42 protein-coding genes, 1 tRNA gene and 1 pseudogene (1 of these 44 running past the window's edge) are annotated in these 57,671 nt (G+C 45.8%); 27 read left to right on the top strand and 17 right to left on the bottom strand.

The genetic code is table 11. The annotated features are described in order from the left end of the window. The 7 genes from A3EU_RS0112230 to A3EU_RS0112200 all read left to right on the top strand — a co-directional run. Positions 1-1,605, top strand: the 3' portion of a protein-coding gene (locus tag A3EU_RS0112230) for a hypothetical protein (protein ID WP_020536458.1). 576 nt of this gene lie to the left of the window's left edge; the window shows 1,605 of its 2,181 coding nt (coding positions 577-2,181); its start codon lies beyond the left edge, outside the window; the stop codon is at positions 1,603-1,605. 148 nt (positions 1,606-1,753) lie between these two features. Next, entirely contained in the window at positions 1,754-4,657 is a 2,904-nt protein-coding gene (locus A3EU_RS32750; protein WP_052331302.1) for an ATP-binding protein, read from the top strand. A 222-nt stretch (positions 4,658-4,879) separates the two neighbouring features. Beyond that, positions 4,880-5,539: a hypothetical protein gene (locus A3EU_RS0112220; RefSeq protein ID WP_020536456.1), complete on the top strand. Its 660-nt coding sequence runs from the start codon at positions 4,880-4,882 to the stop codon at positions 5,537-5,539. Positions 5,540-5,932: 393 nt separating this feature from the next. Then, positions 5,933-6,412: a YybH family protein gene (locus A3EU_RS0112215; RefSeq protein WP_020536455.1), complete on the top strand. Its 480-nt coding sequence runs from the start codon at positions 5,933-5,935 to the stop codon at positions 6,410-6,412. A 24-nt stretch (positions 6,413-6,436) separates the two neighbouring features. Then, positions 6,437-7,402: a c-type cytochrome gene (locus A3EU_RS0112210; protein ID WP_020536454.1), complete on the top strand. Its 966-nt coding sequence runs from the start codon at positions 6,437-6,439 to the stop codon at positions 7,400-7,402. Between the two features lie 485 nt (positions 7,403-7,887). Continuing rightward, complete coding sequence (locus A3EU_RS0112205; RefSeq protein WP_211213932.1) at positions 7,888-8,934, top strand: succinylglutamate desuccinylase/aspartoacylase family protein; 1,047 nt, start codon at positions 7,888-7,890, stop codon at positions 8,932-8,934. Positions 8,935-9,227: 293 nt separating this feature from the next. Beyond that, positions 9,228-9,884, top strand: coding sequence for a right-handed parallel beta-helix repeat-containing protein (locus A3EU_RS0112200; RefSeq protein ID WP_020536452.1), 657 nt, complete (start codon positions 9,228-9,230; stop codon positions 9,882-9,884). Positions 9,885-9,981: 97 nt separating this feature from the next. On the opposite strand, the gene A3EU_RS34240 is transcribed toward A3EU_RS0112200, so the two are convergent. The 3 genes from A3EU_RS34240 to A3EU_RS0112185 all read right to left on the bottom strand — a co-directional run bounded on the left by A3EU_RS34240 (position 9,982) and on the right by A3EU_RS0112185 (position 12,515). Next, complete coding sequence (locus A3EU_RS34240; protein ID WP_020536451.1) at positions 9,982-10,140, bottom strand: hypothetical protein; 159 nt, start codon at positions 10,138-10,140, stop codon at positions 9,982-9,984. A 12-nt stretch (positions 10,141-10,152) separates the two neighbouring features. Further along, a complete protein-coding gene (locus A3EU_RS0112190) occupies positions 10,153-11,040 on the bottom strand; it encodes a dienelactone hydrolase family protein (protein WP_020536450.1) in 888 nt (295 codons plus the stop codon). Between the two features lie 65 nt (positions 11,041-11,105). Continuing rightward, positions 11,106-12,515: a hypothetical protein gene (locus A3EU_RS0112185; protein ID WP_020536449.1), complete on the bottom strand. Its 1,410-nt coding sequence runs from the start codon at positions 12,513-12,515 to the stop codon at positions 11,106-11,108. Between the two features lie 179 nt (positions 12,516-12,694). Here A3EU_RS0112185 and A3EU_RS0112175 point away from each other — a divergent pair, with 179 nt between their 5' ends. Next, entirely contained in the window at positions 12,695-15,676 is a 2,982-nt protein-coding gene (locus tag A3EU_RS0112175) for a T9SS type A sorting domain-containing protein (RefSeq protein WP_044085801.1), read from the top strand. 235 nt (positions 15,677-15,911) lie between these two features. Here A3EU_RS0112175 and A3EU_RS0112170 read toward each other — a convergent pair whose 3' ends face one another. Continuing rightward, a complete protein-coding gene (locus tag A3EU_RS0112170) occupies positions 15,912-16,868 on the bottom strand; it encodes a fatty acid desaturase family protein (RefSeq protein WP_020536446.1) in 957 nt (318 codons plus the stop codon). Between the two features lie 597 nt (positions 16,869-17,465). Between A3EU_RS0112170 and A3EU_RS0112165 the strand changes: the two genes are divergently transcribed. The 3 genes from A3EU_RS0112165 to A3EU_RS0112155 all read left to right on the top strand — a co-directional run bounded on the left by A3EU_RS0112165 (position 17,466) and on the right by A3EU_RS0112155 (position 21,267). Then, a complete protein-coding gene (locus tag A3EU_RS0112165) occupies positions 17,466-19,967 on the top strand; it encodes an nSTAND1 domain-containing NTPase (RefSeq protein ID WP_020536445.1) in 2,502 nt (833 codons plus the stop codon). Between the two features lie 103 nt (positions 19,968-20,070). Further along, on the top strand, positions 20,071-20,361 hold the full coding sequence (locus A3EU_RS0112160; RefSeq protein WP_020536444.1) for a hypothetical protein: 291 nt from the start codon (positions 20,071-20,073) through the stop codon (positions 20,359-20,361). 180 nt (positions 20,362-20,541) lie between these two features. Then, positions 20,542-21,267 carry a YybH family protein gene (locus A3EU_RS0112155; protein ID WP_020536443.1) on the top strand — a complete coding sequence of 242 codons (726 nt, stop codon included), beginning with the start codon at positions 20,542-20,544 and terminating at the stop codon, positions 21,265-21,267. A 110-nt stretch (positions 21,268-21,377) separates the two neighbouring features. Here the strand turns inward: A3EU_RS0112155 and A3EU_RS0112150 are convergent, their stop codons facing one another. From A3EU_RS0112150 to A3EU_RS0112125, 6 genes are all read right to left on the bottom strand, one after another. Then, entirely contained in the window at positions 21,378-22,520 is a 1,143-nt protein-coding gene (locus A3EU_RS0112150) for a T9SS type A sorting domain-containing protein (protein WP_020536442.1), read from the bottom strand. Positions 22,521-23,250: 730 nt separating this feature from the next. After that, positions 23,251-24,345 (bottom strand): helix-turn-helix domain-containing protein, encoded by a 1,095-nt coding sequence (locus A3EU_RS0112145; RefSeq protein ID WP_020536441.1) that lies wholly within the window; start codon positions 24,343-24,345, stop codon positions 23,251-23,253. Between the two features lie 115 nt (positions 24,346-24,460). After that, on the bottom strand, positions 24,461-26,851 hold the full coding sequence (locus A3EU_RS0112140; RefSeq protein ID WP_020536440.1) for a GAF domain-containing protein: 2,391 nt from the start codon (positions 26,849-26,851) through the stop codon (positions 24,461-24,463). 263 nt (positions 26,852-27,114) lie between these two features. Next, positions 27,115-28,929, bottom strand: coding sequence for a hypothetical protein (locus A3EU_RS0112135; RefSeq protein ID WP_020536439.1), 1,815 nt, complete (start codon positions 28,927-28,929; stop codon positions 27,115-27,117). A 127-nt stretch (positions 28,930-29,056) separates the two neighbouring features. Continuing rightward, the gene (locus tag A3EU_RS0112130; protein ID WP_020536438.1) at positions 29,057-29,794 is read right to left on the bottom strand and encodes a DUF4197 domain-containing protein; all 738 of its coding nucleotides are present in this window, start codon (positions 29,792-29,794) and stop codon (positions 29,057-29,059) included. A gap of 368 nt (positions 29,795-30,162) precedes the next feature. Further along, positions 30,163-30,234: transfer RNA gene (locus A3EU_RS0112125), tRNA-Gln, on the bottom strand. A gap of 199 nt (positions 30,235-30,433) precedes the next feature. Here A3EU_RS0112125 and A3EU_RS0112120 point away from each other — a divergent pair. The 3 genes from A3EU_RS0112120 to A3EU_RS0112110 are packed head-to-tail and all read left to right on the top strand — an operon-like array spanning position 30,434 to position 34,384. Further along, complete coding sequence (locus A3EU_RS0112120) at positions 30,434-30,883, top strand: hemerythrin domain-containing protein (protein ID WP_156825741.1); 450 nt, start codon at positions 30,434-30,436, stop codon at positions 30,881-30,883. Continuing rightward, positions 30,883-32,091 (top strand): hypothetical protein, encoded by a 1,209-nt coding sequence (locus A3EU_RS0112115; RefSeq protein ID WP_156825740.1) that lies wholly within the window; start codon positions 30,883-30,885, stop codon positions 32,089-32,091. The genes A3EU_RS0112120 and A3EU_RS0112115 overlap by 1 nt, the downstream gene beginning before the upstream one ends. Further along, a complete protein-coding gene (locus tag A3EU_RS0112110; protein WP_020536435.1) occupies positions 32,084-34,384 on the top strand; it encodes a hypothetical protein in 2,301 nt (766 codons plus the stop codon). The genes A3EU_RS0112115 and A3EU_RS0112110 overlap by 8 nt, the downstream gene beginning before the upstream one ends. Positions 34,385-34,714: 330 nt before the next feature. On the opposite strand, the gene A3EU_RS0112105 is transcribed toward A3EU_RS0112110, so the two are convergent. After that, entirely contained in the window at positions 34,715-36,952 is a 2,238-nt protein-coding gene (locus A3EU_RS0112105; protein ID WP_020536434.1) for an efflux RND transporter permease subunit, read from the bottom strand. A 167-nt stretch (positions 36,953-37,119) separates the two neighbouring features. Between A3EU_RS0112105 and A3EU_RS0112100 the strand changes: the two genes are divergently transcribed. After that, positions 37,120-37,917 (top strand): YwqG family protein, encoded by a 798-nt coding sequence (locus tag A3EU_RS0112100; RefSeq protein WP_020536433.1) that lies wholly within the window; start codon positions 37,120-37,122, stop codon positions 37,915-37,917. 371 nt (positions 37,918-38,288) lie between these two features. On the opposite strand, the gene rpsA is transcribed toward A3EU_RS0112100, so the two are convergent. Further along, positions 38,289-40,391 carry a 30S ribosomal protein S1 gene (rpsA, locus tag A3EU_RS0112095; RefSeq protein ID WP_020536432.1) on the bottom strand — a complete coding sequence of 701 codons (2,103 nt, stop codon included), beginning with the start codon at positions 40,389-40,391 and terminating at the stop codon, positions 38,289-38,291. Between the two features lie 337 nt (positions 40,392-40,728). On the opposite strand from rpsA, the gene A3EU_RS0112090 reads away from it, so the two are divergent. Beyond that, positions 40,729-41,067, top strand: a complete 339-nt coding sequence (locus A3EU_RS0112090) for a nucleotide pyrophosphohydrolase (protein ID WP_020536431.1) — start codon at positions 40,729-40,731, stop codon at positions 41,065-41,067. Between the two features lie 186 nt (positions 41,068-41,253). Then, complete coding sequence (locus tag A3EU_RS0112085; RefSeq protein ID WP_020536430.1) at positions 41,254-42,009, top strand: carboxypeptidase-like regulatory domain-containing protein; 756 nt, start codon at positions 41,254-41,256, stop codon at positions 42,007-42,009. A gap of 168 nt (positions 42,010-42,177) precedes the next feature. Here A3EU_RS0112085 and A3EU_RS30245 read toward each other — a convergent pair whose 3' ends face one another. Then, positions 42,178-43,761: a CRTAC1 family protein gene (locus tag A3EU_RS30245; protein WP_425412683.1), complete on the bottom strand. Its 1,584-nt coding sequence runs from the start codon at positions 43,759-43,761 to the stop codon at positions 42,178-42,180. Between the two features lie 1,010 nt (positions 43,762-44,771). Here A3EU_RS30245 and A3EU_RS0112075 point away from each other — a divergent pair. Together A3EU_RS0112075 and kbl are read left to right on the top strand one after the other, a co-directional pair. Further along, entirely contained in the window at positions 44,772-45,704 is a 933-nt protein-coding gene (locus A3EU_RS0112075) for an NAD-dependent epimerase/dehydratase family protein (protein WP_020536428.1), read from the top strand. A gap of 28 nt (positions 45,705-45,732) precedes the next feature. After that, on the top strand, positions 45,733-46,917 hold the full coding sequence (kbl, locus tag A3EU_RS0112070; RefSeq protein WP_020536427.1) for a glycine C-acetyltransferase: 1,185 nt from the start codon (positions 45,733-45,735) through the stop codon (positions 46,915-46,917). Here the strand turns inward: kbl and A3EU_RS0112065 are convergent. From A3EU_RS0112065 to A3EU_RS0112050, 4 genes are all read right to left on the bottom strand, one after another. Then, positions 46,910-47,437, bottom strand: coding sequence for a GAF domain-containing protein (locus tag A3EU_RS0112065; protein WP_020536426.1), 528 nt, complete (start codon positions 47,435-47,437; stop codon positions 46,910-46,912). The two genes, kbl and A3EU_RS0112065, sit on opposite strands and share 8 nt — an antisense overlap. 153 nt (positions 47,438-47,590) lie before the next feature. Then, complete coding sequence (gene lpdA / locus A3EU_RS0112060) at positions 47,591-48,994, bottom strand: dihydrolipoyl dehydrogenase (RefSeq protein WP_020536425.1); 1,404 nt, start codon at positions 48,992-48,994, stop codon at positions 47,591-47,593. 2 nt (positions 48,995-48,996) lie between these two features. Then, positions 48,997-50,388, bottom strand: a complete 1,392-nt coding sequence (locus A3EU_RS0112055) for a PSP1 domain-containing protein (protein WP_020536424.1) — start codon at positions 50,386-50,388, stop codon at positions 48,997-48,999. A 65-nt stretch (positions 50,389-50,453) separates the two neighbouring features. Next, positions 50,454-51,611: a DNA polymerase III subunit gene (locus A3EU_RS0112050; RefSeq protein ID WP_020536423.1), complete on the bottom strand. Its 1,158-nt coding sequence runs from the start codon at positions 51,609-51,611 to the stop codon at positions 50,454-50,456. A gap of 445 nt (positions 51,612-52,056) precedes the next feature. Between A3EU_RS0112050 and A3EU_RS0112035 the strand changes: the two genes are divergently transcribed. The 8 genes and pseudogenes from A3EU_RS0112035 to tnpA form a co-directional block, all read left to right on the top strand. Beyond that, entirely contained in the window at positions 52,057-52,467 is a 411-nt protein-coding gene (locus A3EU_RS0112035) for a 6-pyruvoyl trahydropterin synthase family protein (RefSeq protein WP_020536420.1), read from the top strand. Between the two features lie 321 nt (positions 52,468-52,788). Continuing rightward, positions 52,789-53,376, top strand: coding sequence for a type IV toxin-antitoxin system AbiEi family antitoxin domain-containing protein (locus A3EU_RS0112025; protein ID WP_020536418.1), 588 nt, complete (start codon positions 52,789-52,791; stop codon positions 53,374-53,376). Then, positions 53,373-54,224: a nucleotidyl transferase AbiEii/AbiGii toxin family protein gene (locus A3EU_RS30240; protein WP_020536417.1), complete on the top strand. Its 852-nt coding sequence runs from the start codon at positions 53,373-53,375 to the stop codon at positions 54,222-54,224. The genes A3EU_RS0112025 and A3EU_RS30240 overlap by 4 nt, the downstream gene beginning before the upstream one ends. 243 nt (positions 54,225-54,467) lie before the next feature. After that, on the top strand, positions 54,468-54,947 hold the full coding sequence (locus A3EU_RS0112015; protein ID WP_020536416.1) for a hypothetical protein: 480 nt from the start codon (positions 54,468-54,470) through the stop codon (positions 54,945-54,947). A gap of 64 nt (positions 54,948-55,011) precedes the next feature. After that, a pseudogene (locus A3EU_RS35505) lies at positions 55,012-55,180 on the top strand (IS256 family transposase); the annotation flags it as partial. Positions 55,181-55,339: 159 nt separating this feature from the next. Beyond that, positions 55,340-55,924, top strand: coding sequence for an alpha-ketoglutarate-dependent dioxygenase AlkB (locus tag A3EU_RS0112010; RefSeq protein WP_020536415.1), 585 nt, complete (start codon positions 55,340-55,342; stop codon positions 55,922-55,924). Positions 55,925-56,080: 156 nt separating this feature from the next. Further along, positions 56,081-56,629, top strand: a complete 549-nt coding sequence (locus A3EU_RS30235) for a DUF6597 domain-containing transcriptional factor (protein ID WP_020536413.1) — start codon at positions 56,081-56,083, stop codon at positions 56,627-56,629. A gap of 831 nt (positions 56,630-57,460) precedes the next feature. Continuing rightward, the coding region (gene tnpA / locus A3EU_RS30230; RefSeq protein ID WP_020536411.1) for an IS66 family insertion sequence element accessory protein TnpA at positions 57,461-57,671 on the top strand (211 nt) is incomplete at its 3' end.

The following is a 57,671-nucleotide window of genomic DNA, read 5'->3' as shown; positions in this document are numbered from 1 at the left end:
GCGCGATTGGCTACGCAAGAGCTTAGGTCTATCGGCGGGCAACCCATTCAGCAACAAACTGCCAGTTTGGCGACGATTAACTTGCCCCAAGAAGTACGTCTGCAACTGAATAACGCCAGCGCCGAGCAGATGCGTAACCTGATCATTGACCAGCGGGCGGTATTTATGCCTTACCTGTGCTTGTGGCCCATGTTTTGGCCTTGGTTTTATCGTTGTGACGAAATAACAACGGTACGCACCGACTTTAATGGTCGCTTTGAGGCCTGTTTTTGGCAGCAGATTTTTGAAGAAAAAGCCGACCTCTACTTTTGGGTAGAGTACGAAATTCATGGCGAGCTTACCACCGTTTACAAGCCACCAATTCCTTGCTACACGCATTGGAATTACGAATGCGGCAAAGAGGTAAACATCCGCGTGACCGATCCCCGCGTACCTATGGGCTGTTTTGAGCCACTTGCCGGAGAGATTGCCTGGGTGAAGACCATCGGTTGGGGTGCACAAGTGAGCCACATCGAGCAGCAGTTGGCAGCCAGTATCTCCCAGCAGGGAAGAACCTTCCGTACCGCGGGACTGACCCGCTACGCAACGAGTAGTCTGGGGTACGGATTGGCGAACAAGCATGTGCGTCCATTTGCGAGTAACCTGGCCTTGGTGGTGCAGTTTGGTAGCGGCTTCCCTAGTGGCAACGTCACTCACTACAGGTGGTCGTATCGCAAGACGCACAACGATAAACTTATAGGTGCTTCTGTTTCTGATCAGCAATGGGTGCCATTGGATACCCGCACGATGAGCAAAGCTTACACCATAGAGGTGACCAGCGGCGTAGTGACGAGTTTCCAGACCCAACATTTCCCGATGGGACCGTTCCCGATTGGTAGTGTGCAGGGGTACAAGATACCACCCGTGTCACCAAAAGGAGCCGATGTAGCCAACAACTCAACGGCTGAATGGAACCAGAATACGGTGACCATGATCGTAGATACCACCTCGTTGAAGGGCGACGGCCTCTACGAGTTCAAGCTGGAGTTCTTCAACGCAGCGGGTGTACGCCAGAATGTAGCTGATACTGTGAATCAAATCTCGAATCCGGCAAATATCGGGGAGTCGCAGCCTGCCAATAGTGCTTATCTGTTATCTGCGGGAGAGGACAGCTTCCGGCCATTCCGTATGAAAGTGCGGGTAGATAACCAGAAAAGCACCGCCACGATCTACAATGTAGAAGTGGATGGGCGGGCTTCGTCTACCGAGTGTGGTTTTGTGAAATACAACGACAAAGCCAGCTCTGATGTCAATTTCCGAATTCGGGCGAGCCACCCCAATGATTTTGCCATCTTTAGGTTCAATGTGGCACGTGGCAACAGCAGCGACCCACTGGCAAGCGCCGATACCGGCGGAATGGTGATTGGTTCGACCAGTAACTATACCCTGGGGGCAGACGACATTTACCGCAACAAGGTCAAGGTAGCTACCCTGTTGGGTACTTGTCCGGACAAGGCCGCTTTCGCGGAACACCTCCATGTAGATGGCCTGCACACCAACGGCACCTCGATCCTGAATAGCTTTGATGCTTCGGATCTGGCTGCCTTTGCTTTGGAGCCGGCGTAGTTTTATAAGTGTTTTTTACCACATAGCCACATAGTTTCTAAAACTCATGTGGCTATGTGGTATTAAACCTATTGAATAGTTTGAGGATTAACGTAAATTAGTTGATAGATAATGGTTTAGAGCATTGCTGAAGACTAACACCTACGTTATGAAAACACCTGTTCTGCTACTTTTAATGGGGAGTTTTAGCCTATTATTGACGGGTGGCCTGGTCGCTCAGACCAGCTACCGTGATAGCCTTATCCAGGAATTGGCTATGGAGCCAGATGCCGAAACCCGCATTCGGCTAAAGCTGAGCTTGGCTCGTGAGTATGATATGCGTGACACCTCGCTGCGGATTGCCAATGAGATTATGGCCGAATCCAAAGCCATCGGATTCCTGAAAGGGGAGGCCTTCGCCCACGAAATCCGAAGTTATGCTTTCTACAATATGGACCGAATGGCGGAGTCTTTGGTAGAAGACAGTATGCATATTTTAGTACAACAGCAGTTGGGGAATACTTTTGCGGTAGGAGCGATTCACCATGCGATGGGCTCGACTTATTCAGCCATGCGCAAGCTGGATTTGGCGATTGTACATTTGCTAAAGGCAGTGGAAGTGCTAGAGGCAGAAGAAAACTACGAGTGGCTGGCTCGTGTGTACAATGATCTTGGGGAGGCATTTGACTTAAGTGAGCAACCTGAGCAAGCCCTTTTCTATTTGCGAGAAGGTTTGACTTTGCGCAAAAAACATATGAACCCCTCAGAATGGCATTATGCCTATACCGATCTGGGTAATTTTTTTTCTACGGATGACCAACTAGATAGTGCCTTGTTTTATCACCAGTTGGCGCTGGAAAGTGCACAGTTGGGAGAGGATGTAGTAAGTGCTGCAATTGCTTATCAAAATACGGGCAACGCGCTATTGATTGCCGGAAAAAATGAAGAAGCAATTCCTTACTTGCTAAAGGCCAATCAATATTTTGAAGACACAGACCGCATACAGTATCTCGCTCCGAATTACAATGCTATCGGAGAAACCTATCTTAATCTAGGGCTTTATGCCGAAGCTATTGACTACCTCAACCGCAGCCTGAAAATGACGCGCGAAAATGGGCCATTGAACCTGGCTCAGGATTCTCATGGGATATTGGCGCGCCTCTTCGAACAGCGAGGAGATTATCAGCAGGCCTACGTTCATTTGCAGCAGCAAAAAATACTGCAAGACAGTCTGCTACAGGAGCAAAACCTGGAGGTCATTGCCGGACTGGAACGCAAGTATCAAAATGAACAGCAAAAGACCCAATTGGCCGAACAGGCGCTGGAGTTGGAGCGGCAAAGCCGATTGCGGAACTACACCTTGCTAGGTGCCGCTCTTTTCGCGTTGGTACTGATGAGCGTTTTTCAGTTCGTCCGTAACCGGCAGAGAAGCCGTGTTCGAGAGGCTGCCTTGGAGGCTCAGCTAGAACGCGCCGAAGCAGATAAACTGAGAAGTCTGGATCAACTGAAATCTACCTTCTTTGCGAACATCAGCCACGAATTTCGCACGCCGCTGACCCTCATTTTAGGCCCTGTGCAACAAGCTCTTGAGGGAATGAATAAACGATTTGATGCTGAGGTACCGGAAAACGTGACGATGAAGACCCGCTACCTGCAATTGATCGAACGAAGTACACAACGCCTTTTGTTGTTGGTAAACCAGCTGCTGGATTTATCTCGAATTGATGGCGGTCAAATTCAGCTTCATCTGCAAAAGGGGGAGTTATTACCGCTGCTACGGGCACTGGTTTATTCTTTTGAAAGCTTGGCCGAACGGCAGCATATTGATTATGAAATAAGCTTCCCTGAACAGCTGCCACAAGCCATCTTTGATCGGGATAAGTGGGAGAAAATATTGGTCAATCTGCTTTCCAATGCCTTTAAGTTTACGCCGGAAGGTGGGCGGGTTACTTTTCTGGCGGAAGCCAAAGCAGGGGGCTTGCAAATACAGGTTACTGATTCTGGGCCAGGTATTAAAGCCGCAGACCTGGATCGTATTTTCGACCGTTTTTACCAGGTAGAAGGTACCGAAGCACGCGGTACCGGTATTGGTTTGGCGCTGGTGCAGGAGCTGGTCACGATGCTGGACGGACAGATACAAGTAGAGAGTGAAATAGGAGAGGGGACGACCTTCCTATTGTTATTGCCTTTCTTGCCGGAGCATTTTCCGCAATTGGATATTGAGGCACTGGAGGAAGGTTTGGCAGAGGCTGTTCCGTTGGCACTTCCTGGTTTTCCGTCGCCAGCCACCAGTGGTGCTATCGCTGGAGGTGTAAACGATGAAGTACCGACTGTTTTGATCGTAGAGGACAATGTTGATCTAAGGAGCTATATCGCCGAACAACTGGGAAGCAGTTATCACATCATCACCGCCGAAAATGGGCGAGTAGGCCTTGATCTGGCAGTTGAACACACTCCTGACCTGATCGTGAGCGATGTAATGATGCCCAAAATGGATGGTTTTGAACTGTGCGAAACCCTGAAGTCTGATGAGCGGACGAGTCATATTCCGGTTATTCTCCTCACTGCCAAGGCGGGCCAAGAACATAAACTGACTGGCCTGGAAACCGGTGCTGATGAGTACCTGACCAAGCCTTTTGATGGTCGTGAGTTGCAGCTGCGAGTACAGAACCTTATCCGTCAGCGGGCACAATTGCGCGAGCGCTATGGGCGTACCATGTCGTTGCAACCCGCCGAAGTAGCGGTTACCTCTGCTGATGAACAATTTATTCAAAAGGTTCAAACTGCCATTGAAGACAATCTCGACAATGAGCAGTTTTCGGTAGAGGACCTGGCTGCTGCGGTAGCCTTTAGTCGTAGTCAGCTACACCGCAAGTTGAAAGCCCTGACGGATCAATCNCCCACGGTGATCATCCGCAATTTTCGCCTCCAGCGTGCCAAGCACCTCTTGGAGCAGGGAGCAGGTACCGTTTCAGAAATTGCCCTGGAAGTGGGCTTTGGTAACCTCTCCTATTTTTCTAAAACCTTTAAATCTGCTTTCGGGGTCTTACCGAGTGAGGTGGGGGAGGAGTGATCTTATTTTTTATAGCGACGGAAGCACGAACCTGCCTGCCTGCAAGCTGGCCTTGCAGGCAGGAACACTAAATTTTACAAAAGTGCACCGTAGTCCCTAGGTTACGATGTACTATCTTGTTGGTTTCCCGGTTAGAGAGCAAGAGGTTAGATGGTCAGGGAGCCAGCGTGATATCATATGTTGTAGTCAATTTGAATAAAAAAATCAAAAGCCATAGTAATCATGATTATAATAATGTTAAAAAAGTCTATTTTAATAATGACTTTTTTTATCCTTTTGCTAACTATGGCACTGTTTTGTTGTGGTAACGAGAATAGCAGTTGTTTAAAGTATGCTCAGGAAGAATACCTATATGACACAATAAATTCAATTTCAGAAGAAAATTTTCTAATTTATAGAGATGCATTAAGTGAGAAATTCGAAGAGAGACCAATAAAAGGACAGTTAAACCCTACATATCAATTGATCTTTTATTCTTCACACGACTATGGTGAAGTTATAAAGTTTGAGAAAAGTAATTCAGGCTATTCTTTAAAAGTGAAATGCTTGAATAAAAATGACTGGTTTGATGAGTGTGAAAACGATCAGATCAGGATAACCGAAGAAGAATGGGAACAGTTGGAAGAGATGATCTATGAATTTAACTATTGGACAGAGCCAAGATTTGAAATGAATGAAGTATTAGATGGTTTCGGTTATGTTTTAGAAGGGAATAGACCCCAAGCACAAGAATGTAACAAAAAGACATATCAATTAATAATTAGAGGCTCTCCTAGATACGATAAAATTGGTGCCTTATGTTCCTTAATTAGAGAATTTAAAAATCAATTAGTTTTTAAGTATAATCAAGAAATGTTTAGAGGTAATAGCGTGACTCAATAAGAAACAATATTTCTGCCAAAGATAAGTGGTGTGCCTTGTTGCTGGTCAGGAGGCCAGAGAGATAGTTTGAGAACTAACATGCACGGTTGTTTTAAGAAAAAACCTCCGAACCTCCGCGTCTCATATGTTTGCGGAAGGAAGCAGGAATAGCCACTAAAGCACCAAAACGCACAAAAAATATTCTGTGCTATTTTGTGTTTTAGTGTTTTTTGTGGCTCAAAAAAGGCTCAGTACCTCTGCGGCGTATTTTTGGATTAAGTTAGCTGATAATGAGTGATTTACCCCTGATTTGCGACAAATAAGTCAAGATTTGCGACGAGGCTGTTAGCGGTAGCCTTGGTGCTGCCCCCATCTTTGTGGTGTTCTTTTTTATTAACCTAAAATCACTTTATCATGAAGAACACTATTGTTTTTACACTCGTCTTTTGCGCTTCTCTTTTTACTGGTTTATCCGCACAGCAGAGCGATCCCGCAGTAGCGACGGTCCAAGAGGCTATTACGACCTTCTTTGCGTACGATGCCGTCGGTTATGGAAATTACTTTGCGGAGGATGGAGAACTGATTAACCCGATGGGAATGCGGATGCAGGGCCGCCCAGCGATGATTCAATCACACGTAGGCTATTTCAAAAGTCTGGAGGGACAAACGGGGCACGCTTCTTTTTCAGCAGAAAAGGTACAGTACCTCAGTCCTGCCATTGCCGCAGTAACCTTGAATGTTGACGCAAATAGCACCAACGCCGCAGGCGAGGAAGTAGATAGGTTTAATGTTGCAGTAATGGCGATTCTAAAAAAGGATGGAAACAACCGATGGATGATCCACCTTTTTCAGGTGACTCCCGTCCACTCTTTTGCACCACCCACCGAAGGGTAATTTCTTTATCCAAACGCAATCATTATGTCTAAGTTATTCAAAATTCTATTGTGGATATTGGGAGGGTTGGCTGTGCTTATAGCCTTGGCTGCCACCTACAATTCCCTGGCTCCGCTTCCCGTTTATGAGGTTCGGTTACCCGAAAATGTAACGATTCCCTACGGAGACTCCCTGGCATTGGCACAAGGTGCCCGTATTGTGTCTATGAATTGTGTGATTTGCCATCGCAATCAGGACGGAAATCTGGCGGGGCGGCCCATGCCCGAGAAGGACTTTGGGGATGTCTATGTGGCTAATTTGACCAATCACCCAGAGGCAGGTCTGGGGCGTTATACGGACGAAGAGTTGGTGCATCTTATCCGCACGGGTATTAAACCCGATGGGTCTCAGTTGTTGCCGTTTATGACGCCGTATTTTAAAATGTCAGATGAAGACCTTTACAGTGTAATTGCTTACCTGAGGTCGGATGCGCCATTGGTACAGCCAGTAGAAAAGTACTGGCCCGACAACAAGTTGAACTTCCTGGCGAAAGCACTGACGAGGATGGTCTTTAAACCTGGGCCGATACCCGATGGCCCGGTGCCTTCTCCTCCGTTGGATGACTTGGTCACGCGTGGAAAATACCTTGCGGATGCGGTATTCAATTGCTACCAGTGTCACTCGGCTTCTTTTGAGACGAATAATGATCATGAGCCTTGGCTTTCAGAGGGGTATTATGGTGGTGGCAACCCGGTAGGAGGTGTGGCTGGCCCCTTAACCATCTCCGCTAATCTGACCATGCATCCGGAGTATGGCCTGGGCGAGTGGACCCTGGATGACTTTGGCAAAGCTATCCGACAGGCCCGTCGGCCCGATGGGCGGATGCTCTCGTCAACGATGCCGCCTTTTACATCTCTTACCGATGATGAAGTTGCAGCGATTTGGGCTTACCTGAAAACGGTTCCCATTCAGGACAATAACGCTCCGTCAGGGCTGGTGGTAGCGGATTGATTACGTATAAACGGTTTAGCTGAAAAGCAAAATAGGAGTCATCCCGAATTTTGATTGTCATCAAAATCCGTGCTGACCAACGGCAAAACCTATCATTAAAGACGAAGCCCCATGATTTCTATTAGTGAAATCATGGGCTTTTCTATAAATAGTCGGATAAATCACTCTTGTTAGCTATTTACGAACTCTTTCTAAGTTAAAGTCAGGCTGAATTTTGGCTAAGGCCAAAATTCAGTCTGACTCATGTTTTTTTAAAAAAAATAGCGGGTACTGAGCTATCTTCATTCCTGGAAATGAATCCATAGGTATTGCGCAAAAAGAAGTAGTTGAGCGGTCATTAAAACAAACCAATGATTCTGAAGAGATGAAGAATTTAATTCTTCTTGGCGTTTTTTTGATATTATTCACATGTTGTGAACATTGGCATACCATCGAGATTAGAAATGAACTTGATTTATCACTGTTTTTTAATAGAATTTGCTGCTATGAAAAAGAACATGTTGTTGTTCCTGTGTGTGGGGTGTCTTTTTGGTTTTTTTAATAGCCAGAGCGATATTCAAATCATCGATCAGCTAGACCTCGCTGCGGTTCCAGAGGGGAAGATCAGCAAATACTACCTTCATTTGGTGGACAATGGCCTGGGCCAACCCGTGTATGTGCCCATTATGGTGGCAAGAGGTAGCGAAGAAGGGCCAGTGCTAGGGTTAACCGCGGCCATTCATGGCAATGAACTAAACGGGATTCCGATCATTCAGGAAGTTTTTCAACAGCTGGATTTAGACAACTTGCGGGGTACGGTTGTTGGTGTACCTGGCCTCAATGTTGTTAGTTTGAATATGGATAGTCGCCGTTTTATTGATGATGAAGACCTGAATCGCAACTTCCCAGGCAAAGAGAATGGTAACCGCAGCCAACAATACGCTTTTCGAATATTTGATAAGATTGTCCGCCACTTCGATTACCAAATTGATATGCACACGGCGAGTTTTGGCCGAATCAACAGCATGTATGTACGTGCGGATATGGCAGATGAGACCTTGGCCCAGATGGCTGTTTTGCAGTATGCAGATATTATTCTTGATAACAAAGGCATCCCATCGGCGGGCGCAGCTGCTGGGAGCCCTCGGACCTTACGCGCCGAAGCGGTGTTGAACGGTATTCCGACCATTACGGTAGAATACGGAGACCCCCAGGTGTATCAGCCGGAAATGACATGGCGGGGAGTGGATGGCATTTTAAATACTTTGGTGTGGTTGGAGATGATGTCTTCACCAGCGAAAGACGAACCAGGTGCGGCCGTTGTGTGCAAGAAATCCTATTGGATTTACACGACACAAGGAGGCTTGTTGGATATCCCCGTGGAATTAAAACAGCAAGTAGAAAAAGGGGAGGTGATCGGTGTTTTGAAAAATGCTTTTGGAGATGTAATCGAGACCTACTTAGCCCCCGAGGCGGGTATTGTAATTGGCAAAAGCACTAACCCGGTAAACATGACAGGTGGGCGAATTATTCACCTGGGGATTTTGCGCTGAGCTGAACTTTCGCCGTTTGGCAAAAATGATAGAGGGGATAGCGTAAGGTAGAATTTGTGCGGACCGAATAGGGGAGCGCGGCGGAGCGGAGCGAGCACAGCCAAGGATAGTAGGCATTCCGCAGGATGCCGGATAGCCTGGCCGCCCCGCAGGTGGCGGGGATGCCAAAAGGATAATTCTATTAGCTCCGTCGCTTAATGTTCCCAAAAACGTCACACTGATTTACCATCAGTTTGTGAAATTTTCAACAAGCTCTTCTTAATCATCTACCTTGTGGAAAATTTCCAAATGTTATGCAAAAAACAGCCATTTTTGTTTTCGTCGCTTCCTTATTGGCTGCCTCTTGTGGGAGTGCAGGCCTACTGGTGACCGATAATTTAACAGTGTCTTTGAACGCGCTTGCCTCCGGTACCTCTGTGAAACTAAAGCAAGGAGACTACCTACTGGATGAGACGATCCTGCTAGATGGAAAACAGGATATCACCATTGATGGTAATGGTTCAACACTTACCGTAAATTCGCTTTCAGATCATGTGATTCATGTGGCTAATTGCATTAACATTCGGTTGATCAATTTCAAAGCAACTCACATAGAACCGTCAGGCCCAGTAGGGTGTACAGGCAACGTTTTATTACTTGAAAATAGCTCGGATATATTGGTAGAAGGCTGCGACCTGAACGGTAGTGGTATTGTAGGCATCGCTTCCTACAATGTGGATAACCTGCGCGTATTGAATAATTTCATTCACGAAAACAGTGAATACAGTATTATTTATCAAGGCCCATCCCTACTACTGGACGGGAACATTTTCGAAGAGAATGGCAACAGTAATGTCATCTACTTCAGTCATGTAGAGAAAGGCGGAATGATGGGTTGGCCTCCCGATGAGCAAATTGCTACGGATACTCAACTGCAAGGTTTGGTGATGCGTAATAATACTTTTAAGTAGGGGTGCTGAGTTTTTATCACATAGACATATAGAAAGTGCTTTTTATTACATAGGCACATAGTTTTTAAAAACTATATGCCTATGTAGTAAAAAAAAATTACCCTCCCATCCACCGAAAAAGAAGGATAGTGAGTAAGCCCCAGGTCGTACCACTAACCATACTGAGAATAGCCAGCACAATGGCGTGGGGCATCCACTCTTCGTTGTAAGCAGCCGCGACGGTAACGGTGACAATCAGAAGGGCTATCGTTAGCATAGTAAGCCCCGTTTATTGCAGGTGTTCCCGAAAGAAATCGATGGTACGTGTCCAGGCCAATTCGGCGGCATCTTTATCATAACGAGGCGTCGTGTCGTTATGGAAACCGTGGTTGGCACCGGGGTAGATATGGCCCTCGTATGTTTTGCCATGCTCTTTAAGGGCGGCCTCGTAGGCTGGCCAGCCAGCGTTGACGCGCGCATCCAATTCACCAAAATGAAGGAGTAGCGCTGCTCCTATTTTAGGCACATCTTCTACTTTGGGCTGGCTGCCGTAAAAGGGTATTGCTGCTGGCATTTCCGGCAAACGGACGGCCATCATATTGGATATCCAGCCGCCAAAGCAGAAACCTACCACGCCTACTTTGCCATTACACTCAGGGTGTGCTTTGAGGTAGTGATAGGCCGCAATGAAATCTTCGAGCATCTCTAGTTTGTCGCGTTGCCGTTGTAGGGTACGGCCATCATCGTCATTGCCGGGGTAGCCACCCAGCGGGGTAAGCGCATCAGGCCCCAAAGCAATAAAACCTGCCAGCCCCGCCCGACGGGTGACGTCTTCGATATGAGGGTTGAGCCCCCTGTTTTCATGGACCACAATGATGCCCGGTAGCTTTTCGGTGTTTTCCGCAGGGCGGCTAAGCAAACCTTTAATACTGCCACCTCCTTCAGCGGAATCGTAATGGATGTATTCCGAATTTAAGCGTGGATCATTGACTTGTACCTGTAGTTTGCTCCCATATTTAGGCATCAGGTAATCCATTAAACTGGCAACAGTCAGTCCACCTACAGCGTACATGGATAGTTGCTCGACAAAAGTACGCCGGTCTATTTTGTTGTGTGCATATCGGTCGTAGAGGTCAAAGACTTCTTGGTTTACTTCCTTTTTGTTGAGCTTTTTCATCTTGCTTTTAGGTTTACTTATGTAATCGCCTCTCAATATACGAAGGAGGTTTTGAAACAGGAATACTAAATTTCTTCCAGCTTGCGAAGTAGCCACTTGCGTTCTGACAGAATTTCTTCTTGCAAGATCATCGCTTTGTTTTTTTGCTTCTCTTCATTATCGTAAGGATTACTGGTAATGAGCTTGCGGGTGTAAGCTATGATGTTTTGAAAGTTTTTACGATGGTAATCACTCACCTCTCTTCGGCGGATAAATAAGCGAAAGCTATCGAGATGAGACTCCAATAGGTCAAATTCTTCCGCCTCGTAATAGATTTTTAGCTGAATGGTTTTAGCGATCAGCTGATTGACTAAGTCTTTAGGATTGGCAACCTGAAGATGGGCCAAGGCTTGATCATAGTTTTTTTGACCGTATTCCAGCCGGGCCAGATTAAAATAGACGGTACTTTCTTGATAATCCTGGGGCAAGTAGCTTTTATAACTTTCAATAAATTGTGCCACTGGCAGGAATTCCTCTAACCGCAGGCCAAAACCAACAATATTGTCAAAAGTGAATCGCGACAACTGATGGTTTTCAATAAAAAAGCCTTTCAGGAGCCCTTCCTGGTATAGTTCCCAACCTTCGCGAGTGAACTCAAGACTGCCCTCATTGAGTTTTCGGATACAGAAGTTGATGGCAGCCCGGTACAAATCTTTGAGTTCTTCCTGCGGGAATTGGGAATAATGAATAAGCAGGTGCTCCCGGAACTTGCGGAAGTAGATTTGGCTATAGGCCTCCGTCAAAAAACGATAGCAGTAGTAGTACAAGGCAATAGCAGGCACCTCGAGGTAAGGACTGTCTTCCAACTCGTCGATCCAGCCTTTGAGTAAGCCAAACTGATAGTCTGTCTGATACACCGCCCGATGCGACAATTGAGAGCAAACGTGGCGGAGTTTTTGGGCGAGGTAGAGCACGTCCATCGTGTCTCCTATTTCTTGTAAATTAAGATGTCCCGTCCTTTGTTGGGTAGATTGAAACTTGCTGGTTTCTAGCTGGAGTTTTAATTGGTTTTGAAAGAAATCGGCATTGCGATAGGGGTGTTGGCTTTGTTTTCGATCTGCTTTTTTTATAGCCCTGCTATAGTGCTTAGTAAGGTTTCGTTGACGATAAAATCCTGCCAGGGCGAGGTGACTGGAAACTTCATCGGCTGTCACCGCATTCCACGTGAGGTATTTTTCGATGATCAGATGCAGGTCGCTCATGAGGCTTCTCAGCAACTGGTCATCATAAGGTTGGTCGTCAAAAACCGATTTGAATAAATGTTCCTTTGTAGGAAATGGTTTGCCTTGATAACAGTAGCTGGCAAGCGTGTTGAAGAGTAAGGGTATATCCTTGCGGTGGGTTACGTAAGGGGATCGTACCAGTTTCTTTAGTTCTCGGAGCGCTGTTTTGTCCAGTTTGTCTAGTAATTGATATAAAAGAGGTGTTAGGGGCATTTTTTATTTCTACAAATAATTATAATTAAAAAGCTTTAACTAAGCTAGTTGAGGTCTAATTTAAGGAAAATAATTTCCACAAATGATATTATTTGTTCTTGTGTTTGCGCGCCTCATCAGGCACCTTTGTCAGGAACGTATTACGAAAGAACAGATCCAAAAAGATAAAACGGAACATAATGATGAAAACTAATCTCCCCTTTTTCTCCCTGGCCAAAGTTGTGTTCTCCTGTTTATTGCTACTTGCGGCTACAGGAACTGTAAATGCGCAAGGCTGGCAAACGTGGTTTTATTTTGGTAGTGGTGGCGATGTTGCCAAGAACGATATTATTGATGTTATCGACTATACCGATAACCAGGCGATTGTCGTTGCTCAAGCTACTGGTGGCGTGGCAGAGGCTTCTTTTACCCTTTATACGGTTATGGGCGACGAGAATCTAGTGTCTGGTCAATCGGGCGTTAATCTCCCCACAGGCGAGGAGGATGAACTGGACTATTATCCTATTGCGGGTGTAACCAACACTGCTGATACGGTCTACGTATTAGTTGAACGAACCGACGAACTAGCTGCGGGCCAAGCGCTGTATCTCGTGAAGATGGTGCGTGTCGCTGGGGCAGTTAGTTATGTGGTGGATTGGCACAAGCCACTTTATGATCTTTTCCCGGACTATGTATTCGGTGCTTCTTTGGTAAAAACCAATGACGGGCAAATCATGGCCTTGGGTACTGTCACCAGTGATGTGACGCCTGGAGATGATGGCACAGATATGTTGATGGTAAAAGTAGATTACGATGGCAATGTCTTGTGGTCCAATATCCAAATGACGCTTGGAGGCGATAAGGCAGTGCAAATCATCCCAGCACCTGACGGGGGCTATTGGGTACTAAAGGAAAACACCGTGTTTTTGCCAGTGCCTACTACAACAAGCTGGTTGGTCAAGACCGATGAGTTTGGCGAAACTGTTTCTGAAACGATGCTGGTGGGTACTGAAGGTGATGATGCGCTAGATATGGTCCTTACAGCTGACGGTGGCTTCGCCATTTGTGGACAAACGGCTGACGAGGCGCTTTATGCCCTCAAAATAGACGCGGCTGGAAATATACTCTGGCGGCAAGATTACACCTCCGATAGCTACATGGCGGAAGGGCTTGGCATTATTGAAGATGCACAAGAAAACCTGGTGGTTTCTGGCAGCTTGACCTACCTCAACACTAGTGTAAAAAACGCCTTCATCGTAAAGCTACAAAGCGACGGCACGCCACTCTGGGAGCGCGACTATCCACGTAGCGGCAACGCGGCAGGTTTTGTAGCCGACGTATTCAATGATCTTACGCTTACCCCTGCGGGGCAATACCTGATGGGCGGCGCCCGCTTTTCGGGTTCAAACCCAGGGACGACCTTTGCTTATTTTGTAAAAACCGACACTTTCGGTATTACCAAAGGGGGCAATGTACGTGGCAATGTTTTTCATGATTTAGACCTCGATTGTACCGCAGGTATCGATGATTTGGATTTGGAAAACTGGGTTGTTCAGGTCAGCAATGATAGCCTCAATTTCTTTGGCAATACCGACGCGCAGGGCAATTATGCTATCCCCGTTTTTGTCACCAATGGCAACCCCGTAGATTATACTGTTTCCATCACGCCACTCAGCAGCTACTGGGAGCCTTGCGTGAACGATATTCCTGTTACCATTGAATACCTGGATACATTGGCCGTTGATTTTGCACTCCAGGCAGTGGTGGAATGCTCCTTAATAGAAACCCACATAAGCAGTACCAATTTCCGCCCATGTGATATGACAGAGATTGCAATTGACTATTGCAACCTCGGGACGATTACCTCCGAAGATGCATACATGGAGGTCGAACTCAATGATGACCTTACCTTTGTTAACGCTACCTCTGTACCTACCCAGGTTATGGGCAATACTTACACTTTTGATTTAAACGATTTAGCAGTCGACGACTGTAGTAGCTTGATGATCACGGCATTGTTAGCTTGTGATACGATGCTATTGGGTCAGGCATCTTGTATCACTGCTCACGTTTATCCGGATACAATTTGTCCCGTTCCCGGCGAAAATTGGACGGGAGCTCTCCTGAATGCACGTTACACCTGCGCTGATGGCAACATCCAATTTGAAATTGAAAACGTAGGTACCCAAAGCATGGCCACAGACTTGCAGTATGTTATTATTGAAGACGCTGTATTGCTACGCGAAGGCACTTACAACCTAGATCCGGACCAAGAGATGCTCCCTGATGTGGTGCCCCAAAACGGCTCGACTTATACCCTGATAGCACAGCAAGAGCCCGGTGCCCCTGGGGCGGAGTTGATCAGTATTGGTGCTGATGCCTGCCCCAACGAAGGTAGCCCGGGACTCAACGAGTTTGCACAGTATACAGGTGATCCCTACTCCGTGACTTACTGCCCCATTGTGGTGGGTTCGTATGACCCCAATGACAAGCAGGCTATTCCCGCAGGCTTTGGTGAAGACCACGGTATTTCAGCCAACACCCCAATTGAATATACCATTCGTTTTCAAAATACAGGCACAGATACCGCATTCCGGGTGGTGATCAAAGACGAGCTCTCTCCGTTTTTAGATCCTTCGACCCTTCGGCCTGGGCCTTCCAGCCACCCTTACGAATGGTACTTTGAAGACCAGGCAGTGGTATTCCGTTTCCCTAATATTGAACTGCCGGACAGTAGTGCAAACCTGGCTGCTTCCCAAGGCTTCGTAAGTTTCCGAATCGATCAAGATGATCGCCTGCCAGCGGAGACGCGTATTGAAAATAGTGCTGGCATTTACTTTGATTTTAATGCGCCCATTATTACCAATACCGTCTTTCATACAGTGAAAGAGTTTATTGATATTATCAATGAAACGGTAGTGTTGGCTGATCCAAGTCTAGCGGTAAACATTGCTCCCAATCCGATAAAAGATGGTGCTCGAATATGGGTAGAAGGATTGTCTGCGCAATCGACGGACTTACACCTTCAGTTGTTTGATGCAAGCGGCAAGCTACTGAGAACGATGACCGGAAACGAGGAAGGCTTTTGGCTACAGCGTGGAAACTTGCCTGCCGGCATGTATTTCTTTACCATCAGCAACGAACAAGGCTGGTTGGCCAATGGCAAGCTGGTTGTTCAGTAGTATACCCTATCGTGTGGCGAACTGATTAAGCCTAGGTGCAGTCAGAATTTGATCCAAAATCAGTGTGTAAGGCAGAGCCTGAACCCCGCCGTGTTTCGATCTTCCATCGGAAGTGAGGACAATGGATAGAAGCCGCTCCGTAGGGCAGGGTTTCACACCCTGCGTGAAGGAGCGACGGATAGCCAGGTGCCGCTCCCGACTGTATCAGTCGGGAGAAGGCATGGCCCAAAGTAGGCTATACTTCCACTATCATTTTTCCGCCCAATTCGTTGAGCAAGCCACTTAAATACCCTTCCGTGATGTGCGCCTTGGCCCGGTATTCCTCTTGTTCCATCAATAGCTTGTGGAGCTTTGGAAGGTTGTAATAAGGCACACCTGGGTAAAGGTGATGTTCCAGGTGATAAGCCACCTGGTGCGGCGCAATGAGAAAGCGCTCAAAAGCATTGGTCTTAACGGTGCGGGTAGAAGAAAGCATATCATCATAGGCCATCTCACCATAGTGCTCGGCCACACTGCGGATATACTGAAACATGAAGAAAGACGAAAGGTAGGGGACGAACCAAAACATCAGGTAGTACAACCAGGTGCCGGTAAGCGTAAGGGCCGCAAAAAGTACGGTGTAAAACAACAACTTGGGCCAACGCGCCTCTTGTACGGTATGGGTTTTAGCATCAGGCGCCTGGAAACGCTGCAAGAACCATACAGCATCTTTAGTACCTTGGTATAATACGAGGTAGGAGAGAAGTGTGCCAATAAATTCCCGCTTGGTTTTAGGAAATGTAAACTCCGGCTTACCAAACTTGGCCACCCAATCGGGGTCGTGATCAGTATTCAGATGCTGATGATGACGAAGGTGGTTTTGACGATAAATGGCGATAGAAGTAAACAAGGGATACATCGTCAGGAGGTTGGAAACCATATCGTTCCAGTAGCGGTTTTTCAGGAAACGAAAATGGGTAGCATCGTGCATCAAGATCGCCAAAGCGTGCATTCTCGCACCAATGACGACAACTGCCAAAAGATAAGTAAAGGGGTTTAGGAATTGCAAGCAAGCATAAATGGTCACTACGATCACCAGCCAGTCGAAGGCCATACCCAAAGCGTGACGATACGCCTTGGTTTTGAATAGCGGCTTAAACTGCTTAGGGTGAAGCGTAATCTGTAAGTCGTGCTGATGGTGATGGGCTCCCATAATAGTTTAGTATTAAGTTTTATTATGATAGCAAGTTCCGGGCATTGGCCCTATTTTAAAACACCAGCAATGCTAGAGAACAGCCTGAACGGGTAATGTGCGCTTTGCGCTTGATAAGTGGTACAGGGCTCTCCTCCTGTTAAATTCAAGAATTTAACTTATCTGGTATCTTCTTAGGGACAGCACGAAAACAAAACACGATTTTGGCTTTCACAATAGTTAATCCAAGCGGTTCATTTTAAGCGGGTTAACTGTTTGGAAGCCTTGTAAAAAATCGTGTTTTATTTTCTGCGCAATACTTAAATGTCCTTATAATCTCTTTTGGGGTTCAAAAAAACTTAAGTGCCTATGGTGGTTCAAAATCCCTCTCTGTCGGGTAAATCCATGAATTCACCCTAATTAGTCTAGCGCTTATAATTCCTTATAATCCCTGATATGGTTCAAAAAATCTCAACTACCCTTGGTGGTTCAAATCAAAAAAAAACTTAAGTGTCCTTGGTGGTTTAAAAAAAAACTCCCACCGAATACCAAACATTCCCTACTTTTAGGAGAGAGAAAACGAAATAGCTTTTTTGAGCAGACACACACACACGATACATGAGATTCATCCTGAAATCCCTAGGCCCGGAGTATGTTTCGGCAGAATGTTTTTACGAATTGCACGCTGAACGGGCTACCTTTTACAGTCCAGTCTATTCGGACAAAAGCGCCGCCTTGTTGGCTATGGAAGAACTGGTTTTGAAGTTGCGGAACCGTAAGAAAACCAAGGTGTCAATTGCCAAAAACAATGCCGCTTATACCATTGCCCTCTTTGGTAGCGATACGCAGGTAGTGCGGCCAAGCACTGCTTTTACGGACAAGATGACCGCCATTGAAGTATTTGAAGAAGTACTCAATGCCGCCGCTGCGGATAGTTTTCCGCTTAGTTTTATGGAGTTACCGGAAGCGATTGGAGGTATTGCTTCCATCGGTGATTTGGGGCTGCGAGCTGGTATGGATAATTATCCTTGGGTAGAAGTAAATACGAGCACGCTTCGGGTAGGTGCCAAAGAAAGAGGCGGCGCGACCCTGATGGGCGCACCCTTTGGCATGTCGCCTTCGATGGGCGTTTCCCCATTTTCTGGGGGCGGCCCTTGTGAGCCACTTTTTGATGTCTTGCAGCCACAGGTAGCAGCAGACCTTCCGCTCTTTATGGGGCGCAAGCAGGAGGTAGAAGACCTCTACGCTATGACGCGCAATAACCGACTTTTGCTCCTTTACGGACAACCGCGCGTAGGCAAGACCAGCCTCATTCAGTGTGGCCTCGCGAACAGGATGGAAGCCGCACCCGGAGAACTCTTCGTACATCGTCGGGGCGATGGGGGAATGCTCCCCTCTCTGGTGGAATCCCTACGCACAGAAATCGCCAGCCTCACCAATAAACCTACTCCCGAAGCGACAGACCCCATGGATTTGTTGCCCCAACTACATGAGCAAGTCCAGAAGCCCGTTTTCCTGGTTTTTGACCAATTGGAAAAACTATTTGAACCGGAAGTCACAGAAGAAGAACGTAATGAATTTTTCGCTTTCGTCCGGCGCTTGACCTCCGAAGAAAGCTTGCCTTATCGGATTATCTTATCCTTGCGCGAAACCTTCCTGGCTCCGTTGGCGGAATACGAGGAGATGCTCCCTTCGTTGCTCACTCACCGTTATCGGGTACAGCCATTGAGCAAAAAGTCAATGATGGATGTATCTCTGAATTTGCTGGACTTGTTTAAGTCCAAAGGCAAGATGGATGTCGATAATCCGGAAGTAATTGCAGAAAAGCTATGTTCGGAGTTGGCCAATGACAAAGGAGAGGTGCCTTTTCAGTGTCTGCAAATCTATATGCAGGAGCTGCACCAAACAAGCTGCGCAGAATCTGGTGGAAAAGTACCCGCGTTTGATGCCAGCCTGATCGACAAAATGGGCCCTGGCCGCGAGGTGATTGAAGGTTACGTAAACCGTGAGATGACTCGCCTGGAGTCGCTACTACCCGAAGATGGAAGTCTTGCTGACCCCGAGATTTTGCAAAAAATCGACGACCTACAGGAGAGCCGCCAATGCTGCGGCTGTGGAGACACCAAAGCGGTAATGCCCGTGGCTGCGGCTGTGGCAGGTGCTGGCGTGAGTAACCGTAGCCGCAACCTGCGCTGGTTGTTGCTGATCGCGCTTTTGGCCCTCCTCTTTGGCGTCTTGGCCTATTGGCTGCTCAGCAACTGGTCACAAAAGCAAGACCCCTGCTACGCCGCCAAGCAAGCAGACACCTGCGAAGCTTACGTCAATTACCTCAGCAAATACGGCGAAGATGCCACTTGTGCTGCCGAATTTCGTGAGCTATTGGCCTCCAGGGAATGCGGTACCCTCTGGCAGGATTACCAAATGTTGCAAACCACAAAAACCTGTGGCGCTTACCAAGACTTTTTCCGCAAGTATCGCAACACGACAGTCTCTACCGAACGGGTACAACGCTACCTACTGGAATGGCAATGCCCAATGGTGCGCGACACCGTAGAGGTGCCCGTTCATGATACCATCTACAGTGGCCCCGCCGATGGTTACAATACAACAGGAGGCCGGCTGCCCACAGCTACCGGAGGCGTGAGCCGTACAGGAAGCAACCCGCCTTGCCAGGATTTTAATGGTACTAACTTCAAGCAGGTAGGCCCACTGTGGTTTATGACTGATCCACTGGCAGGTGGCCCCTACGCTTGGGAGGAGGCGCTGGATGCTTGTCAGGCCAAAGGCTGGCGCTTGCCTTGTATCGGCGAAGTTGATTATCTAATCGACAACATCTACCGTGGGCAAACCAGTCGAGCCTATCAAATGCTGACGGGCAGCGGCGAGTGCTATCTCATGAACCCTGCCCAAAACCCCAACGAGCGCATCGACTTCTGGACAGGCACCGAAGCCAATGATGCCACCGCCTGGACGTTCTACTTTGACACCCAAACCAAAACCATTGGGCGCGAGTCGAACATTATCAAAGGCCGTCGCCTACCTTGCCTGTGTGTAAAGAAAGACCCGCAGAAAGGGAGTGGATTACCGCCTTGTTACAATAAACGGGTGGAGAGGAATTAAAGATTGGTTGACTTCCCGCCACAATCGTCATTGTTTACTTGCACTATATGGTAATTTCCATTAACTTTGAATAGCAAAGTACTTTTAAAAACACAACTAAACTATGACTATTCAAAACGCAAGGCTTGTTCGGATTTTGATGAGTATTCCTTTGTTATTACTGATTCCGTTCATCGCGATGCAATTTTCGGGCGAAGTCCATTGGGGCTTACTCGATTTTGTGGTTGCAGGCTTCCTATTGCTCACTGCTGGATTGGCTGTAGAATTGGTGTTGCGAAGAGTAACCCAGCGGCGTCACCGGGCTCTTCTGCTTTTGGCTATCTTGGCTGTATTCTTATTGGTTTGGGCCGAGTTGGCTGTTGGCCTATTTGGCACGGTGTTGGCTGGAAGCTAGCTTGAGTTAAAATTAGCGCGCAGGCCAGTAGGCCGGAGCGCGAGGCCCGGAGGGACTAAGGACAAGCGATAGAAGCTGCTATGGAGGCAGGGGGTTACCCTGCACGAAGGAGCTGCGGATAGCGCGGTGCCAAGGAACGATGGCATGGCCCCAGCAGAACAAGTCTAATTTAATGATCCAATGATGAAGCACTTATTTTTCCTTTTAGTAGTAGCTGGTACCCTGATAAGTTGTGGCGAAACAGCATCTAATAATAATTTGCTTCCACAAAAGATGAGTGTGGAGCAGTATACGCCTGCTGCGTTAGGTGTTTTGGCCGACGGCACCATACAATATGGCCCTAATGCAATCGCTACGCACTGGAAATGGTTTTTTGAAAACACGAATGTCTCAGATCGAATGGTAATAGGGAGCGTGCCAGTGGGTAAGAAAGGGGAATACGCTTATGAAATTAGCCGTTTTGAAACAGCCAATGATCAAGCATTTGCGCAAGTCATTGTTTGGGATAACCAAGGTGCTGAACCGCTACGTGCGCTTCAGTTTGTTGCTCCTTATGATAAAGTGCTGCCTGATGTGGCTCCCATTGATGATGCTCGTGGTCAATGGATGGAATATTGTAATGCCCATGAGGTAGAACGGCTGATACAAGAGATGTATACGCCGAATACGCTCTACTACAACCATCGCCCTTTATTGCGTGGTCGTGATGCGCTGGAAAAGGAATATGCCTATATGAAAAACCCCGATTACCAGCTCACACTGACACCGTTGCATGTGGTGCCTGTGGCGGAGCATCTGGTGGTAGAACTAGGGCAATGCAGCGGTAGTTATGGAGGTAAGTACCTCATCGTTTGGCAGGAACAAGTGCCTGGAACCTGGCAGGTGTTGCTGGATGCAAATCTGTAAACTTTAGCTGGACTTTCGGTACTCTGCTGCAAGTTCAGCTAAGCCTTCGTGTGCCAAGTGTTTTGGGGCAAGGTAGAAAGCATTGCTATGTCCTTGCCCCAAGCGTGCTGCTACTGCTTCACCAGCCCTCTGCTCACTGGTCTTCCCCCGTCCACCGACAACTGAATGGTGTAACTTCCTTTGGGCAACTTTGCTGTTGGGAGGTGTACTTGGTGAGGGCCTGCCAGCAGATTTTGATCGTCCAGCACTTGCAGTAATAACTGCCCTTGCAGATCAAAGACCTGAATAGATACACGGCTGCTCTTTTGTAGCTCAAAACGCAGTGTACTCTTATCAGTAGCGGGGTTGGGGGATAAAGACCAGTGGAGAGAAGCGGCTAGTGCTGTCGACGCTGAAGTGGTACCATCTTCGAGGCCCGTAATCATGCGCAGCGCCCTGGTATTGTAATCGGATACAAAAAGGGTGTCTTGTGAAGGGGTAGCCACAATGCCGTTGGGGCCATTAAATTTGGCCGTACTGGCATCGCCATCTACCGTGCCGGCGGTGGAGCCCAAAATGATGGTGCCATTGCCATCGAGGTCCATGCGGTAAATTTCATGCTGGGTAAAGAGCGTGCCATAAATGTAGCCTTTGGCATAAGCTATAAAACCCAACCATTGGTTGCTGTTTCCTGGGGCTTGTCCAATGAGTGTTTGTTCGCCATTGTCTCCAAGTCGAATGATCTTGCGGTTGTTGAAGTTGCCGGTATACAAGCGACCCTCATCGTCGTAGCAGAGGCCCACCGGGCCGTTTAGCTCGTTGCCAGTGCTCCAGGGGAACCACTCGCCGTTGGGGGCGACTTTTGCAATGCGGTTGCCGGTGTAGCTGGTGGCAATAAGGGTGTCGCTGTCCAGTTCGAAAATCAAGCCGGAGGGGTTGTTGAAGTCGTCCACAAAAATGGTAGCATTCCCTTCTGTATCAATTTTGTAAATCTTGTTGCCCTCATTATCGGCCATGTAGAGGGTGCCGTCATTACCAAAGGCCATACCATTGGGGGTATTAAAACCATCAGAAAAGACAGTGGTGCTGGTTTCGAAAGGGACCCACCGCGAAATGGCAGACCCTTGGTAACGAACACCAAAAAGCTGTCCTGTAGCGTCGATAATCAGCGCATCATCAATGCCAGAATTGGTAACAACCGTGGTGACTTGCTGGGCGTTAAGCGCAAGCGAAAAAAAGATCAGCAGCGCAAGAGAGAAGTACTTTGTAAACATTTTTGGAGGTCTTTGAATTCGAGTGATAAAATTGAAGATCACTCGCAAATACCTGCAAAACCCGTAGAATGTCGACCTCTTTTACAAAGTGGGACGCTTTTTTTTTGATAAAATCAAGGGCTTCGCTATTTAACGTGAGGTTTGAATATAAGTGTCTCATTATTAGTGGTCTGAGCCGCATCACCGCGAAGCAGCTACGAAGTAAAACCTCACCGTACAAGGTACGAGGTACATGGTACTTGGTATAATGTCGAATTTGGGGTTGCAAAATCCCTATACCCTGTACTAAGTACCTAATACTGTGAGATTTGCCTAGTGTATTCCTCGCTTTTCAGGAACACAAAAAGGCAAACCTCACGTTATTTAGTAGGGGCTGTAGCAGCGCTTCGCTGGCTACCGCTTGTTCCATTACTAGTGCTTGCTAAGCTGCGCACTACCATTGCACCAGCTCATCCTTAGTCCCTCCGGGCCTCGCGCTTCAGGCTCCGCCTTGCGCGATTTTCTTAGAGCTTGTTGGGGAATTTGCGAACTGATTTTCAACGATTTACGGTTCTGTCTAAGAAGTCAAAATCGAGCTTAGCGGGCTAAGTGAGGTTTTTAGTTCGAAGACAGGTTCGAAAATCCTTGAAAATCAGGAAGCACCAACCTATTTCCGTCGAATACTTTAACTATTCCCTTTTTACCAAATTAAATTTCCCAACAAGCTCTTAATAGTGGATAGAGGACACCGTTAAGATGCGACCACTTCTCTGAAATATTCACTGGGGCTGCATCCGGTAACCTTGCGAAAAGCGCGATTGAAAGCAGATTTGGAGTTGAAGCCCGACTGATAGGCCAACTGCAAGATGGATCTTTCGTGTTCCGTTGCCGTTTCGTAAGCTTTGATGAAATTACCGATCCGCAAGGTATTGATCAGGTCAAAGAAGCTCTGGCCAGTACCGGTATTGATGATGCGTGATAACTCGTGGCGTGGTAAACCCGTGGCTTGGGCCAGATCAGCGAGTTTGAGCTGAGATTCCAGGTACGGTTTTTCTTCTTCCAGGTATTCCATGATACGATCAAGGGTTGCCACTTCTTCTGCATTGAGTGTCTTGTCATTCGTGGGGAGTGGAAGCGTAAAGAGCTTGTTTTGAAGCAGGACAGTATAGGCCAACCAAAAGATGTAGCCGACGGTGAGGAACCAAAAAACGCGGTACATGAGATAGGTAGGGTCGTGGACGAAAATTCGGTACCCAAAAGAAAGGGTCCAGCAGGCCGCTAGTACCAGACCTACTTGGAAAAAGACCGGCAAAAAACTACGGGCTGCTTCACTGGCCTGCAACTGCCCAGCAAGAGAAGCATGCCTGGTTAGTCGGAAGCTAACCAGAAGATAAGTAATCAGGCTAATCATCGCACCACCCTCAATGAGCAAGAAACTAAGGTAGACGGCCCCACCACTCATAAAGTGCCAGTTGCCATTGAGGTGCTGCCCCAGTATCGTGTTAGCAACGATAATATGAATAAACGCAGGGATAGCATGTGGCCACAATTGACTTTGAGGCAGCGTTGGCAAGCGCAACAAATGACGTGTAAACAGCCACAAACAAGGCCCGAGCACAAACAAGATCACATCGGGTAACAAGATGACTTCCGCATAACTGTACAGCCATTCTGAACGATAGCTCAGGCGAGCAAACAACAAAAAGGAAACCAGCAAAACAAGCGCTACCAAATAATTAGCTGCTGACTGATTGGCCACTTTGCGTTGCCGCAAAAGGAAAGCCAGGAACAAGCCCTGTGTTCCGCCAAGGATCAAAAGTGCATCAAATAAAGAAAAAGTCGGCATGATCGTTAAACGATTGGAAGGCTAGGAGTGCTGCGTTTGAAACACTCGGTTTTGAAGAAGAAGTTTAGCGCAAGCGCTTTGATGGGGCAGCTTTTTACTGCCCTAATCACGTACGTTAAACCGCCACCGTTACCCGCAGGGCCTTCAAACCATCGGCCCCCTGCAAGCGTTCGAGTTCCAGTTCTTCAATTTCATCTGTAATGTAACCCTGCTGAAGGAGGTGATCAATGTATTCCAGGTATTCCGTCCGGTCTTTTTCCTGTAGCCATACGATGGCCAGTTTGCCCTTGAGGGTAAGCCGTTCATTGGTTCCCTTGATGACTGCTTTGTCGATTCTCTTCTTCAGGATTTCGTAGCGCACATTATAGGCACCGTCCACATCAAACTGCTTCTCATCCATATTGAAGCGGATGCTTAGCGCATTGTTGTAAACGAAGATCAGTTGGGCCGTTGATAGCGGCACCCGTAAGTTTTGTTTATTCTTTTCTACCAAACGAGTAACTTCACACATGAGCATGAGCTGCCACAGGCGAAAATCCTGGAGGAAATAGCGACTAAAATTACCTTCCTGTAAAAGAGATTGCCCCAGGTAGATATTATATTCTACCCCATCGGTGACGTATTTTTCAAAAAAGTGAGGTAATAGCTTCTGCTTTTTGGCAACTTCCTTATCAATGTAGTTGGAAATAAGCTCATTGAGCTCGTGTACACTGTCTTCGTAATCTTTCCGCTTACGGTAAACGATATTTAGCTTGGGGTCGAGGTAATCGCAATATTCTCTCAGTTCCTCCTTAGGGAGTTGATCATACATTTCATTAAGTTCCCGTAAGAGTGGGTGAATATCTTCCGTAAGCAATTCTACAATTTGCGATTCATCGCTGGATACGTAACCACCATTTTCGAGCCTATGAAGGAAGGCTTCCGTCTTGGCCAGATAAATATCCAGTAATTGAAATTCTAGTTGTTTCCTAAAAGCCTTGATTACTTTTTGTACCCGTTGCAAGTTATCGAGCATATCAGCCTCAATGGAACGGTTTCGGATTTGGGAGGAGCCTACAATGTCGGCCTGTCCGTAAAGTGGATATACATTTTTGAAAGCGATGGGCTCCAGGATTGGAGCTTTACCGTTCTCGTGGGGCGACAAGAGAAACTGCTGGGTCACTTCCTGAAACTTCCACTCCACAGAAGGATGGATATAGGTAAATTGCTTTTGAATGAAAAAACTGATCGTGTTATCCATTTCTTGTATCCAGCGATTGCTGCCCAATGAATACAAAGAGATGACCTCTTCCAGTTTACCCAAGAGTTGGTTGTTTAGGCGATAAGGCTGTTTGGATGCAAGCTCCATGACACCAAATATTTGACCATTTCTATTTCTTTGTGGCGCAAGCAACAGACTTCGGTACCCTTGCTTAATCAAGTGTGAGGTTACTTTGCCCGGCTGCTTTATTTGTTGCAAATCACCGATGATAATGGTTTGGCCATCATTCATAGTTTTACCGTAGGTACTGTCGTTGCAAAAATCTCCTTTGGTAAACTGAGCCAAAGTAGGGAGACCGCCAAGAATACTCCAGGAAGCTAAGGTCGCGTACTTGAAATCGCGATTGGGTACACTGCCAAAAACAACATCAGGCATCTGCAGGTAAGAACAGATCATGCCACTGAGCTGCTGGCGAATGTTATCCGCGTTGTCAACATTTTGGTCTACTTCTGTAACCATCATCTCTTTCATCCTGGAAAGGACCTCTACCTCGGTGACGTCCTGGATGTAACCAATGACCAGGCCTTCAAAAGAAAAGTCTTCTGGTGGAAAGTTTTCTAGCCAGTATTGTTCGTTGCCCCATTCCTGGAAAAGTTGGTAAATTTGCACCTCGTTTAAGGGGGGAAGCGTATTCAATGGTGTCGTTTTAACATAGTCCAAAACGACATTTATTTTGAAGTGCCTTTCTAGCATGGTCTTGCTATGCCGAAAGGTCATCGTCTGGTAAGAATTCGATTCAATTTGTTGCCCATGAAAATCATGAAGAATCAGTTTTCCTGCTTCAATAGCAGGGCTCCCCATTTTTCCTTTGATTAAGTCGCCAGATATTTCGACTTCCCAGTCATCGGAAGAAAAAAGCTCTTGCAGCGCAGGTGTTATGTAAAAGAATTCTTTTGTAAATGGCTTTGATACAAAACCCATTTGGCCTTCAAAAAACAGCGCAGGGAACAGCATACTTATCACCGCTTGCCTTTTTTCCGGCGTATCCAGTTTCCCGGGATCAGAAAAAGCAATTAAATTTCGTTCAGCCTCTTCCATAATAGTACTGTCGACTGCCCCTATAGTCTCATGTATTCCAGTTCTTTTCTCCCTCATTTTTTCAATAAAGGGCATAAAGCTAAAAGTAGACGAATATGGATTGACCTCCTTTGAAAGGGACATTTTTTCGAAAAATGCTTTTATCGGGAGATACTGCGCGCATTCCTGATCAGTAGCCGGTGGGGCTTGGGTAATTACTTTCTGCATAGTATGGACGATTTAGCTTCTAAAAATGAAGCGAAAAGGTAGCTGGAAAAGAAATGCTCGTGTCTGGCTTGTTGATGCACAAAGAAAGGGGTAGAATACCATGCTTTATCATCTTTATAGACATTGAGCTAGATAATAAACGGATAATGAGGGGGAGTGGTTGAAGATGGGTATTTGTATGGTGAAATTTTGAGGGCTTATGGTAGCTATTGTTGGCGCTTTAAGATTCTCTTTATGGATTATTGATTTGGGTGCGAGACTGTTTAGTACTGTGCATATTTCCTTACTTCTCGTAAGAATCTCAAGTCGTCTTCACTTTTATCGGATTCATTGGGGTAAATCATTGGGAAACGATCTTGTGGGTTAAATTTTACACCCTTGATCTTATCCTGTATTGTCTCCAAAGGCGACAACTGTAAAGCATGAATAACAGTAGCTTGCCCATCGTAACAGTAACCGAATTTTTCTTTGGTTAACGCAAGATAAGTATCATGAACAGCTGTATCAAATCCCACCTCTTTGAGGAGTGTATTAATGCCCAGTAGCGAGTATTTCTGTAGACAACAGTATTTGTGATTTACAAAGGGGAGCAGTTTGGTGATATAAGTATTATCCTCCTCTTTAAGCCCGTAATAAGCACACCATTTGACGGCTTCGGTAATGACATAATCATTTGCATCCTTTAAGAGTTCAATACATCGGCTTTTCAGTTGCTTATGTGGCAGAAAGTCGCATTTTTCGCTTCTTGTCAGATAAGCCTGCCATACAAGTGCCAGTTCTCTTACTTTAGCAACCTCATGAAAGGTAAGCTGATATAAACTGTCTGATAGATCAGGCGTACATTTTTTCTCAAGGATCAGGGGGGTAAAGTGAGTTATAGCTAAACTAGCTGCGGTAATCTTGTTATTGAGTTGTTCAAGATGATGAATAGTAATGTCCAGTAGTTGACCTGCATCAGGAAGTAGGTCTTCATTTTTAATCAAGAACGCAAATACACACATATTACTCAATAAAGCATTTGTTCGTGTTTTGTTTAAAAAGGAAGGAAGTACTTCAACCATAATAGCTTCTTCGCTAAGCCCTCCTTTTCGTAAGATACAATAGGCGATATAGCTAATTTCATACTCCGATTTTTGACGGATAAAATGCCGGGCTAATTCAATTGCCCAGTGATCAATAAAAGGAGCTAGTTTTAAAATGCCTTCTAAGGCCTGCAAGACACCACTTCCCTTAGCGTTGGTCTTGAAATTCTCATTGCAGTAATCAATAATTAATTGATAGTGTTCTGGTTCTTTGTACACCGCCAAGGCGTTTAATGCCATGGTGTGATAAACTTTATGTTCAGGAGATTGAAAAATACTTAACAACCATTCTTTCGTTGAATTCCCCTCGTATTTTATGATGACATCAAAGAGTCTTCGACGTAGATGACTAGAATCACCTTTAGGGGATTGCAAAGCGTATAACCGAGGGATTAGCTCCCAAAATAATTTCAAGTACCCGTCGGCATTTTCGGGCACTAAGGGTGTTAAATAATGAAATGCCGTGTGGTATTTATTAATATCTTTCAAGAACAACATTCTTAGGCCTTGTATAGCCAGGAACTCTTCTTTACTAAGTGTTGACTGCTCATATTTATGGAAGAGTTGGCGATAACTTTTTATCCATGCTGACTGGGGTAGGGAGGTCGTATCTTGCTTGTTCTGTATCCCCGGCTCTTGCTGTAGCGCTGCTAGCTTTATTTTTATGTCTGCCAAGCTTTCCTGAGAAACAAGAAGTTCGGCTGGGTCGATGACTAGTGGTTGGTTGAAAAAGGAGTAAGTTTCATTTTCCTTGATAGGGTTCAACTCAACAGGGATGACGTATTTTAGGTATTCACCGTAAAGATGAATTTCTTGTAAATACTTTTTGTAATCAGCACCCAAGGTGAGTTTTTGGGCCGCTTCTGGTAAGCGCTCCATTAAGCTATCCACCGCGAGAACTTCTCCAATAAGACTAACCGTTACCTCGTAGTCATAGTACTTCTCGTCAATAGTTACACCGAGAGTATGGATAATCGTATGTCCTGTATTCTTCATGAAGTAGCCTTACATTTGAAGAAGATAAAGGTACAAAGCCAAGGCAGAACACAATAATGTAAATTGGACTTTCGGTAAGCCTGGAGGGATCGCTACCCGGAATACCGAAAGTCCAATTTAGTAATATTTAATCTTGCTTCGAAAACACCTTTCGCAGCAATTCGCTGGTACGCAGGGCCGGGTTGTCACGAATTTCGAGCTCCTTAACTTCTACAAGTCCGAAAAGTCCTGTCAGGGCTTTTCCTGTAACGTGTTGGTCGAGTTCGGGATTCGTTTTTTGGACGAGTGGAATACGATTGTAAGCCGTGACAGCTGTACGCCAGTACTCGCGCGCGCCGACTTCATCAAGGCTTTGCTGGATAATGGGGAGAAACGCATCGGTCAAGGATTGTGTAGTCGTGCGCTCTAGGTAGCGGGTAGCCGCATCTTTATCACCCATCAGCAAACTCATAGCATCTTGGAAGCTGAGTTGCTTGATAGCATCGACAAAGATAGGCTTGGCCTTAGCTACCGCCAGCTCCGCCGCACGGTTCATTTTCTCTTCCAGCTTTTGCTCTACGTCGCCAAAACCTGGTACATTTTTGAGGCGGCTTATCACGTTTTGCGCTTCTTCCGGCACCATAATTTTGTAGGAGCTACCCAGGTAACCATTTTCGGCAGAGAGGAAGCTTACGGCTTCACCAACACCAAGGTCTAGTGCTTCTTTGAGTCCTGCGCCCACCTCATCTTGCGAGAGTGCCACATCACCACTGATAACGTCTTGCGCTTGCTGCTTGAGCTTGCCGAGCGCTCCTCTTACTTGTGCGAAAGCAGGTAGCGACAGCGCGACTACGATCAGGAGCGTCATTGTTCTTTTCCAGTTCATTGGTATATTTTTTTGTGGGGTAAACGATATTAACTAACACAAAGTAACTCTAAAGAGGGGTGCTTGGTGGGCTTAGGTTGGTGTTTTAATGAATCTTTAACTAGTAGGTTTTTCACCCTAGTGTGAATGAGAGACGGGTAGGCCACAAACGAAAATCAGGAGTAGTCACGAATTTCACCCCCTCTAATGAGGACGCTGTTCGAGACGACTCCTGTTGCATTTTTTTTTAATATTTACTTACTCTCCCGGGCTAGCATCATCGCTACTAAGACCTCCCCGCAACAATCCCGTTCATTCGAATGAACATCTTCTCTTTGTATAAGTCTACAAATGAAAAAAGGACCACCGTGTTAACGATGATCCTTTTGTAGACCTACTAAGACTCGAACTTAGAACGACAGAACCAAAATCTGCTGTGTTGCCAATTACACCATAGGTCTTTAAAACCAGCTCTAATTTCTTAAAGCGACGCAAATATAAGACGAATTATAGCTGTATGCAAGGCTTTGAGGAAAAAATATTTTTCTCTTGCCAAACAGTATTTTTAGAACAGCCCCCAACAGCTATTAGTTCCCGATTATAGGGTATATTGCTGTCCTTATATTTTTTTGTGCTGCCTCTTATTTTTAGCCCTTACTTATGAAACGACATCCCGCGCTTACCCCTCTTTCTCGAGAACATCACCAGCTTTTAGTGCTGGCCCAGGTACTCAAACAAGATGTGCCGGCTTATAAAAATATGCCCGTTACGCCCATTGAACAAAGAGATTATGCACTTGAACGTTACACCGAACTTATAGAGCCTCATTTTGCTTGGGAAGAAAAAGTCCTCCTTCCGCTGGCAAAGCGGTACGGCGATAAGCTCCTGCGGCTCTCTGCCCAGGTACTCACAGAACACGATGCTATCAGGAAAGCATTTGAGCAACTTGCAGTAACTCCAGAGGCAGACCTCGCCCAAGAACTCGACCTGCTAGGGCGCGCGCTGTCGGCCAATGTCCGCTTTGAAGAAAGGGTACTCTTCCAAAAAATGCAAGAACTCCTCCCCGAAACCGCCTGGATCAGTATGGAACAACCTGGTCGATGGAATTGATGAAAGTAGTAAAGTGGGAGGTGGGAAGTCGGAAGTGGGAAATATTGGAATCGCCTGGTGGCGAGCATTCCTTTGGTTTTTCGCGTATCCCATTACTTCCGACTTCCCACAACCCTTACACCTTTACACTTTTACACCTTTACACCCCATTACCTCCGATTTCCGATTTCCGATTTCCGATTTTGATTCTACTCTTCCTTCTCGGCTTGTTTTCCTCCTGCACGCCTGAACCCATCGCTATCGAACCTGCTTTTTACCATTGGCAAACTGAACTGAATATCGATAGTACGGGGCAGAATTACCTAAAAGCCTTAGACGCACGCCGCTTATACGTTAAGTTTTTCGATGTCACTTGGAACGAAGCCCGCAACGAAGCGGCTCCCCAAGCGAGCTTGGAACGAACAGAAGAGAGCGCCGACTACGAAATTGTGCCAACCGTTTTTATCACCAATCAGACGATGTTGGAGCTTCCGGCAATGCAAAGGGCTGCCCTGGCCGATCGTATCCTACAAAAGATAAACGAACTCTGGCCAGGTTTGGAACCTGCCGAAATACAGCTGGATTGTGATTGGACTGAACGTTCGCGGGGAGCTTATTTTCAATTACTGGAGCTGATCCGCGAGCGTCTGCCAGTTACTACCAAGCTATCGGTAACCCTACGCCTGCATCAGTATCGTTACCCCGAGCAAACGGGCGTGCCTCCTGCCGACCGCGCTATGCTCATGTTTTATAATATGGGCGACCTCACGGATTGGCAAGAGCCCAATTCTATCCTTAATCTGGAAAAAGCAAGGCCTTATTTGCAAACGACAACGGCCTATCCACTCCCCTTGGATTTTGCGCTGCCCATTTTCAATTGGGGCGTTTTATTCCGAAAAGGAAAAATGATTAAGTTAATGCCTGGATTGACAGCGGAAGCGTTGCTGGGCATTGGTGCAATACCACTAGAACAGGAAGATGGCCACCGTTTTGAGATTACCAAAAGTACGTATCTTGAAGGCTATTATTTATACCGTGGCGACCAACTACGGTTAGAAACAATCAGTTCACAGCAACTAGAGTTCGCAGCTCGACTTTTGCGAGGCCATGCCACAGGGGAAAAAGCATATCTCAGTTTTTACCATCTGGATAGTACCTTGATTTCCCGCTTTCCGGTGGCTGATTTACAAAAGTGCTTGAAGACATTAAGGAGCTTAACTAATGAATGAAAACAAATCACAATTCTACGGTAAAAATACATTGCTAGGGCTATTGCTGGCATGTTTGGTCTGCTTTCCACTCACGATCAGCAGTGACTGTGGTGCTGGCTATGTTCCGTTTTATGGGTACAGCTTTATTAATCCCGAGATCACAAAATTCGACAGTGAACTGGCGCCATTCTTTTTGAATTTTTCGAACATCTACAAGGAATTTTTCAAGACGCAGCAGGAAATTTACCAGCTTGACAATGCCAAAGAATGGCAGGAACGATATTGTGAAAACGCCAACGTTGCAGATATTCGCTACATCGTTTACAAGGCTTCTCGGTTTCAATTACAGGATTTACTCATTGCTATGGATAGCGAAACGGGCAGCGCTTCTCGCCGTATTGGGGGGGCTTTAGCGAATAACGGTTGGGCCCGCTACATGGTGAAACACAATTGCCGGGAAACCGTCGACTACCTGATGTTTGCCAAAACTTGCGAACCTCACGCGGTGGCACCTGCCGACAGTTGGCGAGAAATTAATCGCGATGTGGTAGCGATGAGCCGCCTGATTGACGAGGCTCATGACCGTTTTTTGCGTACAGAATCCGACTACATCAAGCTGCGTTATGCTTTCCAGGCGATTCGCCTGGCACATTACAGTAAACAATATGATAAAGTCCTGGAGTTGGTAGATTATTACCTCCCCAAAATCGATTATGACCCTTCTATTGTGGAGTATTGGATATGGGGGCACAAGGCCGGAGCACTACAAGCACTGGGGCAAAGGCCAGAGGCCGCTTACCTTTATTCCAGAATATTTGAAAAATGCCCAGGGAAACGTGAGAGCGCTTATCGGAGTTTTCGGATAGACACTAATGAAGAGTGGGAGCAAAGTCTCCTTTTATGTAAAAGCGACCACGAGCGCGCCAACCTTTATGTCCTTCGCGCGAATAGCAACAATGCTTTATTGGTCGAAGAAATGCGCAATATCTACGCTTACGACCCTCAGCATCATGCGCTGGAGATGCTACTGGTAAGAGAGTTGCAACAATTGGAAAAAGACCTGCTTGCAGAGAGTATTAACCCTTATCGGGCAAACAATGTCCGCCAACATGGTATTCCCCGGGTTTATGCTGGTGAGCGGGTTATTGAACTACAAAATCAGGTGCGCAGCTGGCTCAAAGAAAATAAACTAAGGCAACCAGCGCTGTGGAAACTGGCCCAGGGCTACCTGGAAGTGTTGGCAGGCAACTACTACTTTGCAGAACGCACACTGGAGGAAGCCGATGAGATGATTGAGGACAAACACCTAAAGGAGCAACTATCGGTCTTTCGCCTGGTCTTGGAGATTTTATCCCTGGAGGAAGTAGGAGATGATGAGGAACGGTACTTGGCCAACTTAGGGCGGCAGTACAAGTTTTATAAAAACTACCCGGATTTCCCCCGCCTGATCAATGATAAATTGAGGCTACTTTACCGCGAGCAGGGCGATGACGCAAAGGCTTACCTAATGGAGTATAGCCTGGCCCAGTTGAAAGCAAATCCTGACCTGGATATTATCGATAGATTGATTGCCCTGTGCCGTAAAGAAGAGCGCACTCGCTTTGAGAAGGAATTAGTGGAATTGCAAGACGGTACCACTATAGAAAACGAATTACTAAATATTAAATCGGCCCATTTGCTTGGGCAGGGCTTTTTGGAACCAGCCCTTAAAGCTATGCAGGAAGTCACCCTCGTCGAACAGGATAATTTTGGACAGTTTAACCCATTTGTGCGCCGGTTCAAGGATTGTGTCAATTGCCTCCTCCCTGATACGGTGACGACCTATAACCGGGTAGAGCTGATTGAATTGATGCTGGAAATGGAGTTCGATGCTCGCGCAGCCGAGTCTGCAGATCAGGCCGCCTCCATTTATTTTGACTTGGGCGAGGCGTTCTATAACATGTCTTACTTTGGTCAGGCCTGGAAAGCGACCGATTTGTTTCGCAGTAGCTCCAGTGGTGATCGTGCTTATCGCAACAAAGGGCAAGAAATTTTCTCTCATGTTGGCTTACCGCTGGGAAATCATGAGAATTTCAATACCGATCGCGCCCTTCGCTATTTTGACTTGGCTCGCCGTACGGCTAAGAGCAAAGAGATACAGGTTGCCGCCGCTTACATGGCCGCAAAATGCGAACGCAATGACTTTTATACCCAACATGAAAGAAGAACCTACGACTACTTCAGCATCATCGAAACGGATTACAAAGACACCCAGTTTTACCAGCGTATTATCAATGAATGCCGCGATTTTCAAGCTTATCTCTTAAAGTAAAAGGACTTCGGTGTAAAAGTTGGGAAAGTGTAAGGGGGTAAGGGTTTGTGATACACGAGGAGACCGGAGACTCTTAAGGAGGGTTTTTCTTTTTTGTATTCTTCACAAATAGAGGCTAGACGTACCCCGCAGGCCTAGTCGTGATAGATGCGTAAGAATTGTATTGGCGCGTAAGGCAGAGCCTGGAGCTCGCCGCAGGGACGAGGAGGACAAGGGATAGTAACTGCTCCGTAGGGCAGGGTTTTACACCCTGCATGAAGGAGCAGTGGATAGCCCGGTGCCGAGGAACGACGGCATGGCCCCACCTAACCATCAAACCATCAACTACCTCTAATCCTTGATCAACCACCGAATTAACAAAGGCAGCAACAACAAGTCAGATGCCACCGCACTCAGCAGCGTCAAGCTAATGAGTAGGCCGATGGTAACGCTCGGCGGATGAGAACTGAAAAGCATGACCATAAAGCCAAAGAAGAGGATGATACTGGTAAGAACGATGGCTTTCCCCGTTTCCTGGAACGTAAGATGGATGGCCTCTTCGACGGGTAGGCCTCTCATACGAGCGAGTTTAAACTTGCTCAAAAAGTGAATGGAATCATCTACAGCAATTCCAAATATGACCGCAAAAACGATACTTACCCCAGCCTCTAGCTCAATCCCCAGGTAGCCGAGTAAGGCTCCCGCTAATAACAGCGGAATAAGATTAGGAGCAATAGAGATAAAGAGCATCCGCCCATTGCGGAAAAGCAGGGCCATCAGTAAACTGACAATCAGTATGGCCATGCACAGGCCCGTTAACAGACTGTAGCGGATATATTCTGCATTTTTATCAATGATGAGGCCCGTTCCAGTACGTTTGACTTTGATGATATCCTGGTCGATATTGTTTAGAATCCATTGATCGGTACGTTGGCCGAAGGCTTTAATAGTGTCAGCACCGATGTCAAAGATACGGCTGGTGATACGAGCCTTGTCTTGCGTTTCATTCACCAATACGTTGAGTTGCAGGTTGGGCACCTGGTCTGCCATACGGCGGTAGCGCCGATATTCCCCTTCTGTTTCAGGGAGGTGGTAGGCGTCGGCACGGTTGTTAGCGTGCATCTGATTCAGGCTCTTGTAGATAGCCGTCACCGAACCAATGGCCTGGATGTAAGGGAACTTGTGGAGATAGGTTTCCAACTTGTCCATCTCTTGTAGTACCGGGTAGTCCGTGGCTTTGTAATCTCCTTGCGTGAAAACGGCAAATTCAAGTGGGCGAAAGCCCGAAAGTTCTTTTTCGAAAAAATTAAAGTCGGCGGTAATTGGTGCGCCGGAAGGCATATTGTTGATAATATTGTAGTTGGTGGTAATGCGACTGATACCCCAAGCACACAGCACAGCAATAATGAAAGTCCCTACCGTAATAGCGCGCGATCTATTCAAGGTAAACTGGTAGGTTTTTTCCATAAGCTTTTCCCAAAAAGCTTGGCCTCTTCCGAGTTTGATGATCTGCTCCGTCCGGAAAAAAGATAAAGCTGCCGTCGTGAAGCAAAGTACGGTCACATAAGCGATAATAACACCTATGGCAGCGTTGATTCCAAAATCACGAATAGGGATGATCTTCGAGGTCAGTAAGGTTGCAAAACCAATAGCCGTGGTTAAAGAAGTCAATAAGGTAGCCATTCCTATTTCCCGAATACTCGTCCGGATAGCGTCCTCACGGCTGGCACCAGCTTTGAGTTCATCAATGTATTTCGACATGATGTGGATGACATCCGATGTGCCCACGATAATCATCAATACGGGGTAGAGTGCCGAGATCGCATTCAATTCTCGCCCTGCTGCACCAAGAAAGCCCAGAAAGAGTAAGAGCCCTAGCCCAATCGAAACCACCGAGACGATAATCCCCCAGGGCCGGCGGAAGAGCAAAAACATGATCAGACTCACCAGTATACCCGAAACGATAGCCGAAAATGTAATTTCTCGCTTCTGCATATCCACCAACTCCCGTTGAAAGTAGGGTCGGCCCATGTAGTGAACCTCTGAAAAATCATACGTTGCCACCAGTGCTGCAAGGGAATCCATGTGTTGTTCACTATCTGCCAGACTCATGCTACTGGTGGTCTTGAGATAAACCATCAGGGTCGTTGCATCGTCGTTGATAAAGTTGTGAACAAAGCGCTCATCACCGAGTACTCGCTCACGGTCGGCAGCGTAACGAGCGGGATCATTCCTATGAATGACCGGGATGTTGGTGATAAGGAAAGGTGTCTTAAGCGGATAGTTAAATTTGGTTAGCGACTGGCTTTCTTCCACAAAGGGGATTTCGCGTGCTTCGAGGGTGAAGCCATGCACCTCGTTCAGGAAAGTACTGTCAAAAACGCCCTCTTCCCGCACCAGCGCTACGAGCATGAAGTTGTCGTCGGCCTCAAAGTTTTCGATAAAGTCTCGAAAGAACTCCAGGTCTTCGTCTCCTTCCGGAAAAAACTGCTCAAAATCGAAGCTAAATTTCAGTTGTGTGGAGTAATAAGCACTGGCACCGGCCAGAATTGCAAACAAAATGAGGATAGGAACCCGGAAGCGAATCATACGTACTTTTTAATTATTTACCGAACGGTGCAAACGTACAATGGTTTACTGAAAAACACCTAATTTTTCGAAGTGATGTAGTATATCCAAAGCCACTTTGTAACGGATCGGTTTCATAAAGCGAACTTGGGTTTTCCTCAGTGAAGGTTTTTATGTAATTTTCGCTCATGAACTGGACCAATGAACTCCCTGCCCCGCTGTTGCCTTTTATAGACCGTTTCCTCGCTACGGAGCGCGCTTGTATTCGGTTGCAAATAAAGGATACCGCCCCTTCCCATCGCTGGCAATCTGCCATTGGCAGTCTCCAGTATTGGCCGGTAGCCGAAACATGGCCCGTTGATGAAAATGGCCGGCCTTTGTTTGGGCTGATACAGCTGAATTTAGCCGAGTTGCCTCCTCTTGAACCATTCCCCAGCCACGGGATCCTCCAGTTTTTTGTCACTGATGATGCTTTCTGGGGAGCCAACCCTATAGCCCCTCATCGACAGGATAATTTTCGAGTCATCTATCACGATGATCCTGATCCGGCTTCGACGCCCTTGGTAGAAGATTTTTCCTTCCTCCCGGCTTTTGAAGACCTGCCCTTGCAGCGGGATCTTTGTCTCGCCATTGCCGGCCAGACCGGAACGATGCTCTTGCCACCTGATGATTACCGCTTCGATGAAGAACTAGGCGACATTTTCCACGATTTAGGCGACGAAAAATGGGAGGTGTTACGCGCTTACCGCAAGGCCATTGGTACCGTTGGTCACCGCCTCGGCGGCTATGCAGCTTTCGCTCAGGAAGACCCCCGAAGTGAAAACGATGATGACACCTTGGAACTCCTCCTTCAGCTAGACACCGATCCTGCTATCGGCCTGCTCTGGGGCGATTATGGTGTAGCTCACTGGCTGTACAAATCCATTCCCGAGCTACTATCTACGATAGATTTTAATCAAATATGGTACGGCTGGGAGAGTAATTAGGAATCCCCATCTATATGTCTATGTGATAAAAGCACTTCCTATGTGATAAAACCCATACACACTTCACCAAATAGACACAGTGTATTAGAATTCTCCTAGAGGAGCCTAAGCCCCAATCTATGTGTCTATGTGATAAAAACACTTCCTATATACCTATGTGTTAAGAAAAAGTACATAAAAAAACACCCGAACCACTACAAGTGATCCGGGTGTTACTATTTTAGAAATACTCAGAGTATTGCGCAGAAAATAAATGACAATTTTTCTAAGTTTTTCAAATAGTTAAAACACTTTAAATGAAGCGTTTATTTAACTATTGTGAAAAACAAAATCGCATTTTATTTTCGTGCTGTTCCTAAGCATATCGCTGTTTACTCATCATCTCCACCGTCGTCAGACAACTGCTCTTTGAGCTGGCTGAACACGTCCAAGTCACCAAGCGTATCACGCTCAACACTTGATTGTGTTTTCTTAACGGCTTTGCGAGTTTCCTGACGCTCATCGTCACGCTCTTTACGAACTTGCTCGTCCGCTTCGCGGCGAATATCGTCAAGGTAACGCAAGTGGCTCACCATGATGCGCTTGTCATCACGGTTAAACTCGATTACTTTTACAGTCAATACCTCATCAGCTTCAGCATAAGTGCCGTCATCCTTGCGGATGTGCTTGAGGGGAGCGTATGCTTCCAGACCGTAAGGTAATTGTACGATTGCACCGCGGTCATCCTTACGTAGGATGGTAGCTTCATGGTAAGATCCTTGTGGGAATACCGTTTCGAACGTATCCCATGGGTTTTCTTCCAGTTGCTTGTGACCTAGTGACAATTTGCGATTGTTCTTGTCAATTTCAAGAATCATCACATCGATTTGTGCACCAACTTTCGTGAACTCACTTGGGTGGCCGTAGCGCTTAGTCCAAGAAAGGTCAGAAATGTGGATCATACCACCGATACCATTCTCCAGTTCCACGAATACACCGTAAGGAGTAAGGTTCTTCACCTCACCGCTGTGGCGGCTGTTTTCAGGGAATCTTTCTTCAATGTTATCCCATGGATCATCCTGTAGTTGCTTAACCGATAGCGACATCTTACGATCTTCGCGGTCGATAGTAACCACTTTGGCTTGGTATTCTTGTCCGAGCTTGAAGTGTTCGCGGGCGTTGATCGGCTGATTGCTCCAGCTTACTTCTGAAACGTGGATCAAACCTTCTACACCAGGCTGAATTTCCAAGAATGCACCGTAGTCTTCGATATTAACGATCTTACCAGTAACGGTAGAGCCTTCGTTGATGTCTTCTGCCAATACTTCCCATGGGTGGGGTTGTAGTTGCTTAAGACCCAAAGAAATACGCTTCTTGTTCTCGTCAAAGTCGAGTACAACAACGTTGATCTTCTGGTTCAATTCGAGTTTCTCACTTGGGTGAGAAATACGTCCCCAGCTGATGTCCGTAATGTACAACAGACCATCTACACCACCAAGGTCAAGGAATGCACCGAAGTCGGTAAGGTTCTTAACCAAACCTTCCAGTACCTGACCACGCTCAAGGCTGGCAATGATAGCTTCACGCTGCTCGGCCAAATCGCTTTCGATAAGGGCTTTGTGAGATACAACCGCGTTTTTGATCGCTTCGTTGATCTTCACTACCTTGAATTCCATAGTCTTACCTACGTAGCTATCATAATCGATGATTGGCTTGATATCAATTTGTGAACCAGGCAAGAAGGTTTCCAAACCACCACAATCGGCGATCAGACCACCTTTGGTCTTGCTGATAACTGTACCCTTGATAACGGTACCGTTCTCGTAGCTGTCTTTGATAGACTCCCAAGCCAGCAACAATTTCGCTTTACGGCGAGAAAGTACCAACTGTCCACGAGCATCTTCCTGCTGCTCAACGTAAACACGTACGTGATCACCTACCGCTAGGTCTGGTGTGTCACGGAATTCCGACAAAGGAATAAGACCGTCTGACTTGAAGTTGATGTCTAATACAACATCACCATCGTTGATAGCCGTTACTAAACCAGAAACGATTTCCATTTCCTGAATAGCAGACATCGACTCGTCAAACTGCGCTAGCATAGCTTCGCGCTCTTCTTCGGTGTAGTTGTCGTCGGCACTCTTGTCAATCGACCAGTCAAAGTCGTCGTGAGCTTCACCAGTAGCGCCAGTTGGCATCTCTACTTCAATCTCTACGTCTTCGTCTTCGTCGTCATCAGAAGCGTCCGCTTTGGTTTCCGTCGCTTCAGCTACTACTTCTTTCGTAGCCTCTACAGCAGCTTCTACCTTTTCTTCCACAGCTTCAGTTACCGCTTCCACGGTTTCTTCCACAGTTTCCGCAGCAGCTTCAGCTACTTCTTCTACCTTTTCAACAACGGCTTCTGCCGCGTCATTTACAGTTTCAGCTACCTCCTCTGCCGGAGTGGCCTCTTCCTGCTGGTTGTCCTGTTCTTCCAGGTTCTTGTCATCTAGCATCTAATAGAATGCTTTAAGTTAGGAATGGGGCAAATAAGTTCTTCAAAATGAAAAGCTTATAAGTTTTTTCACCATTAACCCTTGTGAATAAATTAAATTGCGGCGCAAAGGTAACTCTTTGTTTGCTAACAACCAAGCATTTATCCTGCCTATTACACTGGTTCTCTTGCCTTGGTTTATCTCCCAAAATATCCCGAAATTTGAGTTCCTTTTCGAAGTCAGAATTACTTAAAGTATCTAGAGGAATACGTTCCTTGTTCTCTTAGTGTACCTCGTTATTTCCAACTTCAAATAACCTTTACACCTTTACAACCATCAACCATCTAACCAATAAAAAATGACCTTAAAAAACGCCCAACAAACCGTCGACGAGTGGATCAACACCATCGGCATCCGTTATTACAGCGAGCTCACCAATACCGCCATCCTCACGGAGGAAGTAGGGGAGGTCGCCCGGCTCATGTCGCGCCTTTACGGTGAGCAGTCTTTCAAGCGCCCCGAAGACGCCAAGCGTGCCCCCGCTCAGTTGGCCGACGAAATGGCCGACGTTCTCTTCGTCCTCATCTGCTTGGCCAACCAAACCGGCATCGACCTTACCGAAGCCCTTCAGCGCAACCTGGAAAAGAAAACCAGTCGCGACAAAGACCGCCACGCCAATAATGAGAAGTTGAAGTAGTGTTTTTTGGGCGCTCCCCCTTCCCTTGGTCGGGGTCGGGTCGTCCGCCACGCGCTGTTCGCTTGGCCCTGCGGGCGCCCCGCGTTGCGGTGCTGGCTCCCACCCCTTGCGCGAATAAGCGGATGAGCAGAAATGTTCGGTTAAACAGGCCGTTGGGTAGTGGAAATATATATAAATGCGTGATCAATGAATAAGATCAATCTTGAAAAGTTAAAAAAGTGTGATCAGGTTTGGGAAGATATGACCCCAAATGAGCAAGGAAGAATTTGTACGAAGTGTCAAAACACTATTATTGATTTTCGGGCCCTTACTGATCAGGAAGTAGCTGAGATTCATATGTTCTCAGAGGGAAGAGTTTGCGGGTTGTACCGCAAGGATCAGCTACAAATAAAGCCACCTAAGAAAAGGTACAGTAGATTTACGTCAGAGATAATAGCTATTCTTGGGATGCTTACCACCGTTGATTTGTCAGGGCAAAGCACCTTTAATAATGCCCCAGTCGAACTTCATGAATCGCCCCATAGTGATGTTTCTTTAATCAAGAGAAATCAGTCATCCGATAATGACTTGAAGGAGGAGGGTAAGAGTATTTACGGCCGCATGAAAGATGAAAACGGGGAGCCATTAATCGGTGCTACCGTTCTGATAAAGGGAACAAGAAAAGGTACCGTTTCAAATATCAATGGTTACTATCGCCTGGAGATAGGAGATCATCTAAGTGATACGAATCATCTGGTTCTGATTTATTCTTACACGGGATTTGAAACACAAGAATTTGTAATATACAGTGGTGCTGTTGCTGATCAGGAGCGGATAAAAGTGGGTGTATCTTTTGAAGAAGCAGCCGAAAGTCTAACTTCGTTTTCTATAGTAGGAACACGTAAAAGAGGAATTCATCGTAGAGTTTGGTGGCATATCAAAAATATCTTCACCAAAAAATAGTTGATTATGAAATCAATGCTGCCGGTACGGAATTGATCATAAATCGAAATATAGAGTATTTGCAAAGTTTTGATAGTGGTGTTTTCAAGAAAATAACAATCAACTCAACTTCCACTTGGCGTAAGCTGTAGTACTTTTCAAACCACCTAACCCTCTAACCATCAAACCCTAATGCCCATGATGCTCATGGCTCCCACCGGTACGTAGCAGGTCTATTTTAGCTTGCGTTACCGCCTTCACCTCTGGGTTGCCTTCCTCTATTTGATAGATGGCATTGGTGGAGATGGTGCCGTAGTCAGTATAGCCGGGTTTGCCGTCGGGCCAGTCGATGCTTAAAGTGGCGGCACTCACATTGGCACCCAGTCCGATCTCTGCTTGTAGGCTGTTGGCCCCGAAGCTGCCGCCGGAATTGACGGTGTGATAGATGGTTTTGTTACTGCCATTGCTATAGCTGGCCATGATTTTTATCCGTGCTCCGATGGCCGACCGGTTGGAGGTCGTGCCCTTCAGGCGCAGTGTAACCCAATCATTGTCGTTGCCGGGGTTCTCAAAAAAGGCGTTCTGGAAAAAATCGCCGGAAACGGAACCACCCATGACGGCGTAAACATCTTGGTCACCATCGTTATCCATATCGGCGAAGCTGATGCCGTGCCCTTTTTGGATGTGACCGAAGCCGCCATCGTAGGTTACATCAACGAACTGTTGGCCGCTCTGGTTTTTGAACATCCTGTTTGGTACAATAGCTCTGAAATCAGGCGCACCGCTGCCTAGATAAAAATCGAGGAATCCATCATTGTCTAAGTCTCCAAAATTACAACCCATTGCCGGAAGTACATGGTTGAGGCCTACGGTCTGGGTGACATTGGTGAAGGTGCCATCACCATTGTTTTTATACAAACAGGAGGGCGTTGACCTGACGGGCAAGTTGAGGTAATCAGCAGCTACTTCCATCGTTTGCTGTTTGAGGAGGAACTGATCGAAATTGGTCACAAATAGATCTTCAAATCCATCATTGTTGTAGTCAAAAAACCAGGTTGGAAAACTGCTGTGAGGTTCTTCTACACCAGCTGTTTGACTGACGTTTCGAAAAGCAATATCACCATTAGGCGTTAGACCAGTGTGAAGGAAGAGTTGGTTAGCACCATTCAGATCTGAAAAATAGAGATCGGGCCAGTCATCGTTGTTTATATCTCCTACGGTGATGCCTTTGAAAAAGCCAAGGAGATTGAGCCCTACTTTGGGTGCAACATCGGTAAAGGTTCCGTCTTGTTGGTTAATATATACTTGGCAGGGGTGAGGCTCAGCAGCGGAGCTTGTTTCATAAGTAACCACCAGGTCTAGCCAACCATCGGCATTTAAGTCGGTCCAGGCGGCTGCCTGAGATGGCCCTGCTTGGTACACACCGCTTGCAATTGTTACATCTGAAAAAGTACCGTCGCCATTGTTTTTAATTAATGAATTGGGTAACTGTCCGAGTGTTTTGCTAACATACCACGGGCTGCGAAGGATGTAAAAATCCAGCAGTCCATCGTTGTTATAATCAGCTTGTATCAGGTTTAGACCACCTGTTATATTACCTAGTCCTGAAACTTGGGTTTGATCAGTGAATGTACCGTCGCCGTTATTGACAAAATATTGGAGAGTACCTTCTATGTCCCAAGAAGAAGCGAGTACATCTAAATTGCCGTCGCCATTAAAGTCATCGAGGATGATGCCGCCAGCCAGGTCATTGACGTCGATCCCAAGGTGCATTGATGTATTCTCAAAAGTAGGGATGATGTTTTTCGAGGCAAAAAGCTTGGGGTTGATCAGCCATTGCTTGGGCACTTCTTGTGGGAATTTACCTAAGGTCATATAGGCTAGGTTGAGTAACCAACGAGAACGCAGATCATCTGGAAATACACGGAGGATGTTTTCGTAAATAGTGATAGCCTTGGCCGATCCTGTTGTGTTGGTGTGAATACCGTCACCGGCAATAGGGAATATGCAAGACTGGCCAGTATGATTTTCTATNCAGTTGCGCTGCTCTCCCAGCCGTAGATAACACAAAGCGAGTGCCTCGTGTAGCCCCTTGTTTTGGGCAACAATTATTTTGTTGACGGGGTAGCGCTCTAATAGGTCTTCAAAAACGTTGATGGCATCTTGCGAACGACCGGCTTCCAAAAGGGTTTCTCCGTAGGCAATGTACGCAGAGAGGGAGAGTTGCTCCTGCTGTTTCATCGATAAAACCTGAGGCTCAATGATAGTGAGCTTTTTCTGGGTTTCGTAAGGGTGCCCCGAAAAGTTGACCTGAGCTATAATTTTCCTAATGCTATCCTGCATCTGGCGAGCACCGGCAGATGGGTCATTGTTCGTGGTCGATTCACTAGAGCTCACCTCCTGGGCAGTATTTTCAGGTTGGCACCCTACGAGTATTAATAACAGGCAGACGTAAAAAAATAAGATGTATCGATTATATTGAAAAATAGGCATGGGGAAAATTTTCCACAAAAGTACTTTATCATCATAAGACTAAGATATTGTTTGGGCTAGATTGTTAATAACCGACTTAATTAGTGGTAATACTACTTTAATGCCAGTCGAGAAAAGTTGAGTTGCCTCCGTACAAATCACTGTATTTGTAAGTATGGTGTCTTTTTTCAGAATAAAAAAATGAATACTTCGAGATATGCCGTTAATATTTCGTTGCTTTGCGGGCGATGATATTGAGAGGGTAACCTCTGGCTGTCGTGTTATTAATTTAGTATCTAGATCAATATTAGATGAGCAATGCAATATTAATTACTGGATCTAATGGCCAGTTGGGTACCGTTTTAAGAACTTCTCTACAGCAGAAATATGGGAAGGACAAGGTGATTGCCTCTGATTTGAGACCACCACCGAACTATGACGGAATTTTTGAAACGCTTGATGCTACCAACGAAGAAGACCTTGCAGCGATCATAAAAAAATACGGGGTAAGAGAAATTTATCATCTGGCCGCCATTTTGTCTGCCAACGGAGAGAAAAACCCTCTTGCGAGCTGGAATGTGAATATGATGGCCTTTCTGAATGTTTTAGAAACGTCGCGGCTTAATGGCGTAGAGAAAATCTTTTACCCAAGTTCGATTGCCGTTTTTGGAGAAAGCGCGGCTTTAGAAAGTACACCCAACGATACCTTTTTAGATCCTTTGACGGCCTATGGTATTAGTAAGTCTGCGGGAGAAATGTGGGCAAATTATTATTTCCATAAGTATGATCTAGACGTAAGGTCGTTAAGGTATCCAGGAGTAATTGGTTATCAGTCTATTCCTGGTGGTGGAACCACGGATTATGCGGTAGAAATTTATCATAGCGCAGTAAAAGAAGAGGCATTTAATTGTTTTCTTAAAGAAGACGAGACCCTACCGATGATCTTCATGGAGGACGCTATTCGCGCAACTATAGAGCTAATGGAGGTACCTAAGGAAAAGATTAAAATAAGAACCTCCTACAATTTAGCAGGTGCGAGTTTTTCTCCGGCAGAAGTAGCTGCTTCCATAAAGGAGATATATCCTAAATTTGAAATCATTTATGCCCCTGACCATCGACAGGAAATTGCTGCCAAGTGGCCCAATAGTATAGACGATTCCGCCGCCAGAAATGACTGGGGCTGGCAAGCCGAATATGACTTGAAAAAAATGACGGCAACGATGATAGAGAAGCTTCGCCGCTAAATTTATCTTTGTAAAAAAAACAATAAGCATGTATAATATCAAAGAAGCGTTACAGCAAGAGCTGGATGCGATGAAGGAAAATGGTGTCTACAAATCTGAACGAGTAATTACCAGCCCTCAGGGGGCGGAAATTAGTACCGTGGCAGTGGACAGTGTGCTCAATTTTTGTGCAAACAATTATTTGGGGCTTTCTTCTCACCCAGAACTACTCAAAGCAGCTAAGGAAACGATTGATACCCACGGTTTCGGATTATCATCCGTACGTTTTATCTGTGGAACACAAGATATTCACAAAGAACTGGAGGAGAAGACTGCCGCATTTTTGGGTATGGAGGATTGTATTCTCTATGCAGCGGCTTTTGATGCCAATGGCGGCCTCTTTGAACCTCTTTTAGGAGCTGAAGACGCCATTATCTCTGATGCTTTAAATCATGCTTCTATCATTGATGGAGTTCGTTTGTGTAAAGCAAAACGCTTTCGGTATGACCATAACGATATGGCCTCTCTAGAGGAGCAACTAAAATCAGCGGCAGATTGTCGTCGGATACTGATCGTTACGGATGGCTCTTTTTCCATGGACGGTACCATTGCGCAATTGGATAAAATATGTGCCCTTGCTGAGAAATATGGCGCATTGGTGATGGTCGACGAATGCCACTCCACGGGCTTTATTGGTAAAACAGGACGAGGAACTCACGAGTATTGCAATGTAATGGGCAAGGTGGATATTATCACCGGTACTTATGGTAAAGCATTAGGCGGTGCCTCTGGTGGTTTTACGGCTGCCCGCAAGGAAATTGTAGATATGCTAAGGCAGCGTTCTCGGCCTTACTTGTTCTCCAATACATTAGCACCAAGTATCGTTGGAGCATCCATCAAGGCTTTGGATATGCTGAGCTCTACCACGGCACTCAGGGATAAACTGGAAGAAAACACCAAGTATTTCAGGACAGAAATGACGGCGGCTGGTTTTGATATCGTTCCAGGCGATCACCCTATTGTTCCGGTGATGTTGTATGAGGCTCCATTGGCACAAACCTACGCCAACAGGCTATTGGAGGAAGGCATTTATGTGATCGGATTTTTCTATCCTGTAGTACCTAAAGGCAAGGCAAGAATTCGAGTACAAATGTCTGCCGGACATGAAAGGGCCCATTTAGATAAAGCTATCCAAGCCTTTGTGAAGGTAGGGAAGGAGTTGAAAGTTATTTAGTGCCGAAAACGTCCCTCAATAGTCTTTCCAAATACCGCTGATCTATCTCGTCAAAAGACGCTTCCAGGGTGCTATCGACATCAAAAACGGCGATAAGCGCTCCTTGAGGGTCAAAAACCGGTACGACGATCTCTGAGCGCGAGTTGGGGTCGCAGGCAATGTGCTCGCTGCCTTGAGCGAGCGCGTGCGTATCGGGGACGAGTTGCGTCTCCTCCGTCTGGGCTGCTTTGCCGCAAACACCCCGCCCAAAGGCGATGTGCAAACAACCGAGCGTACCCTGATAAGGGCCAACAGAAAGTCGTTCCGGGCCGCTGACTAGATAAAAACCTACCCAATAAAAATAGGGTAGATAAGTCTTCAGCAAGCAGTTGATCGTCACCATTTTTAGGGTGCGATCTTCTTCTCCGGCGAGGTTGGCAGTAATGGCCGCGATAGCCTCTTCGTATGCTGTTACTTTCTCCGTTGCCGTAAGGTTTACCGAGGGCTTGATGAAGTATGGCATTTCTGCACTAGCTGACATGGGGGAGTTTTTGTACTATGTCTTAGCGTAAAGGGTAGGTGGATAGACCTTGTGGCTGTCTAATCCCTATACCCTGTACTAAGTAACTGATACGGTGGAATTTGCCTGTCATGAATGCCTCCTGTAGGTAATTCATAACAGGCAAAATTCACTTTAAATATGTAAGGCCCGATCTGCCGTAGCAGCCAGTGCCGCTTCTTTAAAGGCTTCGGTATAAGTTGGGTGGGCATGGCTCATCCGAGAGGCATCTTCTGCCGATGCGCGGAATTCCATTAAAGCCACCGCTTCAGCAATCATATCGGCGGTCCGTGGGCCTACCATGTGTACGCCCAGAATTTCGTCAGTTTCCTGGTGAGCGAGTACTTTTACCATTCCTTCGGTGTCCATACTGGCACGGGCACGGCCCAATGCTTTGAACGGAAACTTACCTGCTTTGAAGGGGATACCTGCTTCTTTGAGCTCGTCTTCCGTTTTACCTACAGCGGCTACCTCTGGCCAGGTGTAAACAACGCCAGGAATCAAATTGTAGTCGATGTGTGGCTTTTGGCCAACGATGGTTTCGGCCACAAATGTGCCTTCTTCTTCGGCTTTATGGGCCAGCATCGCACCTTTGACGACATCACCAATGGCATAAATGCCTGGGACGGCGGTTTCCAGATGAGCATTTACCTCTACCCGGCCGCGATCATCGGTGGCAATTCCTACGTTTTCCAAACCAAGTTTATCGGTATAAGCGCTGCGGCCAATAGCCACGAGGCAATAATCCGCCTTGATTTCAAAAGTTTCTTCACTGTCTCGTTTCTGCACGTTGACAGTAACGCTACGGCTGGTAGCTTTAACTTCGGTAACAGCGTGCTTGAGGTGGAATTTCAATCCGGTTTTCTTCAGTGACCGCATCAATTCTTTGCTACAATCTTTGTCCATAGTAGCGATAATACGGTCTGCGTATTCTACAACCTCTACTTCGGTACCCAGACGGGCGAAGACGGAACCTAATTCCAAACCGATTACGCCACCACCAATAACAACCATGCGCTTAGGCACTTTGTCAATGTTGAGCGCTTCGGTAGAGGTAATAACCCGTTTTTTGTCGTAGTTAAACGCTGCGGGTACGATAGGCTTTGATCCGGTAGCAATGATCGTTTTATCGGTAGAGATTTCTTCCGTGGTACCATCGTCTTTGGTAACGATGATGGTATTCTTATCCTTAAACGATCCGTGGCCGTGGTGAACGTCGATCTTGTTTTTCTTCATCAGAAATGCGATCCCGTTGCAAGTCTGCTCAACGACTTCATCTTTGCGCTTGATCATTTGGGGCATATCTACCTTCAGGTCCTTGAGCTGAATACCATGCGCTGTAAACTTCTCAGCAGCATTGTGGTAGTGCTCGGAAGAATCGAGTAGTGCTTTGGATGGAATACAGCCTACATTGAGGCAGGTACCTCCCAGGGTAGGGTAACGTTCGATAATGGCTGTCTTAAGCCCCAGTTGTGATGCTCTAATGGCAGCAACATAGCCGCCAGGGCCGGAACCGATTACCGTAAGATCATATTTCATACTTAATTGTCTTTGGTGGGGTTATTTCCTTGTTGATTATTGTTGTTTCTGCTGTCAGGTTTGCGATTTTTACTACGGCGACGGTTATTTCGCCTCCGTTTTTGGTTACTACCTGGTTTTTCTTCGCCTTTAGCTTGTGGCTTTTCCTTTTTAGGGCCTTCCTCTTTTTTCTTAGGGCGGTCTTTACGAGGCCTTTCGTCAGGTTTTTTCTTAGAGTCTTCTCTACGAGATCTTTCGTCAGGCTTATTGCCCCTGTTAGAAGATTTACGGCGCTTGTTACGTGATTTTTTCTTCCGTTGTTCAGGAGGAAGTTCAATGAATCCGGTTACATCTTCGTAGTCTGGCTCCTGATCTTCTTCGTCAATAGCGGCCATTGCCAAAAGTCCGAGGTCGATAGGTTTTTCACCTTTCTTATTCAATGCCTGTATTTCTGCGACTTGCTCAATTTTCAGGGCGTACAGTTTGCCTCGGTTACGGCCTTCGGTGTAGGCGTAGAACATCAACTGCTTGAAAATATCGGTTTTCACCAGTACGGCTGCACCCGATTCGGTTTGCAGCTTATCTGCTTTTTTGGGAAACGCCTGAACAGCCTCCATGTAGGTGTCTAACTCGTAATTCAAGCAACACTTTAATCGACCACACTGGCCTGAAAGTTTGGCCTGGTTGATAGCTAGGTTTTGGTAGCGTGCCGCCGCTGTAGAGACTGACTTGAAATCGGTCAACCAGGTTGAGCAACACAATTCACGGCCACAAGACCCCAGGCCACCGATACGAGCAGATTCCTGGCGTGCACCAATCTGGCGCATCTCAATCTTTACCCGGAACTCGCGGGCAAAATGCCGAATCAATTCGCGGAAATCTACACGCCCGTTGGCGGTATAGAAAAAGGTGGCTTTACGTTTGTCACCCTGAAATTCAACATCACCGATCTTCATGTCAAGACCTAGCGAACGTGAAATAGCCCGGGCTTGGATCAGGGATGGTTTTTCCTGTCTGCGAGCTTCTTCCAGGCGTTCCAGGTCTCTTTCATTGGCCTGGCGGATAACCGCGGGAATTACACTGTCTTCTTTGACTTTCTTTTTCTTCATCTGTAAGCGAACAAGCTCTCCAGAGAGACTTATGCGCCCGATATCATAACCGTTTTTGGCCTCAACCACCACCATGTCGCCCGTATGTAAATGCAGGTGAGAAGGAAGATGAAAGAAGCTTTTCCGGGAGCCATTTTTGAAGCTCACCTCGACGGTGCCAAACTGGTCAACGTCGGATATGTCCATTTGAGTCAGCCAATCAAAGGTATTCATACGGTTACAGCCGCCGGTGTCGCAATTTCCTTTGCTACCACAGCCACTTGGCGTCCCGTTTTCTATACCTACACTACATCCTGTACATCCCATGCTGTTATATATTCTAAGTCGGGTGGTTGTTTTTTAAGAAACAAACCAGTTACATAAGAGTTGCTCTAAGCCAGGCCTTTTGCCAGGCGGGCTTTTTGTTGCTCTTGATAGGCCGACCAGTGTTTAATAATTTGATTAATCTGGATACTGGCGTCCAGAAACAAAAGCTTTGGGTGCGCATTGCGCTCCACATAAAACATACAATCATCCAGTAATTGTATAATGGCTTCTAATTGGGGGAGCTGTATAACCTTGGCCATTCCGATGGCCGTTTGTTTTTCTCGCTCCCTAAGCCGCACGACTTCTTCGCCTCTGGTCTTCAAAACGAGGAATTCTCGCCAGAAGTGTAAGGCATACTGTAAAAAGTGTTTTTGATTTTCCCTTCCTTGTTTGGCAAAATCATTGGCCCATTCGACCATTTCTTTGGGTAGCCCTTTGTAGCAGCGCCGCATCCAGTCCAGAAAACGTACTGCTTGGTCGCTTTCTTCGTGTTGAGCAGCTTTCAGGGCGTCGTTAAAATTACCACTGGCAAGCTGCGCAATGGCCATAGCATCTTCGTTGGATATTCCTTTCTGCTCGCTTAATGCTGCTGCAATATCGTCGTCGGAAAGCGGGTTGATTTTCACCAACTGGCAACGAGAAAGGATCGTATTTAGAATCAATTCCTGATTTTCGGCAACCAGAATGAAGACCGTCTGTTCGGGCGGTTCCTCAATGATCTTTAGAAGACGATTACCTTCGTTGCCGAGGTATTCTGGTAACCAGAGAATAACCACCTTGCGTGGACTTTCAAAACTCTTGAGGCTGAGTTTGCGAATGATGTTGAGACACTCGTCTTTGTTGATATTACCCTGCTTGTTTTCAGCACCGATATGCTGAAGCCAATCGTTGATTTCCATATAAGGGTTGGCGAAGAGTGCTTCGCGCCATTGGGGCAGAAAGTGATCGGAGAGGGCCTTGGTACCAATGGCAGGGAAAGAGAAGTGGAGGTCGGGGTGAACGTATTTCGTGGCTTTTCGGCAGTGGCTACATACGCCACAGGCTTCTTCTTGTTCCTCGTTTTTTTCACAAAGCAAATATTGAGCGAGGGCCAGTGCAAGTGGCAAGCCACCGCTGCCGGTAGTAGCCAATAACAAAAGGGCGTGCGGCATCCTGTCCGAACGGATCATTTGCCGGAAGAGGGCCTTCGGCTGTTCTTGCCCGATGACGTCATCGAATAGCATACCCTTTTTATTCTAGACTGTACACCCCTACCGCAGAACCGGGCCGGAAAGAAAACGATCAAGAAGAAAGCCGCCTTTGTAAAGTGATAGCATTGACCATCAAGGCTGTTTCTTTTTGCAAAATAGACTCACCGGTGAGGGTGATATTTATAACAAGGGCCTGAGCCGATGATAAGTCAAATCGCTTTCCCGAAGTTTTCAACTTGACCGAAACGACTGGCCAGCGGAAATGTACAGGATATATGGAAAGTAGCAAAAGTTGGAAACGGGAACAGTGATAAAAAACGGCAACCATCCGACCCGAAAACAACGACTGGATACTTTTCTTGGTTAAATAATAACACCAAATTTAATGCTTCCTTTGTCAATTGCCAAAAAAGCAGCCAAGAACTTAAAAAGCGTTTTCTTGTTGGAGTATTTGAAAGTTATCAAACCAGAATAAACTATGCGAATCGCCGCTTTTCGCCGGGCTCATTTCAACGCTGCTCACCGCTTGCACAATCCTTCGTGGTCGGCAGCGCAAAACCAGGAGGTTTTCGGAGTGTGCAATAACCCCAACTACCACGGCCATAATTACGAGCTGGAAGTAAAAGTGGTAGGAGAGGTAGACCCCGAAACCGGCTACCTGATCGACCTGAAGATTCTAAAAGACATCATCTACGAAGAAATAGAGCAGCGCTTCGATCACAAAAACCTCAACCTGGACACGGAAGAATTTCGCACCCTCAACCCGACGGCTGAAAATATCTGCTACGTGATCTGGCAAATAATCCGCGCCCGGTTGGAAGATCGCTACGAGCTGACCATCCGCCTGTGGGAGACACCGCGCAACTATGTAGAGTATCCGGTGAGGTAGGGCTGGACCTCTTGTGTTGGGGAGGTGGAATGAAGGAGCTGCGTTCGAGAATAATGAAAGCGGAGAAGGAAAAATCTAAATTGTTAACTTGTTGTAGATATGACAGGGGGAGCTTCTTGTGTGGGGCTTGCAGGGAGGTGGTGCTGCGTATAAAAAGGAGTTAAACTAAACCGCCTGTGGCGGATGCAGGGCTTATCGTTGGGCGAAAGGAAGAAAACTGATCATATTTCAAAGCAAAGGAATAGTTCCGGTGATGACTTGCAAGGCAAAAAGTATTTTACTAAATTACGGCTATTAGGACTGAAAGCGTAATTTTAGTTAATGAAGACGATACCCTTAATCAGAAATCTTGAGGAAAAGAATAAGGTATATTCAACTCAAGAATTAAAAAATCTAGGTTTTACTCACTATAGCATAAATAAGCTTATAGCAAATCGTTTAATTGAAAAAATCAAAAGAGGAAAATACATTTTCACTAATAGTGAGTTGCCAGACAATCTTATAGTCCAGCAATTGATACCGAGTGGCACTTTTTGCTTGCATTCTGCGGCATTTATCTATAATTATAGCACTCACGTTCCATTCGAGTTTCACGTGGCAATAGAAAAAAAGGAGAAGTATACTCTGCCTGACTATCCTCCAATCAAGTTGTATTATTGGAAAGGGCCACAATACCAATTAGGTGTAGAGATAATAAAATACAATTCTCATGACATAAAGGTGTACAGTAGAGAAAAAACAGTTTGCGATTTTATCAAATTTCGCAGTAAGCAAGAACGTGCTGTGGTGAATCAAGTCATCAAGAACTATCTGGAAAGTCAAGATCGTAACCTAAATAAGTTGCATTCGTATGCCGAGGAGCTGGGAATAAAAACTGTACTAAAGCAATATTTAGAGGTACTTCTATGAAAAATCCAGAGTCAATAAAAGATAAACTTAAAGCCTATTCCAAATCGAAAGGTAAAGTTCATCAGAATACGATAGTAAAGTTCTTTCAAGAACGGTTTTTATTTAGATTATCAAAATCGAAGTACAAGGGTAATTTCTTACTGAAAGGAGGAGCACTTGCTTACACATTCAGTGGAGAGGAAAGCAGGCATACAAGGGATATCGATTTCCTACTTACTCAGCTAAGCGCAGAAACAGAATTTTTGAAAAGTGTTTTTGCTGAGATCGCTGAAATCGATGGTGATGATGGTGTGATTTTTAAAGCGAGTAGCATTAAGGTAGATACAATAATAAAGGAGGGAAACTATTCTGGTACTAGGGTAAAGATTGAAGCTAGATTAGGCAAGATAAGTCAACAGATACAAATAGACATTGGAGTTGGAGATTATTTAACTCCAGGGCCACAAGAAATTACTTACCCAACAATCTTGGAAGAGTTAGAAGCTCCAAAACTATCAGCGTATTCAATCGAAACGTTAGTCGCAGAAAAGTTTAATGCTATGATAGATCTCGGAGTTTTTAATTCACGCTTGAAAGACTTTTATGATATTTATAGGTTTGTTGAAGTATGTGATGTAAATATTCTAGAAGATGCAGTCAACAACACTTTTGAAAGGAGGAAAACTGGATGGACGAGAAACCATCCCGTATTTCAAGATGAATTTTACACAGACAAGTCAAGACTTAAGCAGTGGGAAATTTTTCTCAAAAAGAACCAGTTAGGAAATATTGATTTTGCCTCAGTAAAGAGTAAAATTATAGAGAATCTTCACCCGATTTATGAAAAGATGGGGATTCGCCCAACTTAGCCTACCGCGACAATGCCTCCTGCGTCGGCACTGCGGGTAGATCAGAGTTCTGCGCAATTAGAGTAAAAGAATGAAGCCAGGCTCAAGGTTTATTGTGTCTTGAAACGGTGTTCGCCATAAAGGCTCACGATTTAAATACACGGCCTTAAATGGCCGAATATGTTTTTAGGAAGATTTCTTCTACACAGTTGAGTAAGAGAGATATTGACCCTTAGATTAATCGCGCCTTCAAAATCGCTGAAGATGAAAGTAGAAGATTTACAAAAAGCAAGTGAGCAAACGAATGATTGTATCATCGCTGCCCGTGAGTTGTATAGTGAATTAGTTACTCTCCTACGCTATTTAGAGAAAGCAAGAGGCTGGAGCATTGGGAATCTGTTCGGAGGCAGTTTCTTCAAAGTCGATCGTAATGAAGCTTTAAGTCAGGTGAATACGTCCGCCAAATACATCAAGCGATTAAATAGAAGGTATCAGATGGCGTTAGGCGAACTGTCAGTCAGCATTAAATCCGACTCCTCAATAGCGGCATCCAAAGTTGTGTTGGATATGATTGTAGGAAATACAGTAACTGAATGGATTGTACATAACGACATAGTGAAAGCTATAAAGCAGAACAGGTGGTGCCTGAGTGAATTAGATGATCAAATTGTGGAGTTGGAGAAACAAGAAGTAGTTTTTGAAGAAAGGGTATCCATTATCCTGAGAGAAAATAAAGATAAGTGACTGTACCGAATCGAGTGGAGACTGTTCATAAATGTGTGTCTCGTAAAATTACGAGCTTAGCGTTATGGAAAAAGAAAAAGAAAAAGACAAAAAAGAAGAAGTCTTTGATTTCAAAAGCTTCTAAGAGTCTGCGATAGCAGGTCTTCAAACAGGTCAGCCTTTATTTGGTGAAGGAGGTTGTACTCAAGGGTTTAGTTAAACACTTGGTAGAAGCGTTTCTGGATATGGAAATAAAGAAGAATTAAAATAATGGTGGGTTGTACGTCGAACTTTGCTAGTGCGACAATGCTTCGTTCCTCAGCACATCACCCAAGCCCGAGTTGTGCGGCAAGAGAAGAAAAAATCCAAAGAACCCAACACAAAATTATTGTGAGTCAAAATTCTCCAAAAAGATGAAACTGCCTTTAAACTGTGATGTCGAATATTTGAGTAGCTTTTTAAATATTTACGATGCAAATGAGCTATTTGCTGAATTAATAAACATTATAAAACAAACAGACTTTTGTCCTCAAACAGAAGATGGGAAACTGTTTAAAGTCAATTTTGGAAAAATTATGTTTTTAGATAAAAACCTTATTGATGAGAATAAATTTCCTGAACAATATTGGGGGGCAACAAGGAGGTGGACTAATAAATTGAAAGCGCTTAAGGAAAAAATTGAGAATTTCACAAATCAAAAATTTCAAGTTTGTGTATTGATATATTATCCAGATGGTAACTCAGGAGTAGACTTTCATTCGGACTATGTTGCCTTTGGAGATACATCAATAATTCCCTCAATAAGTTTGGGAGAAGAAAGGATATTCAAGCTTAGAGAAAAAGAAAGTAAAGTTGAAGTTTCCCAACTATTAGAACATGGAAGTTTAATAATTATGGGAGAAGGTTGTCAAGATAGATATGAACACAGCCTCCCAATAGACCCTAAGTATAAAAAATCAAGAATTAATTTAACCTTTAGGAAATATGGTTTTAATTGAACTCAGCGCCTAATAATGGAGGCTCCTTGGAGTTCGTCTCACTGCATAGAACGCTGATGACTGAAAGGGCGATCACAGGAGATACAAGCCTCGGAGTAAATGCTCCGCTTGAGTTATACGTCACCAGAAAAAACAAAGTGATAAAAGGTAATATTCATGAATGGGAAAATATTTGAACCTAACCAAGAATTAAAAGATTTTGTCAAATGTTATTGGACATTAGATTTTCCAAGAGAGGACACTCCACAAATGAATACCATCATTCCTGACGGCACAATGAAGTTGATTTTTCATTATGGAGATTTATACTGGCACCATCCCGAAAATGGAGATAGTTTTTTGCAACCAAGGTGCTTTTTGATAGGGCAGCTAACTAGACCTTACGTAGTTGAGCCCGCTGGGGATACAGGGACTTTCGTAGTTCGATTTCACCCTAATGGATTTTTACCATTTGCGACGATACGTTTAAAAGAAATGGAAAACACGCCCATTCCGTTAAAGCAGTTATATGGAAAAAACGGACAGGCATTAGAGGAAAATATTCTTAGCGCTAATACAACTACAGAAAGAATTAGTATTGTCGAAGAATTCTTGCTCGACCGTCTGACTGATATGAAAACAATTGATAGGGTTGTAAAATCTATAGTCGACACGATTTTAACCGCAGATGGACAGATTTCAGTTGCCGATTTTTATTCGATATAAAGCTGACTGATTTACCAGCTGAGTGGGGGAAGCAATCCACTTTCCCATTTGATGAACAAGGGCCGAATGCGACAGGTGCTTTAGTAGAGAAAAATGATATGGATGCTAATGGGAATAATACTGTAATCTATTTCGCTTCAGCAGATTGTATTACTGAAGAGGTAAGAATAGAAAAAGCAGGAGGCAAAATAATTAGGCCTAAAATGCCGATAGGAGAATTTGGTTATATTTCTTTGTTTCTGGATTTAGACGGTAATACAATAGGTCTATATTCCAAGAAATAATATTTCAAATAACGGAAAATAGAAAGACTAACGCGAAAAAGCATAAACATAAGTCACCCCGAATTTTGGCTAAGGCCAAAATCCAGCCTGCCTTTAACTTAGAAAGAGCCATTAAATACCCTGAAAAGAGTGATTTATCTGGCTATTTGTAGAAAACCCTATGATTTCTATTCGTGAAATCATGGGGTTTCGTTTCTAACTATAGTTTTTTCAGTTGGTCAGCACGGGTTTTGATGACAATCAAAATTCGGGATGACTCATATTGAGGCTAGCTAGATTTGTGTTGCCACTGTTCTTTTCGCCCCGGAGTAAGCCCAATACGCTATATAGTCCGTCAAGTCAGAAATCACAAACCCTGCCTTGGAGGACTATAAGTCAAAATTCGTATTTTTGAGAGTACCTTCCATAAAACGACACCCACCCATGCTCAAATACCTTCTTCTTACCCTAATACTCTTATTTCAGACGCATGCGCAATGTAAGCGTCCGAGCAACCCCATCTTGCCTAGTTCTTTTGGTGGCCTGACCTTTGTTCCAAAAGGAAGATATGAGCAATACAGCACTCCGCCAAAGATGGGACGCGATCCTAAGCGAGCAGTCCCGTTCCGGTCTGACCAAGAAGGCTTTTTGCGAGCAACGCGGCCTCAACCCAGCGACCTTTTATTATTGGCAGCGTCGTTTGCGTGCTTCCGATGATGGTAGCCCAGCAGGCTTTCAGCGGGTTATTCTTCAAGAAGATCATGAACTAACGGTCTGCT

This window comes from Lewinella cohaerens DSM 23179, assembly GCF_000379805.1.
GTDB classification, from domain to species: Bacteria; Bacteroidota; Bacteroidia; order Chitinophagales; family Saprospiraceae; genus Lewinella; species Lewinella cohaerens.
Note: the sequence above shows the minus strand (reverse complement) of the source record. Positions and strands in the feature narration are given on the sequence as shown.

Coding starts and splice junctions, on each gene's coding strand:
- A3EU_RS0112220 (WP_020536456.1), top strand. CDS start 4,880: ATGATTATAATAATGTTAAAAAAGTCTATTTTAATAATGACTTTTTTT.
- A3EU_RS0112215 (WP_020536455.1), top strand. CDS start 5,933: ATGAAGAACACTATTGTTTTTACACTCGTCTTTTGCGCTTCTCTTTTT.
- A3EU_RS0112210 (WP_020536454.1), top strand. CDS start 6,437: ATGTCTAAGTTATTCAAAATTCTATTGTGGATATTGGGAGGGTTGGCT.
- A3EU_RS0112205 (WP_211213932.1), top strand. CDS start 7,888: ATGAAAAAGAACATGTTGTTGTTCCTGTGTGTGGGGTGTCTTTTTGGT.
- A3EU_RS0112200 (WP_020536452.1), top strand. CDS start 9,228: ATGCAAAAAACAGCCATTTTTGTTTTCGTCGCTTCCTTATTGGCTGCC.
- A3EU_RS34240 (WP_020536451.1), bottom strand. CDS start 10,140: ATGCTAACGATAGCCCTTCTGATTGTCACCGTTACCGTCGCGGCTGCT.
- A3EU_RS0112190 (WP_020536450.1), bottom strand. CDS start 11,040: ATGAAAAAGCTCAACAAAAAGGAAGTAAACCAAGAAGTCTTTGACCTC.
- A3EU_RS0112185 (WP_020536449.1), bottom strand. CDS start 12,515: ATGCCCCTAACACCTCTTTTATATCAATTACTAGACAAACTGGACAAA.
- A3EU_RS0112175 (WP_044085801.1), top strand. CDS start 12,695: ATGATGAAAACTAATCTCCCCTTTTTCTCCCTGGCCAAAGTTGTGTTC.
- A3EU_RS0112170 (WP_020536446.1), bottom strand. CDS start 16,868: ATGGGAGCCCATCACCATCAGCACGACTTACAGATTACGCTTCACCCT.
- A3EU_RS0112165 (WP_020536445.1), top strand. CDS start 17,466: ATGAGATTCATCCTGAAATCCCTAGGCCCGGAGTATGTTTCGGCAGAA.
- A3EU_RS0112160 (WP_020536444.1), top strand. CDS start 20,071: ATGACTATTCAAAACGCAAGGCTTGTTCGGATTTTGATGAGTATTCCT.
- A3EU_RS0112155 (WP_020536443.1), top strand. CDS start 20,542: ATGATGAAGCACTTATTTTTCCTTTTAGTAGTAGCTGGTACCCTGATA.
- A3EU_RS0112150 (WP_020536442.1), bottom strand. CDS start 22,520: ATGTTTACAAAGTACTTCTCTCTTGCGCTGCTGATCTTTTTTTCGCTT.
- A3EU_RS0112145 (WP_020536441.1), bottom strand. CDS start 24,345: ATGCCGACTTTTTCTTTATTTGATGCACTTTTGATCCTTGGCGGAACA.
- A3EU_RS0112140 (WP_020536440.1), bottom strand. CDS start 26,851: ATGCAGAAAGTAATTACCCAAGCCCCACCGGCTACTGATCAGGAATGC.
- A3EU_RS0112135 (WP_020536439.1), bottom strand. CDS start 28,929: ATGAAGAATACAGGACATACGATTATCCATACTCTCGGTGTAACTATT.
- A3EU_RS0112130 (WP_020536438.1), bottom strand. CDS start 29,794: ATGAACTGGAAAAGAACAATGACGCTCCTGATCGTAGTCGCGCTGTCG.
- A3EU_RS0112120 (WP_156825741.1), top strand. CDS start 30,434: ATGAAACGACATCCCGCGCTTACCCCTCTTTCTCGAGAACATCACCAG.
- A3EU_RS0112115 (WP_156825740.1), top strand. CDS start 30,883: ATGAAAGTAGTAAAGTGGGAGGTGGGAAGTCGGAAGTGGGAAATATTG.
- A3EU_RS0112110 (WP_020536435.1), top strand. CDS start 32,084: ATGAATGAAAACAAATCACAATTCTACGGTAAAAATACATTGCTAGGG.
- A3EU_RS0112105 (WP_020536434.1), bottom strand. CDS start 36,952: ATGATTCGCTTCCGGGTTCCTATCCTCATTTTGTTTGCAATTCTGGCC.
- A3EU_RS0112100 (WP_020536433.1), top strand. CDS start 37,120: ATGAACTGGACCAATGAACTCCCTGCCCCGCTGTTGCCTTTTATAGAC.
- rpsA (WP_020536432.1), bottom strand. CDS start 40,391: ATGCTAGATGACAAGAACCTGGAAGAACAGGACAACCAGCAGGAAGAG.
- A3EU_RS0112090 (WP_020536431.1), top strand. CDS start 40,729: ATGACCTTAAAAAACGCCCAACAAACCGTCGACGAGTGGATCAACACC.
- A3EU_RS0112085 (WP_020536430.1), top strand. CDS start 41,254: ATGAATAAGATCAATCTTGAAAAGTTAAAAAAGTGTGATCAGGTTTGG.
- A3EU_RS30245 (WP_425412683.1), bottom strand. CDS start 43,761: ATGCACCTTGGGATCGACGTCAATGACCTGGCTGGCGGCATCATCCTC.
- A3EU_RS0112075 (WP_020536428.1), top strand. CDS start 44,772: ATGAGCAATGCAATATTAATTACTGGATCTAATGGCCAGTTGGGTACC.
- kbl (WP_020536427.1), top strand. CDS start 45,733: ATGTATAATATCAAAGAAGCGTTACAGCAAGAGCTGGATGCGATGAAG.
- A3EU_RS0112065 (WP_020536426.1), bottom strand. CDS start 47,437: ATGTCAGCTAGTGCAGAAATGCCATACTTCATCAAGCCCTCGGTAAAC.
- lpdA (WP_020536425.1), bottom strand. CDS start 48,994: ATGAAATATGATCTTACGGTAATCGGTTCCGGCCCTGGCGGCTATGTT.
- A3EU_RS0112055 (WP_020536424.1), bottom strand. CDS start 50,388: ATGGGATGTACAGGATGTAGTGTAGGTATAGAAAACGGGACGCCAAGT.
- A3EU_RS0112050 (WP_020536423.1), bottom strand. CDS start 51,611: ATGCTATTCGATGACGTCATCGGGCAAGAACAGCCGAAGGCCCTCTTC.
- A3EU_RS0112035 (WP_020536420.1), top strand. CDS start 52,057: ATGCGAATCGCCGCTTTTCGCCGGGCTCATTTCAACGCTGCTCACCGC.
- A3EU_RS0112025 (WP_020536418.1), top strand. CDS start 52,789: ATGAAGACGATACCCTTAATCAGAAATCTTGAGGAAAAGAATAAGGTA.
- A3EU_RS30240 (WP_020536417.1), top strand. CDS start 53,373: ATGAAAAATCCAGAGTCAATAAAAGATAAACTTAAAGCCTATTCCAAA.
- A3EU_RS0112015 (WP_020536416.1), top strand. CDS start 54,468: ATGAAAGTAGAAGATTTACAAAAAGCAAGTGAGCAAACGAATGATTGT.
- A3EU_RS0112010 (WP_020536415.1), top strand. CDS start 55,340: ATGAAACTGCCTTTAAACTGTGATGTCGAATATTTGAGTAGCTTTTTA.
- A3EU_RS30235 (WP_020536413.1), top strand. CDS start 56,081: ATGAATGGGAAAATATTTGAACCTAACCAAGAATTAAAAGATTTTGTC.